Below are 54,129 nucleotides of genomic sequence, written 5' to 3' on the forward strand. Positions count from 1 at the left end.
TCGCCAAGGTGCGCGGGGGGCGGGCTGTGACCGGGGTCGAGGTCTGCGACTTCATCGGTCAGGGCGAGCTGCGCGAAACCATTCCCTGCGATTGCGTCGCCATGTCGGGCGGCTGGTCGCCTGTCGTGCATCTGTGGTCGCATTGCGGCGGCAAGCTGACGTGGGACGACCGGCGCGGCATGTTTCGCCCCGACCCGAACCGCCCGCCGCTGGGCGCGGACGGTCAGGGCAATGTCACCGTGGTCGGGGCGGCGAATGGTGATCTGACCTGCGCCGGTGAGCTGGAACAGCCCGAAGGCGCGATGCAGCCGGTCTGGATCATGCCATCGGCCGCGCCGCGCAAGGCGCGGTTCAAGATGTGGCTGGATTTCCAGAACGATGTAAAGGTCAGCGACGTGGAACTGGCCGCGCAGGAAGGGTATGAATCGGTCGAACATACCAAGCGTTACACCACGCTTGGCATGGCGACCGATCAGGGCAAGGTCAGCAATATCAATGGACTGGCGGTTCTGTCCAAGGCGCTGAATCAGCCGATTCCGGCGACCGGCACCACCACCTTTCGCCCGCCCTATACGCCGCTGACCCTGGCCACCATCGCCGCCGAGGCGCGCGGCGAGGCGTTCCAGCCGCTGCGCCGCACCGCGATGCACGACTGGCATCAGGCGCATGGGGTGCAATGGGAACCCGTCGGTCACTGGCGCCGCCCCTATTGCTATCCCCGCGCGGGCGAGGATGCCCATGCCGCCGTCGCGCGCGAGATTCTGGCGGTGCGGAACGGGGTCGGCACGCTGGATGCCTCGACGCTGGGCAAGATTTTGGTCAAGGGGCCGGATGCCGGGCGACTGCTGGACATGCTGTATACCAATTTGATGTCCAGTCTGCCGGTGGGCAAATGCCGCTATGGGCTGATGTGCAGCGAAAACGGCTTTTTGATGGATGACGGCGTGGTGGCGCGGCTGTCGGAGGACAGCTTTCTAGTGCATACCACTTCCGGCGGGGCCGACCGTATCCATGCGCATATGGAGGACTGGCTGCAATGCGAGTGGTGGGATTGGCAGGTTTACACCGCCAATCTGACCGAACAATTCGCACAGATCGCCGTTGCCGGTCCCAAGGCGCGTGTCTTGCTGGAACGGCTGGGCGGGATGGACCTGTCGGCGGAAACCCTGCCCTTCATGGGCTGGGCCGAGGGTGAACTGGCCGGTATCCCCGTGCGCATCTATCGCATCAGCTTTTCTGGCGAGTTGTCGTTTGAAATCGCCACCCCTGCGAACCGTGGGCTGGAGCTATGGCAGGCGCTGCATCAGGCGGGCGCTGATCTGGGCGTGGTTCCCTATGGCACCGAGGCAATGCACGTCATGCGGGCCGAAAAGGGCTTTATCATGATCGGGGATGAAACCGATGGCACCGTTATTCCGCAGGATCTGGGCCTGAATTGGGCGATCAGCAAGAAAAAGCCCGATTATATCGGCAAGCGCGCGCAGATGCGTAGCCACATGACCGACCCGGACCGCTGGCAGTTGGTCGGGCTGGAAAGCGTGGACGGGCGGATGATCCCCGATGGTGCCTATGCCGTGGCCGAGGGCGTGAACGGCAATGGCCAGCGTAATACGCAGGGGCGCGTCACCTCGACCTATCAATCGCCGACCTTGGGGCGGCCGATTGCGATGGGGCTGGTGCTGCGCGGGCCGCAGCGCATGGGCGAGGTGCTGGAATTCCCGGTGCCGGGCGGTCAGGCGATCAAGGCGCGGATCGTTGATCCGGTGTTCTATGACAAGGAAGGAACCAAGGCGAATGGCTGAGGCACTGGCACATATCGCCCGCGTGGACGGGCTGGGCATGGTGATGATCCGCGCCGATCTGGCCCGCGCCGGCAACGCCATCGCCGAGGCGGCGGGGCTGGCGATCCCGGCGCAGGCGCGCTTTACCACCGATGGCGACCGCTGGCTGGGCTGGATGTCGCCTGACGAATTGCTGCTGATCGTGCCGGGTGCGGACCGGGCCGAGGCGTTGGCGGCGCTGGAACAGGCGCTGATGGGCGAACATGGGCTGGTGGCCGATGTGTCGGATATGCGCGTGGTTTTTGACCTGACCGGGCGCAGGCCCGAACAGGTGCTGGCCAAGCTGGCTCCGGTCAATTTCGCCACGCTGCCCGCCGATGGTCTGCGCCGCACCCGTGCCGCGCAGGTCGCGGCGGCGATGTGGCGGCAGGGGGATGGCTGGCGGCTGATCGGGATGCGCTCGGTCGCGGGCTATCTGGCGGAAATCCTGACCAATGCCGCCACGCCGGGCAGCGATCTGGACCCGCGTTAAGGCAGCCCCAAGCGGTCGCCGATACAAAAAAACAAATTTTGTCGCACCGTTAAGCATAAAGTATCTGGAACTTATCTGCTGCGTCATACAAAAAGATGTGATGACGCAGCTTGCTTCACATACGCCTGCACATGCACTGACCGTTGATAACGGGCCTGATGGTCTGCGCCTGTCCGGTGAACTGACGGTGCGCGATCTGCCGCGCCTGCCGGACCCTGCGCCCGGCTCGCTGGATCTGTCAGCCCTGACCCGCATCGACAGCGCGGGTGCCTGGTATCTGGCGCAGGCGCGCAATGCTGGGGCGCGGCTTGATGGGCTAAACGGTCAGCCTGCGGCGTTTCTGGATGGAATCGCCGCCGCTGTTCCGACGCCCGACCCGCCGGTGCCCCAGCCCCCCAAGTGGAAGCGGCAGTTGGAACATCTGGGCCGGGCGGCAGTGGGGGCCGGGGCCTATCTGACCGAACTGGCCGAATATCTTGGCCGCTTTACCGCCGCTTTGCTGCGCGGGCTGCGCCATCCGTCGCAATTCCGGCTGACCTCGCTGGTCTATCACTGTCAGGAAACCGGGATGCGGGCGATTCCCATCGTCGCGCTGATGGCCTTTTTGATCGGCGTCGTGCTGGCATTTCAGGGTGCCAGCCAGTTGCGTCAGTTCGGGGCCGAAGTCTTTGTGGTCGATCTGATCGCCATTTCCATCCTGCGCGAGCTGGGCATCCTGCTGACAGCGATTATCGTGGCGGGGCGCACGGCATCGGCGCTGACGGCCTCGATCGGGTCGATGAAAATGCGCGAGGAAATCGACGCCATGCGCACCCTTGGCATGGACCCCGATCAGGTGCTGATCGTGCCGCGCGTGCTGGCGCTGATCCTGACGCTGCCGATTCTGGGGCTGATCGCCGATGTGGCGGGGCTTGCGGGTGGCATGATCATGTCCTGGATCGAGCTTGGCGTATCGCCGCCCATGTTCAAGGCGCGGCTGGTGGAAAACACCGATGTGCGCCATGTCATTGTCGGGCTGACCAAAGCCCCGGTCTTTGCGCTGATTATCGGCATTATCGGCTGTCATGCCGGGATGAAGGTCGGCAGCGATACCGAATCGCTGGGGCGGATGACCTCATCCTCGGTCGTTGCGGCGATCTTTGCGGTGATCGTGGCGGATGCGCTGTTTTCCATCTTTTTTTCGCAGGTGGGGATGTGACCGATAACGTCATCGAAGTCCGCGGCCTGCTGACCCAGTTCGGGCGCAACACGATTCATCAGGGGCTGGATCTGGACCTGCGCCGGGGCGAGATTTTGGGCGTGGTCGGCGGGTCCGGCACCGGCAAATCAGTGTTGCTGCGCACCATCGTCGGGCTAAAGCGGCCCGAGGGGGGGACCGTGCGCGTGCTGGGTGTCGATCCGCATCACGACACGGCGGCGCAGCGCCGGGCCTTGGGGCAGCGCATGGGCGTGATGTTTCAGGACGGCGCGCTGTTTTCCGCCCTGACCGTGCGCGAAAACGTCGAGGTGCCGCTGAACGCGATCCCCGGCCTGTCCGACACCGACAAGGCGGCGCTGGCCGAGCTGAAGGTCAGCATGGCGGGCCTGCCGTGGAACGCGAACGCCAAATACCCGTCTGACCTGTCGGGCGGGATGCGCAAGCGCGCCGGTCTGGCCCGCGCGCTGGCGCTGGACCCCGAGGTGGTGTTTCTGGACGAACCCACCGCCGGGCTGGACCCGATTGGCGCGGACGCCTTTGACCGGCTGATCGTGTCTTTGCGGGATTCGCTGAATTTGTCAGTGTTCATTGTCACCCATGATTTGGACACGCTGCACGTGTGTTGCGACCGCATCGCGGTTCTGGCGGAAAAGCATGTGCTTGTGACCGGCACGATGGCCGACATGTTGCAGGTCGATCACCCTTGGGTGAAAGAATATTTCCACGGTCCCCGCGCCCGCGCGGCCATGGTGCGGGAAGACGGGTAGGAGAGCAGGATGGAAACCAAGGCAAACTATGCGTTGATCGGAGCCTTTATCCTTGCGGGCTTTCTGGGGCTGCTGGGCTTTTTGATGTGGTTCGCCAAGTTCGAGGTGGATCGCCAGTTTGATTATTACGACGTCTATTTCCCCGAGGTGACGGGCCTTGGCGTTGCCTCGCAGGTGCGCTTTGCCGGTCTGCCGGTGGGGCAGGTCGTCGATATGGGGCTGACATCCGACGGCGATGGCCGTGTTCGTGTCCGGCTTGAGGTGCGGCAGGGCACCCCCGTGCGTCGTGATTCTGCCGCTTCGCTGGAAATGCAGGGCGTGACCGGCGTCGCCAACATCGGCATCAGCGCCGGCACCCCCAGTTCGCCCTTGCTGCGCGAGGTGTCCACAGATTCCGTTCCCGTCATTCCCGCCGCCCGGTCTGCCTTGCAGACACTGGGCGAGGAGGCCCCGGAAATGGTGTCCCGCCTGAACGAAGTGACACTGCATCTGACCGAACTTTTGTCTCAGGAAAACCGGAACAAGGTCGATACGATCCTGAGCAATATCGAACACGCCACCGGCAATCTGGATCAGGCGCTGTCCGACATCAGTTCTGCGACCAAGGTGGTGGCAGATGTCGCCGACAGCATGTCCACCTTGGCGCCGCGGCTGGATACATTGGGCGAAACGGCGAATGGTGCCTTGCAGCGTGCTGACGAAACGCTTGCCAAGATCACCGAAACGGCGGGCAATCTGGATCAGACGCTGGCATCGGGCACCCGTGCGCTGGATACGGTGCAGGCTTATGTCGCGGATGATCTGCCTGGGCTGACCGCGCGGCTGACGCAATCACTGGAAAACCTGGACCCTGTGCTGGTCAGTGCCGCCCCGGCGCTGGATGCGGCGCGCAGCGCCTTTGAAGGGGCCGATCAGATCGTCAACACCGATCTTGGCCCGGTCATCAGCGATCTGCGTGAAACGCTGACCAATCTGAATGCTGCCATCACGCAGGTGAATGCCGATTTGCCGGGTATTTCGCAGAATGTTTCATCCGCCGCCGCTTCGGCTGATGCCGCCTTTGCCAGCCTGCGCGGCACGCTTGAGGGGATTCGCGGCCCGGTGCAGAACTTTGCGCAGGAAGGTTTGCCACAGTTCAGCATGGCTGGCCGGGACATCCGTGCCGTCGCCCAAAGCATCGATCATCTTGTCCGTCAGCTTAGCCGTAATCCCGGTCAGCTGTTGTCCGGGCAGCGCCAACCTGAATTCCGTCGCTAGAGGTTCCACCATGAAGCCGCTTTTTGCTGCCCTGATCGCCCTTATGACCATTCCCGGTTGCGGTGCCCTGTCCGCTTTGCAAGGCGAACCGGCGCGGGATGTGTTCGACCTTCGCCCGCCCGTTGACGGGCCTCGGCAATGTTCGGCCCGTAATCGCGTCGAACTGGTGATCGAAGAGCCCAAATCCGGCGGGGATTTGAATACCGAACGCATCATGATCCGCCCCAATCCGTTGCAGGTGCAGTATCTGCCCGATGCCCGCTGGTCGGATACGGTGCCGACCATGGTCCAGACCTTGTTGGTGCGGACGCTGGGGGCGTATGATGTGTTCAGCCATGTGGGCCGCGCGCCTTTGGGCATGTCGGGCGATGTGGCGCTGCTGACCGAGATCAGCGATTTCAACGCCGTCACCGGCGACGGCGGCACCCGCATTCTGATGCGCATCGACGCCCAACTGGTCCAGGAAATGGGTGCGACCGTCATCGCCCGCCGTCAGTTCCGCGCGGATGTGCCTGTCACCAGCACCACGACGGCGCAACTGATCCCGGCCTTTGATGCGGCCAGCCAGCAGGTGCTGTCCGAGATCAGCGCATGGGCGGTTGGCGCGGTCGGTCGGGGGGCGACCTGTCGCTGAGATTGCGGCGCGGTGATGCCCCTGGCGGGGATATTCAAGGACCAAAGATGCCGCTTGCTGTTTGCCTGAATACGCATTCGACTGTGCCTGTCTGAATGCCAGGCCGCTGCTGTGGTGCACGTTGCCTTCTGGCGGGTGGCGGCCTAACCTGCGCGCGACCCAACACATGAGGAACGCCATGTCCATCACCGCCCGTCTGTCGGAACTGAACATCACCCTGCCGGCCGCGCCTGCGCCTGCGGCGAATTATGTGCCCTATGTGCAATCGGGCAACCTGCTGTTCGTGTCGGGCCAGATCAGCGCCGGGGCTGACGGTCTGATTTTGGGTCGTCTGGGCGATACGATGGACGTGGCCGCCGGGGCCCAGGCGGCGCGGGCCTGTGGGCTGGCGTTGATCGCGCAGGCGCAGGCTGCGCTGGGTGATCTGGATCGCATCGCGCGTGTGGTCAAGCTGACCGGCTTTGTGAACTCGACCCCGGATTTCACCGATCAGCCCGAGGTGGTGAACGGCTGTTCCGATCTGATGGTCGAGGTGTTCGGCGACAAGGGCCGCCATGCCCGTGCCGCTGTCAGCGCCCCCGCCCTGCCGCGCGGTGTGGCGGTCGAAATCGAAGCGATCTTTCAGGTCGCATGATGCCAGCCCCACTGCCCGCCGTCTTTCTGGATCGCCCTGTCGCGCATCGCGGCCTGCACGGGCCGGGCGTGCCGGAAAACAGCCTTGCCGCTGCCCGTGCCGCCATTGTGGCCGGCTATGGCATCGAGTTGGACATCCAGCCTTCGGCCAGCGGGCAGGCGCTGGTGTTTCATGACTATGATCTGGCGCGACTGACCGGACAGCGGGGGTTTATCCATGACCGTGACGGCGATGATCTGGCGGCGCTGCGGCTGATGGGCAGCGATCAGGCAGTGCCGACGCTGCGCGCTTTTCTGGATCTGGTGGCGGGGCAAGTGCCCCTGCTGATCGAGATCAAGGATCAGGACACCCGCCTTGGACCGAATATCGGGGCGCTGCATCAGGCGGTGGCCGATGATCTGGCGGGGTATGACGGCCCGGTGGCGGTGATGTCGTTCAACCCGCATGTGGTGGCGGGGTTTCATGCGCTTGCACCGCAGATCGCCTGCGGTCTGACCACCTGTGGCTATACTGCCGACGACTGGCCGATGATCGACGCGGCACGGCGCGCGCATCTGGCCGAGATTGCGGATTTCGATGCCTCGGGCAGCAGCTTTGTGTCGCACGATCACGCCGATCTGGACAATCCGGCGGTGGCGGCGCTGAAGACGCGTGGCGTGCCGGTGCTGTGCTGGACCATTCGCAGCAAGGCGCAGGAAGCCGCTGCCCGCCGCATTGCCGATAATATCACGTTTGAGGGTTACGCGGCCTGATCCAGCCGCCCGACGCTCATATGCCGCTTGCCCGCGAAACCGGGGCGGCGCTCTACCGTGAAACCACCCGCTGTCAGCGCGCGGCGGACATGACCTGCGGCAGTATAGGTGGCGAATGTGCCGCCCGGCGTGGTATGGCGGGCGACCTGAACCATCAGGGCCTCGCCCCACATCTCGGGGTTTTTGGCGGGGGAAAAGCCGTCCAGAAACCAGGCATCCGCCCGGCCATCCCATGCGGGCAGCGTGTGGCGGGCGTCGCCGATAATGATCTGCGCCTGAACACTGCCGACCTGAAACTGTCGCGCGGGCCAGCCTGCGCGCAGTTGCGCCGCCAGCGGGGCCAGTTCGGGGAATGCCGCATGGGCCGTTTCCAGTTGCGCGCCATCCATCGGAAAGCCCTCGAAGCTGGTAAACCGCAGCGGCTGATCGGTGGCTGCGGCCAAAGCCAGAAGGTTCAGCCCGGTGCCAAAGCCCAGTTCCGCCACATGAAAGCCGGGGCGCAGCCGAGCGGGCAGATCGTTGCCATCCAGAAAGACGTGGCGCGTTTCGGCCAGCCCCCCCGCTAGGCTGAAATACGGGTCGTCAAAGCGGCGCGACACCGGCACGCCGCCCTCGCGCCAGTCCAGCGCCGGGTGGTTTGTGCCCATCGGATCGGTTACATCAGCCATCGGCGCAGCTAGGCGAAAGGGGGGCGCGATGGCAAGTGTCACCGTTATGGGCGCAGGCATTTTCGGGCTGGCCTGCGCGTGGGAACTGGTCCGGCGCGGTGCGCGCGTGCGGGTGCTGGACGCGCGTGGCGTGGGTGCCGGTGCATCTGGCGGGCAGGTGGGGGCGCTGTCGCCACATGTGCCGGAAAACTGGAACGACAAAAAGCAGTTTCAACTGGACAGCCTGCTGGCCGCCGATGCGTTCTGGGCTGGCGCGGCCGATGCGGGGGGCGGCGATTCGGGCTTTGCGCGGATCGGGCGGGTGCAACCGCTGACCGGCGATCCGGCTGCGCTGGCCCCACGACTGGCGGCATCGGCAGATCGCTGGCCGCAGCCTATGACAGTGGTCGAGGCACCCCTCGGTGCCATTGCCCCGCGCAGTGACAGCGGGTTATGGCTGTGGGACGGTCTGTCGGGCCGCATTGCGCCGCGTGCAGCGGTGGCCTGTCTGGCGGCGGCGATTTGTGCGCGGGGCGGCTCGGTCGAGGTGGGCGATAGGCCCGGCGGCGGGCCGGTGATCTGGGCCACGGGCTGGGAATGGCTGCGTGATACCGGCACCGGCGTGGGGCAAAAGGGGCAGTCGGCCTTGCTGCGCTTTGCCGCCCCCGATGCGCCGCAAGTTTATGCCGAGGGGCTGCATATCGTGCCGCACGCCGATGGCACGGTGGCGGTTGGTTCCACCAGCGAGCGGGATTTTGCGGATGCCACCCCCGACGATCAGGCGCTGGATCTGGTGGCGCAGGCGCGGGTGATCTGCCCGGTGCTGGTCGATGCGCCGGTGATCGGCACTTGGGCGGGCATCCGGCCCCGCGCCGCCTCGCGCGCGCCATTGCTGGGGGCTTGGCCGGGGCGGGCGGGGCATTTTGTGGCAAACGGTGGCTTTAAGATCGGCTTTGGCATGGCTCCGGGCGTGGCGCGGGTGATGGCTGATCTGGTGCTGGACGGGCGTGATGCGATCCCGGATGCGTTCCGGTTTCAGGGCGCGGGCGACACGCCAATCACATAAGGGTGCAGCACAAACAGCCCGGCCCAGATCGCTGCTGCCGTGGCGGCACGTGCCGGGGTAAAGCGCCACTCGGGCTGTCCTTGCCGGGCCATTCCGGCCAGTGCATAGGCCAGCAGCAGGCCAAAGAACAGCACATGCGCCAGATCGCCATTCGCGATCAGATGCGCCCCGGCCCAGATGGCAAAGCCGCGCATCAGCCCTGACAGACCCGGTGCGCAGGCCGCCGCCAGCACCGCCAGTGGCATGGCCAGATTGACCAGCCAGCGTTGCCAGATCGCATGATCCCACAGGGGCACCACGGGCGCGCGCCCCGCCGCGACGATCAGCCAATACAGCAGCCCCAGCGACAGCAGGCTGTAGGCGATCACATAGCCGCGCCGCGACAGCGCCGCGATCAGCGCCCCGCGCAGGCCGGGCCGCGCCGGGATCACATGCGACCCCAGAAACGCTGCAAAGGCCAGAATGTATTCGCTCCATCCGCTCATCCGGGTTGAATACGGGTTGCGGGCGGCTTTGTCATTGCGGATCATTGCCGCAGCCAATGAGGATGCCATGAGCCGACTTGAAACTGCCTTTGCCGCCATCGACGCCGCCAATGCCGCCGATCCGAATATCGTGGACGGCCAGCCCGCCGAATTGCTGTATGGCCAACGGATGACCGAGCAGCAGCGCCACCTGTTCCCCGATGCGTCCGAGCCGTTGCAGATCGCCTGTCGGGGCCAGCATGTCGAACGCTGGCTGTTGCCGCGCAAGGATTACGCGATGGACCGGGCGGGCTATCTGCAATGGCGGCAGGAACAGGGGCGACGCCATGCCGCGCGTGTGGCGGGGATCATGACGGATGCGGGCTATGACGAGGCGGATTGCGCGGCGGTGGTGCGGATGCTGACCAAACAGGGGATCAAGCGCGATGCGGATGTGCAGGCGCTGGAGGATGTGGCCTGTTTCACCTTCATCCGCTGGTATCTGGGCGATTTCGCGGAAACGCAGCCCGATGACCGGATGCTGCGGATCGTGGAAAAGACCGCGCGCAAGATGTCGGCCGAGGCACGGGCGCGGGCCTTGGAAGAATTCCCCATGCCCGATGATTTCGCCGCTGCCTTTCGGGATGATTGATGCGTGCGGTGATTGTGGCCCATGGCCAGCCGGGTGCCCCCGGTCCGCAGCAGCAGGCGGTCGAGGAACTGGCCGCCGCCATTCAGACCCATGCGCCGGGGCTGACTGTTGTGGGCGCGACGCTGGCGATGCCCGGCGCGCTGGCCGCAGCCGTGCGGCCGGGCTGTGTGATCTATCCGATGTTCATGGCCGAGGGCTGGTTCACCACCCGCGAACTGCCGCGACGGCTGGCCGAGATTGGCGCGGATGCACGCGTCTTGCGGCCCTTTGGCGTGGAATCGGCCTTGCCCGCGCTGTGCATCGCCAAGGCGCGCGCGGCGGCTGAGGGCGAGGGCTGGGACGCGCGCGACACGACGGTGCTGCTGTCGGCGCATGGATCGCAGCGGGCGCGGGGATCGGCCAATGGCGCAAAGGCTCTGGCGGCCGTGATGGCGCCGCATTTCGCGCGTGTCGTCAATGGCTTCGTCGAGGAGGAACCGTTTCTGGCCGATGCCGCGCGGGGGCTGACCCGCGCTGTCAGCCTGCCGTTTTTCGCCACGCGGGCGGACCATGTGACCGACGATCTGCCTGTGGCGCTGGATCAGGCCGAATTCACCGGCCCGCGCCTTGACCCGATCGGCCTTGCGCCCGAGGTGCCTGCGCTGATCGCGGCCAGCCTGCGCGCCGGTCAGTCGGCCTGCCAATAGGCATAGCCGCCCGCCGCCTGAAACCCAAGACGTTCATACAGCGCCACCGCACCCGTATTGCCGCGCGAGACGGCCAGCGCGATGCGGTCGGCACCGTGATCTGCGCCCCAGATCGCCGCCTGCCGCATCATCCAGCCCGCAAGGCCCTTGCGGCGCAGGCCGGGGACGACTTCGACGGCATGGACCATGACCACGCCGCTGGCCACGGCGACAAAGGCAGCCCCGGCGGCGCGGTCATCCGTCCGGCCAAGGATCGAGGTTTTGGGCGTGGGGGCGCGGTCCATCACCGCCTGACGGGTCGGGCCGATGTTGCCCGCCGACCAGATTTCCCGCTGAATCGCCATCGGCGGCCAGACGGTGAAGGTGGTAACAGCAGGGATGCTGGCGGTGGTCAGGGCCGAAACCGGCGCGGCGAGGATCGCGGTGGGCGTGTGGCGGCGAAGGCCGCGTTCAGCCAGCGCCTCGGCCAGTAGGTCGCCCTCGGCCACGCGGAATTGCGGCGGCTGGTCCCAGTTGCGCTGGATGGCGATGGCTGCCGTGATATCATCGCCCGTCCACGCGCCGGTGACGCGGGCCGACCCGACGCGCCCGCCGCCGCCCCTGCCGCGACCCACGGTGAACCCGCCCGCAACCGCATATTCGGCGGCGGGCCATGTGGTTTCAAAGGCGTCGCGCAGCGCGGCGTCCATCACAGCGCCAGCCGCGCGCGCAGCGCCGCCATCGCCTCATCCACCCGCGCGGCATCCAAGCCCCGCACGACCAGATGCGTTCCCCAGCCACCTTCGGCGGTGTTGTAAGGATACGACCCTAGCGACAGATCGGGGAAAGCTGCCGCCACCTCTCGCAACCCCTCGGCCACGTCGGATTCTCCGCGCCGCACCTCGACCGAGGCGGATTGCACCGGGCGACCACCGGGCAGGCGCGGGATCAGCCAGTCAACCATGGCACGGAACACCTGCGGCACACCCGCCATCGAATGCGTGCCGCCGATGGAAAAGCCGGGTGCGGCGCTGACGGCATTGTCGATCAGCGTCGCGCCAACCGGGATGCGGGCCATGCGCAGGCGGTTTTCGGTCAGTTCCAGACCCATCCGCTCGCACCGGGCGGCCAGCAGGGCGCGCGCCTGCGCGTGGATTTCCAGCGTGGTGCCATGCGCATCGGCCACGGCATCGGCGGTGATGTCGTCATGCGTCGGGCCAATGCCGCCCGATGTGAACAGCAGGTCACAGGCCCCGCCAAGGCTGCGGTCCAGCGCGCGGATCGCGGCGACGATGGTGTCATGCACATCTGGCACCACGCGGATTTCGCGCAGATCGAACCCGGTCGCCGACAAAATCTGCGCCAGATGATGGGCGTTACCCTCGCGCGTGCGGCCCGACAGGATTTCGTCGCCGATGACCAGAATGGCGGCGGTGGGGTTATCGGATTGCATGGCGACCCTTTCTGCTGGATGCCTCATCTAGACCCGGCGGCGGGGCTGGAACAAGTGGCCTGTCATCGCTATCTAGGCGGAATGAAAAAAGGCAGCGACATGGACGAAACCCGCATCACCCGCGAGGGTATCCGCATCCACACCCCCGACGATTTCGCCGGAATGCGCCGTGCGGGCGCAGTTGCCGCGCAGATTCTGGACGAGGTTGGCCCGATGGTGCAGCCCGGCGTTACCACCGGCGCGTTGGACGATTTTATCCGGGGGCGGGTGACGGAATTGGGCGTGACCAGCGCCACCATCGGCTATCGCGGTTATCAGCACGCCAGTTGTATCAGCGTGAACCATGTCGTCTGCCATGGTATCCCCGGCGACAAGGTGCTGTCAGATGGTGATATTCTGAACATCGACGTGACGGTGATCGTCGATGGCTGGTTCGGCGATACCAGCCGGATGTATGTGGCGGGTAAGCCCTCGGTCAAGGCGATGCGGCTGATTCAGGTCACGTATGACTGCCTGATGAAAGGGATCGAGGCCGTGCGCCCCGGCGCCACCTTTGGCGACATTGGGGCCGCGATCCAGAAATATGCGGAAGGCCACCGCATGTCGGTGGTGCGCGATTTCTGCGGTCACGGGCTGGGCCGAGTGTTCCACGCCCCGCCGAACGTGTTGCACTTTGGCCGCGCGGGCAAAGGCCCGGTGCTGGAGGAAGGCATGTTCTTTACCATCGAGCCGATGATTAACCTGGGTCGCCCGGAAACCAAGATTCTGGCCGACGACTGGACGGCGGTGACGCGCGACAAATCGCTGTCGGCGCAGTTCGAACATTCTGTCGGCGTGACAGCGGACGGGGTGGAAATCTTTACGCCCTCGGACAAGTTTTTCGATTTCGGGTGATTTTCGGCGGTTTTCGGGAACTTTTGCCCGGCTGGCGGCATAGCATCGGAACCGGGTTCCGGCCTTGCGCGGGCACCCCGTAAAAGCCGTCTTATTTCCGCCAGCCGATTGCACCTGCCCCCGCAAAGGCGCACATCAGCGTTAACGATATACGGAGACACTCCCATGCGTAACCTGATTCTGTCCGCTGCCCTTGCGTTGATTGCTCTGCCTGCTGCTGCTGATACGATCCGCGTCGGCATGTCGGGCAATTACTTTCCCTTTACCTTTGTTCGCGCTGACCAGTTGCAAGGGTTCGAGGTCGATTTCCTGAACGCCATCGGGCGCGAAACCGGCCATGACATCGAATTTGTCACCATGGGCTTTTCCGGCCTGATCGGCGCGCTGGAATCGGGGCGGCTGGATACGGTCGCGAACCAGATCACCATGACCCCGGAACGGGCCGAGCGGTTCGATTTTTCGCAGCCCTATGTCTATGATGGTGCGCAGGTCGTGACCCGTGCAGGGAATGAAGGGAATATCACCGGCCCCGAATCGTTGTCGGGCAAGACGGTGGCGGTGAACCTTGGGTCAAACTATGAACAGCTGCTGCGCGAATTGCCGAATGCGACCGAAATCGACATCCGCACCTATGAAAGCAATCTTCAACAGGATACCGCGCTTGGCCGCGTCGATGCTTTTGTGATGGACCGCGTATCCTCTGCTCAGGTCATCGCCGAAAGCCCGCTGCCGTTGGCCCTTGCCGGAGAGCCTTTCTCGGAAATCCAGAACGCGCTGCCCTTTCGCAAGGATGCGGCGGGCGAGGCGCTGCGCACGCAGGTCGATGAGGCCATCACCCGCCTGAAGGAAAGCGGCGAATTGGCCGAGATTTCCGTAAAATGGCTGGGCGCGGATGTAACCAAGCCTGCCAACTGAAATGGCGCTGAACCTGCAATATATGGCTGACCTGATCCCGGTGATCGGCAGCTATGTCCCGAAAACGCTGGCCATGGCATCTGTTGCCATGGTCCTTGCGCTGATTTTGGCGGCGCTTTTGGCGATCATCCGCGTTTTGCGCGTGCCGGTCGCCAATCAGATCACCATCGTTTTCATCAGCTTTTTCCGCGGCACGCCCCTGCTGGTGCAGCTGTTCCTGTTCTATTACGGCTTGCCGCAGATGCTGGCCTTCATGCGCAATGTCGATGGGGTAACGGCGGCGGTCTTTGGCCTGACGCTGCATTTCGCCGCCTATATGGCCGAAAGCATCCGCGGCGCGATCATCGGCGTTGACCGTAGCCAGTGGGAGGCCGCCGAGGCGATCGGCATGACCCGCTGGCAGATGCTGGCGCGTATCATTCTGCCGCAGGCGGCGCGGGTGGCGGCGCCGACTTTGATGAATTATTTCATCGACATGATTAAATCGACCTCGCTGGCCTTTACCCTTGGCGTGACCGAAATGATGGGCGCGGCGCAGAAAGAGGCGTCGGGGTCTTTCCTGTATCTTGAGGCGTTTCTGGTCGTCGCCGGGCTTTACTGGGTCATCGTCGAGGCGCTGTCCTTTGCGCAGCGCCGTCTGGAAGTGCGTCTGAACAGGGCTTTGGCAAGATGAGCTGCACGATCGAGATCACCGGCCTGACCAAGCGCTTCGGCGATAACACGGTTCTGAACGGCATCGACCTGTGTATCCAGCCGGGCGAGCGGCTGGCGATCATCGGGCCTTCGGGGACGGGCAAATCAACGCTGCTGCGCTGTCTGAATTTCCTCGACCGGCCCGATGCGGGGGTGATCCGAATGGGCGATTTCACCGTGGACGCGGCCCGCGCGACCCGCGCCGATATTCTGGCGCTGCGGCGGCGCACGGCCTTTGTGTTTCAGAACTACGCGCTGTTCGCGAATAAAACCGCGCGCGAGAATATCACCGAAGGGCTGGTGGTGGTGAAGGGGCAGTCCCGCGCGGCGGCGAACGCCCGCGCCGATGCGATCCTGCGCCAGATCGGGCTGACCGAGAAAGCGAATTCCTATCCCGCCGCGCTGTCGGGCGGTCAGCAACAGCGCGTCGGCATTGGCCGGGCGATGGCGCTGGACGCCGATATGATGCTGTTTGACGAACCGACCAGCGCCCTTGACCCCGAATGGGTGGGCGAGGTGCTGGACCTGATCCGCAGCATCGCCGACGGTCGCCAGACCATGCTGATCGTGACGCATGAGATGCAATTCGCCCGCGAGATCGCCGACCGCGTGATCTTTATGGAAGGTGGTCGCATCGTCGAGGCAGGCCCCCCCTCGCAGATTTTCGACGCGCCGCAGGACGACCGGACGCGCGCGTTTTTGCGGCGCGTCACCCCCGGCGGAACGGGGTGAATTCGCCCATAAAGGCGATTTCATCGGCTGTGGCGCGGCGTTCGCGGGTCAGGTAATCGTCCAGCGCGCGGTAAAAGCCGGGGTCGGCGACCCAATGCAGGCTGTGCGTCTGCGTCGGCACATAGCCGCGCGCCAGCTTGTGTTCGCCCTGCGCCCCGGCCTCGACGCGGGCAAGGCCGTGTTCGATGGCCCAGTCGATTGCGCGGTGATAGCACAGCTCAAAGTGCAGGAACGGGTGATCCTCGATACAGCCCCAATAGCGGCCATAGATCGCATCCGAGCCAAGAAAGTTCAGCGCCCCGGCGATGGGGGTGCCGTCACGCTCGGCCAGCACCAGCACGATGTCACCCCGCATGGTGTCGTGGATCAGATCGAAGAACGCGCGGGTTAGATAGGGGCGGCCCCATTTGCGGCTGCCGGTGTCTTGGTAAAAGGCCCAGAAGGCGTCCCAATGCTGGGGCCGGATGTCGTCTCCGGTCAGGCTGCGAATGGTGCCGCCAAAACCCTGCGCGCGTTCGCGCTCCTTGCGGATCGCTTTGCGCTTGCGGCTGGACAGATCGGCAAGGAAATCGTCGAAGGTGGTATAGCCCCGGTTCAGCCAGTGGAACTGCTGCGTGGCGCGCGGCAGGAAGGGGCCGGGTTCGCCAGCCTCATCCTCGGTGCAGAAGGTGACATGCACGCCTGACGCGCCGACATGCCGCGCCACTTGGGTCATCCCTTGCAACAGCGCGGCGCGGATAGCCGGATCGGGTGACAGCAGACGTGGCCCGGTGACGGGGGTAAAGGGCACGGCGCATTGCAGCTTGGGGTAGTAGTCGCCGCCCGCGCGCGCGTAAGCCTCGGCCCAGCCATGGTCAAAGATATATTCGCCCTGACTGTGCGACTTGGCATAAAGCGGCGCGGCCCCGACAATCTGACCATCCTGTTCCAGCGTGATATGCAGCGGCTGCCACCCCGTGCTGGGACCGACCGATCCCGACTGTTCCAACGCCGCCAGAAAGCGATGGCTGGTGAACGGGTTATCGCCCGCCAGCCCGTCCCAGACCGGGGCGGGAATGGCGGTGATGTCGGGATGCGTGGTCAGGGAAAGCGTGGTCATGCCCGGCAAGATAGTGTGGCAGGCTGACGCCTGCCATGCCTCCGGCGGGGATATTTATCAAACGAAAGACAGAGGTTTGTCTTTCGTTTGCAAATATCCCGGGGGTCCGGGGGCTGGCCCCCGGCCTTTGGGCACAACCTTACGCCTTTTGCGCCGATTTCGGTGCGCGCGAGGGGCGGCGGGCCGGGCGTTTTTGACCGGCTGCGCCTGCGGGGCGTCCCTTGTGGCGTGATTTCGGCGCGGGGACGGCTTCGGGCGGGCGCTCGCCGCCGATGACGGGGATCTGCGCCTTCATCGCCTTTTCGATGTCGCGCAGCTCGCCCAGCTCGCCCGGAGCGCAGAAGGCGACGGCGCGACCGTCGCGGCCCGCGCGGGCGGTGCGGCCGATGCGGTGGACATAGTTGTCGGCCACATTCGGCAGGTCATAGTTATAGACATGCGCGATCTCGGGGATGTCGATCCCGCGCGCGGCCACATCGGTCGCCACCAGCACCTGTGATTTCCCGGCGCGGAAATCTGACAACGCCCGGTCGCGCTGACCCTGAGATTTGTTGCCGTGGATCGCGCCGACCCTGAAGCCCCATTTCTCCAGCAGTTTGGCCAGCTTTTCGCTGCCATGCTTGGTGCGGCCGAAGACGATGGCCAATTCGCCGGGATGTTTCGACAGGTATTCGGCCAGCAGCGCCGCCTTGTCGCCCTGCGTGACGAAATGCACGCCCTGGTCGATCTTGCCGGCCGCCTGACCGGGCGGGTTCACCGCGACGCGGACCGGATCGTTCAGATAGGTGTCGGCCAGTTCCTCCATCAGTTTCGGCATGGTGGCCGAAAACAGCAGGGTCTGGCGGGACGCGGGCAGCAGTTTCGCAATCCGGCGCAGCGCGTGGATAAAGCCGATGTCCAGCATCTGGTCGGCCTCGTCCAGCACCAGATATTCGGTGCGGCTGAAATCGACCGCGCCGCGTTCGATCAGGTCGATCAGGCGGCCCGGCGTTGCAATCAGCACATCAAGGCCGCGGCCAAGCCGGTCAATCTGCACGTTGATCGACGCCCCGCCGACCACGCGGAAACTGCGGATGGCGGTGCCTTTGGCATAGGCTTCGATGTTCTGGTAAATCTGCGTGGCCAATTCCCGCGTCGGCGCAAGGATCAGCGCACGGCAGGTTTTCGGCTCGGGCTTGCGGCCTTGCGCCAGAATGCGGGTCAGCATCGGCAGGCCAAAGGCCGCCGTTTTACCAGTGCCGGTCTGGGCAAGGCCCATCAGATCACGCCCCGCGACGATCTGCGGGATCGCGTCGCGCTGGATCGGCGAGGGGGTCTCGATCCCCAGTTCCGGCAGGTTGATCGCCACGCGCGCATCAATGCCCATCTGGGTAAACGGCGTGTCGATGTCGGGGATCGCCCGGCGGATGAATTTTTCTTCAAAAGCATCGGCGCGCGGTTTGCCGCGACGCGAGGTGCTGGGTTTGCCATTGTTACGGTTGAAACGCGGTTTGCCCGAACGCTGCGGGCGGGTATCAGTCGTCATCATATATCTTTCGGCCCCGCTCCCCCATCGGATGCGCGGGCATGGGCGCCTGAGGCGCGGTCATCGTAGGGGCGGGCCGGATAGGAACCCGCAAGAACCCCGCGTGACATGGGAACTTGAAAAATAAACGTCGGGCCGATGCGCAAATTTACGCGGCTGCTCACGCGGCAGCGGGCGGCGACTTGTGGCAGATGGGGGATAGCGGGCGCAAAGTCAAGCGCGGTCTGCGGTATCCAGCCAGATTGTCACCGGCCCGTCATTGATCAGTGCCACCTGCATATCCGCGCCAAAGCGACCGGTTTCCACCGGCAGGCCCAGATCGCTCAGCGCCTGCGCAAAGCGTTCATAGAGCCCTTGACCCAGGTCCGGCGGGGCGGCGGTGGAAAATCCGGGCCGGTTACCGCTGCGGGTATCGGCGGCCAGCGTGAACTGGCTGACCACCAGGCAGGCACCGCCGATGTCTTGCACGGACAGGTTCATCCGGTCCTGATCGTCGCGAAAGATGCGCAGTTTGGCGACGCGGGCGGCCAGCTTGTCCGCTGCCGTGGTGTCGTCGCCTTGCATGGCGCAGACCAGCACCATGAGACCCGGCCCGATCTGACCCGTGACATCGCTGCCGGACGTGACCGATGCCTGCCTGACGCGTTGGACCAAAGCTCTCATCTGTCCCTCATGACTTTGAACAAGGTCACACTGACGCACATGGCTGCGAAAAAGACCAGCACCCCGGCACCCGGCACAGGTGCAGAGGCGGCATCCAGCCCCGCCGCCAGCATCAGCGCCCGAACAGCGATCAGGGCCGTCAGAGACCTCAGCCGTTCTGCCGGATTGCCGCGCCCCGATCCGTCGATTATGCCGCCCAGCAGGCCGCTGCCCCCCGTGATCCGGGCGTTACCCAATAGATACAAAGCACCAACAAGACCGATCAGCAGCCCGCCACCGAAGCCCGCAATCCATTCCGGCTGTATGGCGATCTCTGCCTCGTTTCGCGCAGTTGCATTCACGACACGGAATGCAGATCAATCATCGCAACATGATCCCGGCCACGACCAGCATCAGCCCGATCGTGGATGCGGCCAGCGCCGCCATGTTCACCGCAACCACCCGCTGCATCCCGGCACGGATCTCGTCGTCGCTGGCCCCGCCCCGGCGCAGGCGCATGGCGGTCAGGATGCACCAGATCAGCCCGATCAACCCGATCACGGTCAGCAGCGTTCCGCCCCAGATCAGCCCGTCAAATATCGTCATTGCGGCCTCCTTGTCGCCTGTTTCCGCCTCACCGATTGCGCGGCGCAGCCAGAGCGCCTATGCCTGCGCCACAAAGCAGGCACAAGGGACAACCGATGCAGGACGAACGCAACTATGCCGTGGCCGCCGAAGAGCTGCGCCAGTTCATCGAACAATATGAACAGCTGGAAGCCGAGAAAAAGGACGTGACCGAACGGCAAAAGGAAATCATGGCCGAGGCCAAGGCGCGTGGCTATGACACCAAGGTGATGAAAAAGGTGATCGCCCTGCGCAAACGCGACCGCGACGACATCGCCGAAGAAGAAGCCATTCTTGAAATGTATAAACAGGCGCTTGGCATGGCGTGACGCCGGACTGGCGATCCGGGCAAACGGACCGTGGCTTGCCATTTGCCCGGATACGCAGCTTGGGACGCGGCGGATCAGCCGGCCCCGTGCCGCCGCGCTTGGGTCTTTGTCCCGATGAAGCCCTGATCGCAGCGGGATATTTCGGGCAGAGTGCCCGCAAGGCCGACCCTTTGGGGGCACCCGATTGGCCAAATGGGCCGCCACGGCCCCTTTGACCACTCAGCCCCGCTGCGACCGTGCAATGAATGGGGGCAAGCGGCTAGGCCAGAATGAACTCAACCCCCGGCAGGGCCGCGATTTGCGGAATATCCTGATAATAGCGCGCGGTGATCTGATCGACGGTTTCTTGTGTCCAGCCGGGCAGGGCGATGTCCTGTTCCACCATATGCGGCAGGGCATTGCGTTGCAAATGTTCGGCATACAGATCGCGCCGCTGGCTGACAGGCAATTCGCGCCCGGCCAATGCACCACGCAATTCACGCAGGCCCTGATCGCCCAGCATCTCGTGCATATATAACAGCCCGCCGGGCAGGGGTTCAGAAGGTGGCAGACCGCCGACCAGCCGCACCACGTCGGGCCAGATGATCGGGGCGTCTTCGTGGCACCAGACGACCAGGCGCCGCCCTTGCGCCCCGGCGGCCATCCGCTGCACGGCGGTCAGCCATGACAGTGACAGCGGATCGACCCCGCCCATCAGGCTGGCATAATCGCCGCCGTGAAGATCCAGCACATCCGCGATCAACGTGACGGGGTTCCTGATCGCGACAAAGAATTCCGCGCCCGCCGACGGAAACAGATTCGTCAGTGCGGCGATTCGTGCGCCCGCCTGCGGATACAGCCCCTCGGGGCCAATCGCGCGCGATGGCACGCCCAGAAAGCCGGGGCTGGTGCAGATGACGCGCAGCGGATCGTCGCTGTCCAGCACCGCGTCTTGCATGATCTGTTCCATCTCGGGTGTGGCCGGGCCGCCGTTCAGGGCCGCAAGCGCCTCTTCAAAGACGCCGCGATGGCGGTTGGGGGTGACAACCTCGGTCCGGTCTCGCAGCAAACGACCGCGATTGTTCAGCAGCGTTTTCAGCATCCTGTCGCCGTCCGTGCCATGCACGCCGATATGATAGACCATCTGCATGATGGCAGCCCCTTGTCTTGTCCGGCGTGCAACTTAGCCGTGCTTCGTGGACAGGGAAACCGCTTTGCGCTAGGCCATCGCACATGAGCAGCGTCAGCATCACACGCCCCGTCCCGTCCGAGGAACTGCGCCACCGTGCCGGGCCGCTGTGGTCGGTGGCGGCGGTGCTGATCGCGGCGCTGGTGCTGATGCCGGTTATCACCGTGGCGGTGATGGCGCTGAATCCGACCGAAAACATCTGGCCGCATCTGCTGGCGACGACGCTGCCGCGCTATGTCAGCAATACGCTGCTTCTGGCGGTGGGCACCGGCGTTCTGGCGGCGGCGATGGGGACTGGGGCGGCCTGGCTGGTTAGCATGTATCAGTTTCCGGGGCGGCGCGGGCTGGAATGGCTGTTGCTGCTGCCCTTGGCGGTGCCCGCCTATATCGGGGCCTATGCGCTGGCCGATTTTCTGGATTACAGCGGCCCGGTGCAGATTGCCCTGCGCGAAGCCTTTGGCTGGACCAGCAGCCGCGATTACTGGTTCCCCGCGATCCGGTCACGCTGGGCGGCGGTCCTGGTGCTGGCGGCCTCGCTGTATCCTTATGTCTATCTGTTCACCCGTGCCGCGCTGCATGAACAATCGGGCAGCGCGTATGAGGTCGCGCGCGCCCTTGGCACCGGCCCGTGGGGGCTGTTCTGGCGCGTCGGTCTGCCGCTGGCGCGCCCCGCCATTGCGGCGGGCGCAACCATCGCCATGATGGAAACGGTCGCGGATTATGGTGTCGTCAGCTATTTCGGGGTGCATACGCTGAACACCGGCATTTTTGCGACATGGCTTGAGGCGCGCAATCCCGGCGGTGCGGCGCAGATCGCTTGTGTGATGCTGATCGTGATCGCGTCGCTGGCCGTCTGGGAACGTATCGCCCGCCGCAAGGCCCGCTATCACCAAAGCGCCCGGCAATCGCGCCCGATCATCCGCCAAAGGCTGAGCGGCAGCGCCGCATGGGCGGCCACGGCGGCCTGCACCTTTCCCTTCGCGCTGGGGTTTGTGCTGCCGGTGGCGGTGATCCTGAACTATGCGCTGGCCTATCCGCAGGGTTGGCTGACGCCGGGGCTGGGGCGGGCGTTGTGGCATACGGTGACGGCTGGCGGCGTGGCCGCGATGCTGACGGTGCTGCTGGCGCTGATTATGGTTTACGGAGTCCGCCTGTCGGGGCGCAGCCTGCCGCGGCTGTTGTTGCCGGTCACCACCATCGGCTATGCCGCGCCGGGGGCCGTGTTGGCGGTGGGCATTCTGTTTCCGCTGGCGGCGCTGGATCACCGGGTGGCCGATGCGGTGCTGGCGGCGACCGGCACCGATCCGGGGCTGATTCTGACGGGTTCGGCCGCGGCCATCGTGCTGGCCTATCTGGTGCGCTTTTTCGCCATCGCGCAGGGGGCGGCGGACGGGGCCTTTACCCGCATTCCGCCTTCGCTGCCGATGGCGGCGCGATCGTTGGGGCAGAATTCGGCCGGGGTGCTGCGGCGGGTGTTTCTGCCGTTGATGAAAGGCTCGGTCGGGTCGGCGTTGCTGCTGGTGTTCGTCGATTGCGCCAAGGAACTGCCCGCCACCCTGCTGCTGCGCCCGTTCAACTATGAAACACTGGCGACCCGCGTCCACGAACGCGCCAGCCTTGAGGATCTGGGCAACGCCGCCCCCGCCGCGATTCTGGTGATGGGCGTGGGTATAATCGCCGTGGCGCTGCTGGCACGGGCCAACCTTGGCTTGCGCAAAGACTGAACTCGCGCTATCCGGCGCAGGACAGGCTGCCGGTTTAGCTCAGTGGTAGAGCGTCTGATTTGTAATCAGGGGGTCGGGGGTTCAAATCCCTCAACCGGCACCAGGTGCCCCTGACGTTACTTTATCAGTGCGGCGACCTGGCGGAATTGAGGATGGTGCGCGTTGCGCATCCATTCGAACAGCACCATTTCGATTGTCACGATCTCGGCGCCATGGCGCGCCATGCGTGTCAGGGCTGCGGCCTTGCTGTCGGGGCTGCGTGATCCGGTGGCATCGGCGACCACATAAACCGCCCGCCCGCTGTCCAGCAGCCCCAGAACCGTCTGAAGCACGCAGACATGCGCTTCGCATCCGGTGATGATGACCTGTGCATTCGCCGGGATCAGGTCGGCAAATCCAGCTTCGTCACAGGCACCAAAGCTGAACTTGGACAGCACCTGCGCCCCGGTCAGCGGAATATCAGGCACCGTCGCCCCCAGACCGGCGGGGTTCTGTTCCGTCACCACCCGTGGCACCTTCAGCATATCGGCGGCCTGCACCAGCCGCGCGGCATTGCGCAGCACCTGCGGCGCGTCGTGGATGGCGGGCATCAGCCGCGCCTGAAAATCGACCATCAGCAGCAGGGATGTTTCAACGTCGATCATCGGCATGAAGGCTCCGGTCAGGCAGGCGGCATGTCACATGCTTAGCACGATGCCCCTGGGGTGCCGCAATCGTTTCCCGCCATCGGGCGATGTTGCGCCCATGTGCGCTGTGCCTTACCACATATCCCAACAGTCAGAGGTGCTGCATGAAGATCATCATCTGCGGGGCAGGGCAGGTCGGCTGGCAGATCGCACGGCATCTGGCCGGCGAGCGTAATGATGTCACTGTCATCGACACCAGCGCCGAACTGATCCGGCGTGCCACCGATGCGCTGGACGTGCAGGGCGTCACCGGCTTTGCCAGTCATCCCGATGTGCTGGACCGGGCGGGGGCGCGCGACGCCGATCTGATTATCGCCGCCACCCATTCCGACGAAGTGAACATGGTCACATGTCAGGTGGCGCATTCCGTGTTCCGCATCCCGCGCAAGATCGCCCGGCTGCGGTCGTCGGCCTATCTGGATGCGATCTATTCCGACCTGTATCGCATCGACCATCTGCCCATCGATGTCATCATCAGCCCGGAACGAGAGGTCGCCGCCGCCGCCATGCAGCGGCTGTCCGCCCCATCCACCTTTGACGCCGAGAATTTTCTGGACGGCAAGGTGCATCTGCTGGGCGTCGCTCTGGACGACGCTTGCCCGGCACTGAACACCCCCCTGCGGCAGCTGAGCGAGTTGTTTTCCAGCCTCAGCGCCGTGGTGGCCGGTGTCCGGCGCGAGGGGCGGCTGTTCGCGCCCGAACCCGGGGACCAGTTGTTCGCGGACGACCAGATTTATGTCTTTACCCAAGCTGCCGATATTCAGCGCACGCTGGAGGTGTTTGGCAAACACACCGCCCGGCAGGAACGCATCGTCATCATCGGTGCGGGCAATGTCGGCCTGTCCGTCGCGCGCAAAATCGAAGCGCTGCCCGAACGCATCCGCGCCAAGATGATCGAGCGCGACCGTGCCCGCGCCGAATATGCCGCCGATACGCTGGAACGCACCATCGTGCTGCACGGTGACGGGTTGTCCGCCGAACTGCTGGACGAAGCCGCCGTGCCGCGCGCCGATGCCGTGCTGGCGCTTACCGATGATGACAAGACCAACATCCTTGCCTCGGTCCGGGCCAAACAGGCCGGGGCGGGGATGGCGATTGCGCTGATTAACGATCCGACACTGGTGCCACTGATGGCGGCGCTGGACATTGACGCCTATATCAACCCGCGCGCCACCACCGTTTCCAGTATCCTGCGCCACATCCGCCATGGCCGCGTCCGCGACATCTATTCCATCGGCGATGCCGAAGCCGAGGTGATCGAGGCGCAGGTGCTGTCCACCTCGTCCATCGCGGGGCGGGCGATCCGCGACATCGACTTTCCCGAAGGTGCCCTGCTGGGCGCGGTGCAAAAGGGCGGGCGGGTGATGAAGCCGACCCCCGATCTGCGCGTCGAGGAAGGCGACATCGTGCTGATCTTTGTTCTGACCAAGGATGTTCCGCAGGTCGAGGGGCTGCTGCAAGTCTCGATCGACTTTTTCTGAGGGGCGGGGATGGCTGCGCTGATCCGGTTGCCGCTGATCTTGCCGATTGCCTTTATCGGTGCGCTGGCGATGCTGGTGCCGGCCGCCTATGCGCTGACGCAGGATCAACACGCCATCGCGCGGAGTTTTTTCTATGCGGCATTGCTGTTCATGACGCTGACGGGGATGGTCGGGCTGGCGATGCAGGGCAATCCGCGCGGGTCGGTGGCGCGGAACAATCTGCTGACCATGCTGGCGGTGATGGCGCTGCTGCCGCTGATGCTGGCGGTGCCCTTTGCCGCCAGCCAACCGGATACCGGCCTATTCAATGCCTGGTGGGAAATGGTGTCCAGCCTGACCACCACCGGGGCGACGCTGTATTCCGCCGATCTGCTGCCTGCGCCCTTGCATCTGTGGCGGGCGGTGGTTGGCTGGATGGGGGGGCTGTTCATCCTGATCGCCGCCATTGCCATTATGGCCCCGCTGCGGTTGGGCGGGTTCGAACTGATGACATCGCCGCAGGATCAGGGCCTTGATGCCGATCACCGCACCCGGCTGTCCAGCGCCGCCTTGCAGGCCCCGCGGATCGACCCGGCGCTGCGGGTCTGGCGTGCGGCGGAAACGGTAGCGCCGGTCTATGCCGCGCTGACGCTGGTGCTGTGGGTGCTGTTGCTGATGGCGGGGGACGATGCGCTGGTGGCGTTGTGCCGGGCCATGGGGACGCTGGCCACATCGGGCATCACGCCGGTCAGCGGGCCTGTGGGGCAGACCTCGGGGATTGCCGGGGAAATGGCGGTGTTCCTGTTGCTGATCCCGGCGCTGTCGCGGCGGTTCTGGCCCGGCGGCGGCGAGTTGCGCGCCAGCGACCGACTGCGTGATGATCCTGAACTGCGGATTGCCGCCGGGGTGGTGACTGCGGTTGCCCTGGTGCTTTTGGCCCGGCACTTTATTGCGGTGATCGAAACCGGCGCGACGGACGAACGGTCGCTGCTGGCCGATCTGGCCCGTGCGGCGGGGGCGGCATGGGGGGCGCTGTTCAACGCCCTGTCATTTCTGACCACCACCGGCTGGAACAGTGTCCAGTGGGAAGGCGCGCGGACATGGTCGGGCCTGACCGCGCCGGGGCTGATGCTGGCCGGGCTGGCGATGTTCGGCGGCGGCGTGGCCACCACCGCAGGCGGGGTCAAGCTGCTGCGCGTCTATGCGCTGGCCCGCCATGGCGAACGGGAAATGCAGCGGATCATCCATCCCCGATCTATTGCCGGGGGCGGGCGCATGGCGCGGCAATTGCGTGGCGAGGGTGCCTATCTGGCGTTTCTGTTCTTTATGCTGTTCGCGACCAGCATCGCAGTGGTTGTGGCGCTGGTGTCGATGCAGCGGATCGAATTTGACACCGCTACCATCCTGTCTATCGCCGCGCTGACCAACACCGGCCCGCTGGCCGGGGCGATTCCGCTGACACCGGCGTTCGAGGGGACCGCAGGCATCGCCTCGGCCCCGTGGAGCGGCTGGTCCGGGCTGAGCCCGGCGGCAAAGATCGTGCTGGCCGGGGCGATGATCGTGGGGCGGTTGGAAACGCTGGCGGTTCTGGCGCTGCTGACGCCGGATTTCTGGCGCCGATGATATGAAAAGGGGTGCCCGTGGCGGACACCCTCTGTGATGTAGGGCTGTGCCTGTCTGTCGTGGCTCAGACCTTTTTCTGGCGGCGGCGCAGCGCGCCCATACCGGCCAGCGCACCACCCAGCAGCAGGACGCTGGCGGGCAGGGGCACCGGGGCGACCGCGACCAGATCCTGACCGATATTGCCCGGCCCCGTGGTCAGGCTGTCCAGAAAGCTCAGCCTGTATTGCTGCGTGGCCGGGCCGGTCAGGCCAGCCAGATAGCTGTCAGCATAGGCGTTGGCCTCGACGGTGCCGCGCACCCTGAAGCTGCCCGAGGTGCGGCTCAGCGGATTGCCTTCTCTCTCGGTCACGATTTCCCACAGGGCCATCTGGAACCCGGCGGCGCTGGCGGCATTGTCCACCGCAGCATAGGCGGTGTTGAACAGCGCCTGAATGTTCGCGGTCACAGTGGGGGCGAACCAGCTTTCCCTGATTTCATATTGGCCCGGCGGGTTGGTGATCCAACGGGTCACATCCACGCAAAAGGCGGTAATTGCCGACCCGCTGACAGTATCCATCAGGCGCATGACGCCGGCACCCAGACCCCAGCGAACACCGCCGTAAGTGACAAAGACGTCCTGATGCAGCGCAGGTTCACCCCACAGATCGTCCCCTTGGTGAACAAGATCCATGGTGGCGGCTTGTGCCGAAACGGCCATAACCGATGCGGTGGTGGCAATTGTCAGATATTTCACGATTCGTGACATCGTAACTACTCCTGAAACACAAACTGAATCGACTGTCGAATGCCCTGTGCCGGTGAGCCGGGCATCATGGCCTTATGATGACCGAGAATCGCCTTAAGCGCCTTTTGCCTAAAAGTATAGAAAAATTTCGAGCTAATAGATCATAACGCTACGGCATTAATCTTTAACGGAAAAAAATGCCGACGATGCAAAGTGTGATTTGCGGGACATGCAATCCGTGCCGCTTGCATGGGTCGTTCGCTTGCCCTAGATGTTAAGGAAACAGGCCAACAACACGAATGGAAAAACCAATGGCTGGCGACAAGCAAAACCTTCAGGACGCGTTCCTCAACCACGTCCGCAAGGCAAAAGTGCCGGTCACGATCTTTCTTATCAACGGCGTAAAGTTGCAGGGGGTCATAACCTGGTTTGACAACTTTTGCGTGTTGTTGCGCCGCGACGGCCAGTCGCAGCTTGTCTATAAACATGCGATCAGCACCATCATGCCCGGTCAGCCAATCAGCCTGTATGAAGGCGAGGACTGATTGGCGCAGCCCACCTCGACCGAGGCTTTGCCGACCCGTGCCTATGTGATTCACCCTGATCTGGGTCACGGGCGCAATCAGCGCCGCACCCCCGAACATGCGCTGGCCGAGGCGGCGGCGCTGGCCCATGCCCTGCCCGGAACCGAGATCGTCGGGGCCGAGGTGGCGCGGCTGCGTGCTGTCACCCCGGCAACCCTGTTCGGCAGCGGCAAGGTCGATGAACTGGGCGCGGCCCTGCGCGATGCCGAGGCGGAACTGGTGCTGATCGATGGTCCGGTCAGCCCGGTGCAACAGCGCAATCTGGAAAAGGCGTGGGACGTCAAGCTGCTGGACCGCACCGGGTTGATTCTGGAAATCTTTGCCGACCGTGCCCGCACGCGTGAAGGCGTGTTGCAGGTTGAACTGGCCGCGCTGGCCTATCAGCGCACCCGGCTGGTGCGGGCGTGGACCCACCTTGAGCGGCAGCGGGGCGGTTTGGGCTTTGTCGGTGGCCCCGGCGAAACTCAGATCGAGGCTGACCGCCGCGCCATCGACGAACAGATGGTCCGGCTGCGCCGTCAGTTGGAACGGGTGGTGAAAACCCGCAGCCTGCACCGCGCCGCGCGGGCCAAGGTGCCCTATCCCATCGTCGCGCTGGTCGGTTACACCAACGCCGGGAAATCGACGCTGTTCAACCGCCTGACCGGGGCCGATGTCATGGCCAAGGACATGCTGTTCGCCACGCTGGATCCGACGATGCGCGGCATCCGTCTGAACGGTGGGCGGCAAGTAATTTTGTCCGACACCGTGGGCTTTATCAGCGATTTGCCGCATGAACTGGTCGCTGCCTTTCGCGCCACGCTGGAAGAAGTGCTTGAGGCCGATCTGATTCTGCATGTGCGCGACATCAGCCATCCGGAAACCGCCGAACAGGCTGCAGATGTGGCCGATATTCTGGGCAAACTGGGCGTGGATGAGACCTTTCCGCAGATCGAGGTCTGGAACAAGATCGACGCTCTGCCGCCCGACTCGCGTGAGGCGCTGCGCCGCACCGACGCCCGGACCGCAGGCGTGCAGGCCGTCAGTGCCCTGACGGGCGAGGGACTGGATGATCTGATCGCCGCCATCGAAGCCCGTCTGGCCGAGGCACTGGACGAACCGCTGTTCGATGAAACGCTGGTTCTGCCCTTTGACGATGGCCGCCGCCGCGCGTGGCTGCATCAGGCCGGTGTCGTCCAGTCAGAACTGGCCACCGAAGATGGTCAGCGCCTGCACCTGCGCTGGTCTGACCGGCAAAAGCGGGCATTCGGGGCGCTGTAGCGCCCTTACAGATCCAGTTCACGCGCCCATGGTGGGTTGGCCCCCGCCCGCGACACGGTAACAGCCGCCGCACGGGCACCAAGGCTTAGCGCGGTCAACAACTGATCCGGCGTCAGCGCGGCTAGCCCCTGTTTTGACAATACGCCCTGCTGCGACAGGCTGGCCAGCACCCCGGCGTTAAAGGTGTCGCCCGCGCCGATGGTGTCGGCCACCTGCACCTGCACCGCCGGGGCGGCGACCGGCGTGCCCTGCCAATGCGCATGGGCACCCGCTTCGCCGCCGGTTTGCAGAACGATCCGCGGCCCCATCTTCAGCACCTGCCGTGCGGCATCGGCGGCGGGCAAATCGGGAAACAGCCAGTCCAGATCATCGGCGGACAGTTTGACAATATCCGCCATCGGCAGCAGCCGGTTCAGCCGCGCACGATATGCGGCGGGATCGGTGATGAAAAACGGGCGGATGTTCGGGTCCAGCATCACCGGCAGGCGGTGGTGTTCGCGCTCGATCAGCGCCTCGACCGCCGCGCCGCAGGGATCGGGCACAAGGCTGATGCCGCCCGCGAACAGCGCCGTCACATCGCCGGGCAGGGGCGGCAGGTCGGTCGCGCTCAGCATCCGGCCGGCCGAGCCTTCGTCATAAAAGGAATAGCGTGCCTCGCCCCCGATCAGGGTGACAAAGGCCAGCGTGGTCAGCCGGTCGGTGCGGGGGCACAGGTCGGTGTTGATCCCCGCTTCGGCCAGCGGGCGCAGCAGTTGTTCGCCGAACGGATCGCGGCTGATCGGCCACAGATAAGCGGTCGGGCAGCCCAGCCGGCCCAAGGCGACCGTGGTATTATACACCGCCCCACCCGGCAGCGGCAAAAATGCCCCCACCCCGTCCGGCACCATGTCGATTAGCGATTCGCCTGCGCAAAGGATCATACTCACCCCCCAAATTTGCCGGATGTTAGCGGTTAACAGGTGCGAGCGGTAGGGGGCCTTGCGCTGCGGCGGGTATGATTGCGTCGAGGGATTGCAGCGGACTACAAAATGTGATTGATATGATATATCATAACATAAAAAAGGATATCGCAATGCCTGGCCTTATACCCGCTCTTTCGACCTGCACGGTCATTGCCACAATGATGCTGGCCACGCCCGCCGCCGCCCATGGCAGCCACGATCACGACAGGGATGCGGAACAGATCCATAAGGGTTATTTCGACGACGGGCAGGTGCAGGCCCGGCCGCTGTCAGATTGGGCGGGTGAATGGCAGTCGGTCTATCCCTACCTGACCAGCGGCGCGCTGGACCCGGTGATGACGGAGAAAGCCGCCCATGGTGACAAGACGGCGGCGGAATACCGCGCCTATTACGAAACCGGCTATCGCACCGATGTGGATCGCATCACGATCCAGGGTGACAGCGTGACGTTTTATCGCGCCGATGTCGTGACCGGGCAATATGCCGATGATGGCTATGTTATTCTGGCCTATGAAAAGGGCAATCGTGGCGTGCGCTATGTCTTTGAAAAGGTTGGCGGGGATGAGGCCGCACCGCAATTCATCCAGTTCAGCGATCACCGCATCGCGCCCGAGGCGTCGGATCATTTTCACCTGTATTGGGGCGACGACCGTGATCGGTTGCTGGGCGAACTGACCAACTGGCCGACTTATTACCCCGCCGGTCTGAGCGCCGCTCAGATCGTGGGCGAGATGCTGACACATTAACCCGCGCAGGGTGGCGGCGGATGGTGCGATCCGCCGCTAATACCCCCGGATCACATAGCCGCCCGGCGCGTCGATCGACAGGCCGCCTCCGCTGCTGAACTGAACATAGCCGCCCTCTTGCGCGGCGAACAGCACAGCGGCCATCACCAGCAGGGCCAGAATGACGGCCAGCGCGATTTTCCACACTGAATAGGGCCGTTCACCCTGCACCCGCCCCGACTGGCCATTCACCACAAAACGATAGCTGTTGCCGTTGTATTTATAGGCCGCCGTCCAGATCGGCAGCAGAATGTGTTTGAAGGTTTCGTCGCGAAAATTGGTGGCGATCCGTTCAACGCGCTGTTCATCGCCGCCAATGGCACGGCGCACATCCATGGCGATGACCCCGGCCATTTCCTGGCGGGCGATGCCATGCCCCTCGGCCAGCGGCACGGTGTAGCCCTCGGCGGTCAGCCCGGCCAGATAATCAGGGCGGTATTCGACCAGATGCGATAGATCCCACGGCGTCAGCCCATCGGTGAACCGGCGCGGCAGCGAGGTCGAGGCCAGCACCAGCACATCGTTGAAATCCCGCGCGACCTGACCCGAGGCGCGCGACCAGCGCACCCGTCGCACCTGCCGCGGCACCTGCTGACGGCGACCGTTGATTTCCTGCGTGACGTAAACGGTTTCGTAATAGGCATCGCCGCGCTGGCCACTGTATTGGCTGCGGGTGGCGGCGTCGAAGGTCCAGAACGGGGAATAGACCCCGGTCATCCGCCGCCCGCGCCGCGCATAGGCGGTCAGCCCCGAGGGCGCGAACCACAGGCTGCCCAGCCAGTCGTCCAGCGCGGCCTTGGCCTGTTCCTCGGTCACGATAAAGGGCAGCACGCCTTGCGGTTTGATCTGCCGTGTCGCGCCAGTGTCGGTGACGACAGGCGTGGCGCAGAACGGGCAGGCGGTGGCGTGGCGATCCGGGTCGGCCTCGATCTTGGCGCCGCAATTGGGGCAGGACAGGGTGCGCACCTGCTCCACGATGTCGGCCCCCGCAGCGTCCAGCCGCAGCCCCTTGTCCAGCGGAATTTCTCGCAGATCTGGGACTTTGTGCTGTGCATCCCATTGCAGAGCGCGGCCTGTGGACGGGTCCAGCAGGATCGCCTGTTCGCCCTCGGCCCCGCCAGCGGACTGGCGCGCGGGGGCGCGGGCCGGACCATCGCCGATGCTTTGACGATGGCCGCAATGGTCGCAAATCAGTTCCCGCTGACCCGGCTGAAAGCGCAGGCTGGCGCCGCAGCTTTCACAGGGCCAGCGGTATTCGCTGCGTGGGGTGGGCACGACTTAGTCAGCCTTGGGGGCCGAAGGCACGGGCGGCGGCAGCATGGTGAACAATTGCGCCAGTTCCGGCACGTCATCGGCGGGTTGCCAACCATCCTGACCGGGCGTCCAGACCAAGGTATCGCGCCCGAACTGCCCTTCGGCGGCCATGCGGCCCAGATGGCCGCGGCCATACGGCCCCTCGGCCTTGCCGTCGATGGCGACGTGCCAGACGGTTTCCACTGATTTGCCCGGCAGCGGCGGCGGCGCAGCGGCAGCGCCACCGGCCTGCGGCGCGGACTGTTGCTGTGGCACCGCGCCCCACGGACCGCGTGCCCCCATCCCCAGCGCAGCCCCCATCGCGGCGCCGAATCCGGCCCCCGCCCCGCCCGCGTTCTGCGAGGCGTTCAGCATGGATTCCGAGGCCGCATATTGCCCAAAACGGTCCAGATCGCCGACAATTCCCATGCTGGTGCGTTTATCCAGCATCTTTTCCACCTGATCCGGCAGGCTGATGTTTTCGATATAAAATTCGGGGATGGTCAGGCCATAGGCGGCAACGGTGGGTGCAATGGCCTTGGCGACCATCTTGCCCAACTGGTCGGTGTTCGCTGCCATATCCAGCACCGGAATTCCGGCCCCGGCGATCATGCGCGAAAATTCCTGCACAATGATGTTGCGCAACTGGAATGCGATCTCGTCGCGGGTAAAGTCACCGTCGGTGCCGACGATTTCGCGCATGAACAGGCCGGGGTCGGTCACACGCATCGAATAGGTGCCGAACGCCCGCAGCCGGACCGGGCCGAATTCAGGATCGCGGGCGATGATCGGGTTGCGCGTGCCCCATTTCAGATCGTTGAACCGGGTAGTGTTGACGAAATAGATTTCCGATTTGAACGGGCTGCGGAAGCCGTGATCCCAGTGCTGCAACCGCGTCAGCACCGGCATGTTGTTGGTTTCCAGCATATACAGGCCTGGGCCGAATACATCGGCCAACTGGCCTTCGTGGATAAACACGGCGGCCTGCCCTTCGCGCACGGTCAGTTTCGCGCCGTATTTGATTGCCCGCCCGCGTGTTTCATAACGCCAGACCATCGTGTCGCGGGTGTTATCCACCCATTCGATCACGTCGATGAATTCGCCAGAGATAAAGTCAAAGATGGACATGGCCGGGTTCCTTGGCAGGGTTTACGATCCGCCGGTCAGTTCGGCGGCGATGCGGTGGACGATGGGTTCGGCCTGGGCCTGGGTCATGCCGGGGCGCAGGCGCGGGTCGTAAAGGATGCGCAGCAGCAATTCATCGTGCCGGGTCAGGCGGGCGAATTCCTCGTCATCGTTAAAGATCGAGGGGCGGGCGCGCAGGCTGTCGGCGGCAAGGCCCATGCCCTGCGCCAGTTCCTCGTGAATGCACGAGGTGCGCAGGCGGGCAGGCAGTTCGGCGCGCAGAATGGCAACGGCGTTCACATATTCCGGCCCGCCGCCGCGCGAATAGGCAAAGGCGGCGCAGTAATTCTGCGGTGACAAGTTGCGGATCGCGGCGACATCCTCGGCCGGGATGCCGGGGATCAGGCGTTCCAGCCGTGGGCCTATGGCGCGGCGTTCGTCCTCGGACAGAATGAGGACGATAAAATTCCCGCCATCGCTGGCCAGACTGACCGGATGGCCCGATGCCCGCGCCAGCCGTGCAGCATAGCCGCCGATCTCGGCCCGGTCACGGCGCTGCGCGGCCATATCGGACGAGGCGCCGAATTCCAGTTGCAGCCGGATTGGCTGCGTCCAGCGGCGCAATGGCGCAGGCGTTTCCTGCCCGTCCGGGTGGCGGCGACCGTCGGGGGCGTATTCGTTGCGCAGCGCGATGCGAAAGAAATTCTGCGCCAACGTTGCCGCGTCAAAGCGAATATCGCGGGGATTGGTGTCCATCCGCAGCTTGCCGCGCGATAACAGCCCGGCTTCGGCGGTGGCCAGATACAGCCGCATGTTGCGGCTGGCTGCGGTCGGTCCGCTGGTTGCGGCCCGGTTGGTCTGGCGCGCAGCCTCGGCCCGCGCCTGCATCAATTCGGCCTGCGTGGGTCGTGCAGGCCGATCCGGTTTGGGGGCGGGGGGCGTGGGCGCGGCAACCGGGGCAGGGGCGGTTGCTTCGCTGCCCGGATCGGGCGCGCGCGCGGCGCAACCGGCCAGCAGAACCGCCAGCGCCAATCCTCCAAGCAGGCCGCCGCGCCGCATCCGCGATCAGGTCCGCGCGGGCGAGGTCTGGCGCGCGCGCGCGCTGGCCAAGGTATCGCGCAGCTCGCCTTCCATCTTTTGCAATTCGGCCTCGGCGGCGACGCGGCGGGCCTTGCCTTCGTCGGCAATACGCAGGCTGTCTTCGATGGTGGCGATCAGTTCGGCATTGGCGGTGCGCACCGATTCAATGTCGAACACGCCGCGTTCCATTTCGGTGCGGATCGCAGTGTTGGCCTGGCGCAGGTTTTCGGCATTGCGGGTCAGCAGCTCGTTGGTCAGATCGGTGGCCCCTTTGACGGCCCGCGCTGCCTCGGCACTGCGCTGGATGGTGACGGCCTGCGCAAGCTGGGTTTCCCACAGCGGCACGGTGTTCACCAGCGTGCTGTTGATCTTTGTCACCAGCGATTTGTCGTTTTCCTGCACCAGCCGGATCGAGGGCAGCGACTGCATCGTGACCTGACGGGTCAGTTTCAGGTCGTGGACACGGCGTTCCAGATCGTCGCGCACGCTGCGCAGATCGCGCAGTTCCTGCGCCTCCATCACCTGCTGATCCTCGCCTGCGGCCTTCAGTTCGGCCTCTTTCGCGGGGATGATGGTGCTGTCCATCTCACGCAGCTTTTCCTCGCCTGCGGCAATATACAGCGCCAGTTCGTCATAGAAGGCCAGCGTGCGGTCATACAGGACATCCAATGATTTGATGTCCACCAGCAGCCGCTGTTCGTGGTTTTCCAGATCGGCGGTGATGCGGTCGATCTGGCCCTGCACCTGTTCGTAATTCGCCACGAATTTGGCAAAGGGCGCCGCGCGGCCCAGCAGGCGTTCCCACCACGACCGTTCGCGCCGCACATCCAGTTCGCTGACGGAAAAGCCGCGGATCGTCGTCACAATATTACGCAGCGATTCGCCGGCAGGGCCAACATCCTTGTTCTTTACATCGGCCAGCATCTTTTGGCTGATTTCCTGCAAGCCCGACTGCGCGCGGCTGCCGAAATGCACGACCGATCCGGTATCATGGATGTTGATTTCATCCATCCGCTTGCGGATTTCGTCGGCCACCGGCGGCGGAGCCTGAGTCAGCGGCACGACCTCGGCTGCGGGTTCGGGCAAGACAACGGCTGTGACTTGTTCGATTTCGTCCAGCGTGGCCTGCGCGCGAAGGCGGGTTTCCTCGGTCATCCTGTCATCCTTGTTACGGGCCGGTGCTGCGGCCATGGAAGATCGTCCGCAGCATAGGCGGATTTTGCGGCGGATCAACGGGATGGCGGGATGAAAGTTCCAAAGCAAAGGGCGCGAACCATGTCCGCGCCCATATTTTTCAACAACCGGGGGCCATGTTACGCGGCTTTGCCCTGCTGACCAAAGCGGCCATAGAAGCTGTCGCTTTTTTCGGCCATCTCGCGCAGCAGCGCAGGGGTTTCGAACCGCGCGCCGTGACGGGCGGTCAGGCCATCGGCAATGTCAGCCGCCTTTGCCGCGCCCAGCATGTCCAGCCAGCTGAACGGCCCGCCAGACCAAGGCGCAAAGCCCCAGCCCAGGATCGCGCCGACATCACCTTCGCGGATGTCCTCAAGCACGTCTTCTTGCAGCGCGCGCACGGCCTCCAGCGATTGCGCGAACATCAGCCGGTGCTGCACTTCGATCAGGTCGGGCTGGTCGTCAGCCTGCGGCCATGCGGTATCAAGGCCGGACCAGAGGCCCTGCCGCTTGCCCGCATCATCGTAATCATAGAATCCGGCCTTGGCCTTGCGGCCCATGCGGCCCTGATCGGCCAGCTTGAAGATCACCTCATCCACCGCGCCGTCGGGATAGGCATCGCCCATGGCCGCACGGGTGGCCTTGGCGATCTTGACGCCCAGATCAATCGAGGTTTCATCCACCAGTTGCAGCGGACCCAGCGGCATCCCCATCATCTTGGCCGCATTTTCGATCAGCGTCGGGTTCACACCCTCGCCCACCATGCGGATACCTTCGTTGATATAGGGGATGATGCAGCGGTTGGCGTAAAAGAACCGCGCGTCATTGACCACGATGGGTGTCTTGCGGATCTGACGCACGAAATCCAGCGCCTTGGCGACGGCGCGGGGGCCGGTCTGTTTGCCCTTGATGATCTCGACCAGCAACATCTTGTCCACCGGGGAAAAGAAGTGGATGCCGATGAACTGTTCGGGCCGGGCGCTGGCGCGGGCCAGATCGCTGATCGGCAGGGTCGAGGTGTTGGTGGCAAAGATCGCGTCCTGCGGGATCACGGCTTCGGCTTTTTGCGTCACCTCGGCCTTGATGGCGGGGTCTTCAAACACGGCCTCGACGATCAGATCGCAGCCGCTGAGCGCGGCGTAATCGGTGGTCGGGGTGATGCGGGCCAGAACCTCGGCCTTTTTCTCCTCGGTCGATTTCTTGCGGCTGATCGCTTTGTCCAGAAGGTCGGCGGAATAGGATTTACCCTTTTCGGCCGCCTCTTGCTTGGCGTCGATCAGCACGACCTCGATCCCCGCCATTGCGCTGACATAGGCGATGCCCGCGCCCATCATCCCTGCGCCGAGGATGCCGACCTTTTTCACCTTTTGATCAGGCGCGTCGGGGCGGTTCGCGCCTTTTTCCAGCGCCTCTTTGTTGATGAACAGGCTGCGGATCATCGCGCTGGACGAGGGGTTCATCAGCACCTTGGTGAACCAGCGCGCTTCGATTTTCAGGGCGGTGTCGAACGGCACCATCGCGCCCTCATAAACCGCCGACAGCAGTGCCTTGGCGGCCGGATAGACGCCATTGGTTTTGCCATGCACCATGGCCGAGGCGCCGACGAAGGTCATGAAACCGGCGGGGTGATAGGGTTCGCCGCCGGGCATCTTATAGCCCTTGGCGTCCCACGGCTTGACCAGATCAGCGTCTTTCGCAGTCAGCACCCATTCACGGGCGGCAGCCAGCGGATCGTCCACAACCTCGTCAATGATCCCGGCTGCTTTGGCCTTTTTCGGGTCGGACAGCTTGCCTTCCAGCAGGAAGGGCGCGGCACCCATCGCGCCCAGCTTGCGCACCAGCCGCGTCGTGCCGCCTGCACCGGGAAAGATGCCGACCATGATTTCCGGCAGGCCGATCTTGGCCTTGGGATTGTCGGCGGCAAAGATGCGATGCGTGGACAGCGGCAGTTCCAGCCCGATGCCAAGCGCGGTGCCGGGCAGGGCCGCCGCAATCGGCTTGCCCCCCTTCAGCGTTTTCGGGTCCATCCCCGCACGCTCGATTTTGCGCAGCACGCCATGCAGCGTCATGATGCCGTCGAACACCGCCTGCGCCCCGCCCTCTTTCATCTGGGCGACCACGTTCAGGTCCATGCCTGCGGCGAAATCGGGCTTGCCGCTGGTGATGACGATCCCCTTGACAGCATCATCGGCCAAGGCGGCGTCGATCAGGCTGTTCAGCGTTGATGCGCCGTCCATCGACAGCACGTTCATGGATTTGCCCTGAACGTCCCAAGTGATGATGGCAACACCGTCGTCGCCGGTTTTCATAGTAAAATCGGTCATATCCGTTGCCCCTTATACACGTTCAATAATCGTCGCCGCGCCCATGCCGGACGCGATGCACAGCGTGGCCAGCCCGGTGGTCAGGTCGCGACGTTCCAATTCGTCCAGCAGGGTGCCGATGATGATGGCCCCGGTCGCACCCAGCGGGTGGCCCATCGCCATTGCGCCGCCGTTGACGTTGACCAGCGCCGGGTCCACCTCGAACGCCTGCATAAAGCGCAGCACGACGCTGGCAAAAGCCTCGTTTACCTCGAACAGGTCGATGTCGCTGATCGACATGCTGGAATCGCGCAGGATTTTCTCGGTCACGGGGACGGGGCCGGTCAGCATGATCGTCGGATCGGTGCCGATCTTGGCGGTGGCGCGGATGCGCGCGCGGGGGCGTAGACCGTGGGCCTTGCCGAAGGCCTCGTTCCCGATCAGCACGGCGGCGGCGCCATCCACGATGCCCGAGGAATTGCCTGCGTGGTGGATGTGATTAATCGCGGCCAGATGCGGATATTTCAGCATCGCCACCTTGTCGAAACCGGGCATGACCTCGCCCATTTCCTTGAAGCTGGGCTTGAGCTTCGCCAGATCCTCGACCGTGGTGCCGGGGCGCATATATTCGTCGCGCTCAAGGATGGTCAGGCCGTTTTGATCGATGACCGGCACGATGGATTTGGCGAAACGGTTGTCCGCCCAGGCCTCTGCCGCGCGGCGCTGGCTTTCGACGGCCAAAGCGTCGGCCTGTTCGCGGGTGAACCCGTATTCGGTGGCGATGATGTCGGCGCTGATCCCTTGCGGGACGAAATAGGTTGGGAAGGTCAGCGCGGGGTCAACCGCAATCGCCGCGCCGTCGCTGCCCATGGCGACGCGGCTCATCATCTCGACGCCGCCGGCGATATAGGCATCGCCCGCACCGCCCTTGATCTGGTTGGCGGCGATGTTCACCGCCTCCATCCCCGATGCGCAGAAACGGTTGATCGACAGGCCGGGGATGCTTTCGTCAAGATCGGACGCCAGCACGGCAGAGCGCGCCAGACAGCCGCCCTGTTCCTTGACCTGCGTGACATTGCCCCAGATCACATCCTCGACCGCGTGGCCTGTCAGCCCGCTGCGTTCGGCCATCGCGTTCAGCAGCCGCGCCGACAGCGCGACCGAGGTGACTTCGTGCAGGCTGCCATCGGGGCGGCCCTTGCCGCGCGGGGTGCGGGCGGCGTCGTAGATATAGGCTTCGGTCATTTTTCCTCCGGGGTGTCGCAGGTTATTGCGTGGTCAAGCGGCGGCAGATCCGCAAATTCGGGATAAGCGGCCAGCATAAGGGCGCGGTTTTCGGGGTCGCCGATGTCATAGATGCGCCAGCGGCCCTGTTCGGTAAAAGCGACGGCGGTGGTCTGCGTGGCGCAGATGCCGCGCGCGCTGGTCATGGTCGTCTGCATCGGCAACAGCGCGTAATCAACGCCATCGGTCGTTTGGTGCCAGTCAGCCAAGCCGGGGTCCATCGGGGCGATTTCAATGGTCACACGCAGCGGCTTGGGGGTGTTGTCGGGATGCTGTGCCGCCATGGCCAGCAACAGGTCCGGCACGGTTTGGCCCAACTCGTCCGCCGCCTGTTGCAACAGCCGTTCAGGCAGGAATGGCATCAACGGGGCAACGCCATCGGCAGATTTGATGCGGGCATAATCGGCCAGCACCCGTGCCAGACCGCCCTGATCCTGGGCGGCAGCAGGCGCGACGAGTGCCAGAGCTAAAAGCGTTGCCTTTATCCCCATCAGCCCGCCCCCTCTGGCAGCGGAATGCCCCGGAACTGCGGATAGGCGCGGCGCAAGGCCGTGACGGATCGCGCGTCGGTCAGGCGCAGGAAATACCATTGCCCGGCCTCGGGAAAGGCCAGCGTGACGCCCTGCACGACGGTCGCGGCCCCTGTGCCGCCGGTGCGGCCAAAGGCGATCAGGGTCCGGGTGGGGATCAGCGCAAAGGGGCGGCCGTCGTCCGTCGTGCCGATGCCCGCCCGGTCCACCAACATCCGTCCGACCACCAGAACGCCCGGCGCCGTATCGCCAAAGGCTTCGTCGCTGACGCGGATCATCTGCGCAATGGTGCGGTCATTGTCCGCGGCCAGCGCATCCGCCATCCGCGGCGGGTGGAAGTCCCGCAGGGCGGGCAGATTACCTTGCATCAGCAACTGGTCATAAGCAAAAGCACGGCGGGTCAGTGCCTGCCGTTCATCCTGTGACAGCGACGACGCCGCAACAGGATAGAGCGTTGTGCTGCGCACTGTCGGGCCGGGGACGCAGGCCCCCAGCAGCGCAGTTGCCGCAAGCACCAGCGCCATGCGTCCAAAGCGGCGCGGCATGCGCGCGGCCAAGGGGGCGAGGGCTGGTGCAAGGCTCATCCGGCGGGTCTCAGAACTGGTCGGCGCTCAGCGCCATGACCGGATCAGCACCGCTTTCGATCCGCGCCAGCAGGGTGCGGGTCATCGGCAATTGCCGCGCCATATAGTAACGCCCGGTCGCCAGCTTGGTGTTCATGAAATCGGCGTCCCCGGTGCCCGCGTCCAGTGCCGCCTGCGCCGCCACCGCCATGCGCGCCCACATCAGGCCAAGCGCCGTGTGGCCGAACAAGTGCATGAAGTCATACGACCCGGACAGTGCCGCGTTCGGGTTCTTCATCCCGTTCTGCATAAAGAACATCGTGGCGGCTTGCAGGTCCTTGGATGCGGCCTTCAGCGGTTCGATGAAATCGGCCGCCAGCGGCCCATCGCCGTTTTCCTTGCAGAAGGCTTTGACCATTTCAAAGAACGCCAAGACATGTTTGCCGCCATCAGTGGCCAGCTTGCGCCCCACCAGATCCAGCGCCTGCACGCCATTCGCACCTTCGTAAATCATCGTAATACGGGCGTCGCGGACGAACTGGCTCATCCCGTGTTCTTCGATATAACCGTGGCCGCCGTAAACCTGCTGCGCCAGAACGGCGGTATCAAAGCCCTTGTCGGTCAGGAAACCCTTGATGACCGGGGTCAGCAGGCCAACCAGACCATCGGCATCCGCATCGCCACTATGCGCCTTGTCAATCAGATGCGCCGCCCAGAAGGCCAACATCCGTGCGCCTTCAAGGAAGGATTTCTGATCCATCAGGCTGCGGCGGATGTCGGGGTGCACGATCAGCGGATCAGCCGGACCGGACGGGTTTTCAGCCCCCGTCACCGCGCGCCCTTGCAGGCGATCTTTGGCGTATTCAACGGCGTTCTGATAGGCGGCCACGGCGACGGCATAGCCTTGCAGGCCGACACCCAGACGCGCTTCGTTCATCATGGTGAACATGGCGCGCATCCCCTTGTGCAGATCGCCCAGCAGCCAGCCGCGCGCCGCGTCATAGTTCATCACGCAGGTCGAATTGCCGTGGATGCCCATCTTGTGTTCGATATTGCCGACACTGACGCCGTTGCGGTCGCCAAGGCTGCCGTCTTCGTTCACCAGAAACTTGGGCACGATGAACAGGCTGATACCCTTGGTGCCTTCGCCACCGCCGGGTGCCTTGGCCAGAACCAGATGGATGACGTTTTCCGCCAGATCGTGATCGCCGGCAGAAATAAAGATCTTCTGCCCGGTAATCAGATAGCTGCCGTCGTCTTGCGGCTCTGCCTTGGTGCGCAGCAGACCCAGATCGGTGCCGCAATGCGGCTCGGTCAGGTTCATGGTGCCGGTCCAGTCGCAGGACACCATTTTCGGCAGATACATCGCCTTTTGTTCGGGCGTGCCGTGGGTGTGGATGGCGGAATAGGCGCCGTGGGTCAGGCCCTGATACATGTTAAAGGCCATATTGGCCGATACGAAGATCTCGCCCGTGGCCAGCCCCATGATATAGGGCATCCCCTGGCCACCATATTCGGGGTCGCAATCCAGCGCCGTCCAGCCGCCATCCTTCATCGCCTGAAACGCGGCGTCAAAGCCATCAGGCGTGCGCACCACACCGTTTTCCAGAACGCAGCCCTGACTGTCGCCAACCACGTTCAGCGGCGTCAGCACCTCTTGCGCCAGCTTGCCGGCGGCATCCAGAACGGCTTCGGTAAAATCGGGGGCAAGATCGTCATAGCCGGGCAGGGCGGCCTGCGACACGTTCAGCACATCGTGCAGGATGAATTGCATGTCGCGGGTGGGGGCGTGATAGATCGGCATGGGTTATCCTGTTGTCTTGGGCATGACTGCCAATTGTGATTCGGCTTCGGCGATCTGCGCCTTCAGATCTGCGATGGCGCTTTCCAGTTCGATATATTGCTGCTGCATGTCGTCCAGCCGCTGGCGGGCGACCGGGATCGTTGCCGCGATCTGGGCCTGGTTGGCGCCGGGTTCATACAGCGCCAGCAGTTGCGCGATCTGTTCCAGCGAAAAGCCGAACCGTTTGCCGCGCAGGATCAGGGTCAGCCGCGCGCGATCGCGGCGGTCATACAGGCGATGCTGTCCCCGGCGTTCCGGGAAAATCAGTTCGCGCGATTCGTAAAAACGCAACGTGCGCGGCGTCACGTTGAACACATCGCACATCTGACGGATCGTCATCAGTTCCTCTGTCATGACGGCGGTCTCCCCTTCCCGATCTGTGTCGGGTCTTTGCAGTCAGATTGCGGCAAGTTGACGTTCACGTAAAGAAAAACGCAACGTCACGCCCGGCCTTGATCCGCCTCAGGCCCCCGCTGTCGCCTGTGCCAGCAATTCGCGGGTTTCTTCGCGCAGCGCAACCAGATCGGCGCGGGCGGATTGCAGATCGGCGATCTGCTGGTCGATCACCCCAAGCTGGTTGTCGGCCAGCGTCAGAAAATGCGCGAACTGCTGTTTCGATCCTTTGGCCTGATAGATGTCCAGCCACTGGCGGATGTCTTCCAGCGAAAAGCCGAATTTGCGGCCGCGCAGGATCAAGGTCATGCGCGCCACCTCTCGCGGGCCGTAAAACCGCGACCGGCCGACCTTTTTCGGGTTCAGCAGTTCAATATATTCGTAATAGCGCAGTGTTCGCGGAGTCACGTCGAACCGTGCGCACATATCCTTGAACGTGATGAGGTCGCTGTCCGGCATTTGTGCATTCCGTGCATATGTCCGCGCCAATTCTAGCGCGACACCGGATCAACCTCAACCAATCCCGTCGGGAAACGGGGTTGAGATTGTCGGGCGGGCAGAGATAATTCATCAAAGTAATGATGAGGTGGCAATGACGACCCCAGCAGGACCGGACCAAAACGCACGGGCGCGCCTTGCCCGAGAGTTTTTCGAATCTATTCCCCATGCACGGGCGCTGGACATCCGCATCGATGATCTGGGGCAGGGGCGCGCCGTCATTTCGATGCCCTGGGCCGAACATCTGGTGGGCGATCCGCGCACGGGGGTGATTCATGGTGGCGTCGTTTCGACGCTGATGGATACCTGTTGCGGGGCGGCGGTGATGACCCATCCCAGCCATCCTGCGTCAACCGCGACCATCGACCTGCGCATCGACTATATGCGCCCGGCGGTGCCGGGGCAGCGGATTGTGGCGCGGGCCGAATGTTACCACATGACCCGCAGCGTCGCCTTTGTCCGCGCCTTTGCGATGGATGACGATACCGAAAACCCCGTCGCCTCGGCCTCGGGGGCCTTTACCGTGGGGCAGTAAGATGACGACAGATCGTAACGAGCCTTTGGCGCAGATTAAATCCCGCCGGGATGCCGCGCTGGCCGGGCTGGTTGGCGGGGTGCCCTATGCGAACTGGCTGGGCATCCGTTTCGACCGCCGCGGGGATGAACTGACCGCCGTGTTGCCCTTTGACGAAAAGCTGATCGGAAATCCGCTGCTGCCCGCCATCCACGGCGGCGTGACTGCGGCCTTTCTTGAGGTGACGGCGATCATCGAACTGGCGTGGACGGCGATGTGGGAAGACATGGAATCGGGCCGGATCGCCCCTGATGCTACCGTGCCCGACAGCCTGCCGCGCCTACCCAAGACCATTGATTTTACCGTGGACTACCTGCGATCGGGCCTGCCGCGCGATGCCTTTGCACGGGCGCGGGTGGTGCGCTCGGGGCGGCGCTATGCCAGCGTTCACGTCGAGGCGTGGCAGGACAACCGCTCGCGCCTGTTTGCACAGGCGACGGGGCACTTCCTGATGCGGCAGAGTGGCTGAAATCGCGGGGCCACCGCTGACCCATCGGCGGGTGCTGGCCATCGCGCTGCCCATCGTTGTGTCCAACGCCACCGTGCCGCTGCTGGGGCTGGTCGATACCGGCGTGATCGGCCAGTTGGGGCAGGCGGCCCCTATCGGAGCGGTGGGGCTGGGCGCGGTCATCCTGACGACGTTTTACTGGGTCTTCGGCTTTCTGCGGATGGGCACCACCGGCCTGATCGCACAAAGCCATGGTGCGGGCGCGGCTGCGGAAACCGGCGCGCATCTGGCCCGCGCGCTGGCCATCGGGCTGGGCGCGGGGCTGGCCTTTATCCTGTTGCAGATGCCTCTGTTCTGGGCCGTCTTCCGTATCGCCCCGGCCTCGCCCGAAGTCGAGGTGCTGGCGCGCGACTATCTGGCAATCCGCATCTGGGGCGCCCCCGCGACCATTGCACTGTATGCGATCACCGGCTGGCTGATCGCGGTAGAGCGCACCCGTGCCGTTCTGGGGCTGCAACTGCTGCAAAACGGGCTGAACGTCGTGCTGGACCTGTGGTTCGTGTTGGGGCTGGGCTATGGCGTTGGCGGGGTGGCGGCGGCGACGCTGATCGCCGAATGGTCGGGGCTGCTGTTGGGGCTGTGGCTGGCGCGCCCGATGCTGCGCGGGGTCGTGTCGCGCGGGCTGTTCGCGGCCAGCCACATGGCGCGGCTGATGCAGGTGAACGGCAATATCATGATTCGGTCGGTTCTGTTGCAGATCAGCTTTACCAGCTTCATGTTTCTGTCCGCCGGGCAGGGCGAGCTTGCGCTGGCCACCAATCAGGTTCTGTTGCAATTCCTGGCCATCACCGCCTATGCGCTGGACGGCTTTGCCTTTGCTGCGGAAAGTCTTGTCGGGCAGGCGGTCGGGGCGCGGCAGCCGGGGCGGGTGCGCCGCGCATCGGTGATAACGGCGCAATGGGGCGCGGGCGGCGCGCTGATGCTGAGCGGGGTGTTTCTGCTGGCCGGGCCGTGGACCATCGACCTGCTGACCACTGCGCCCGATGTGCGCCAGTCGGCGCGGGCTTTTCTGCCATGGCTGGCGATTGCACCGCTGATCGGTGTGGGCAGTTGGATGCTGGACGGCATCTTTATCGGCGCTACCCTGACGCGTGAGATGCGGGCAGCGATGGTGCAATCGGTGGCGGTCTATGCGCTGGCGCTGATCCTGCTGCCCGCCGTCTTTGGTCATCACGGATTGTGGGCGGCGCTGATGGTGCTGAACCTGACGCGGGCGCTGACCATGGCACGATACTATCCCCGCGCCGAGGCAGCGGCATCCGGTATGCGGGTCAACCTGTAAACATCAGCCCTGGCCTGCCTGACCGGGGTCGCGCCCAAGGGTGCGTATTGGGGCAAAAAACACGCTTCTTGTTTACCCCAATACCCCCCAAAACCAGAGCGCTACGGGATGGTCCGATGGGCCTTTGCCCAAGGGTTGTGCGGTCCTGTCGGCCGGGTCGGGTGGTTGGTCAGTCCACGTCCTGCCCCACCTGCTGGCGGGCGGTTTGCATGAAATCCTGCATTTGGGTGCGGATCGTGCGCTCATCCGCCTTGCCTTCCAGATCGGCGGCAAGCTTGCGATACACGTCTTCGTCGCCCGCTTCCTCGATGTCGGAACTGACGATGGTCATGGCATAAGTTTGCACCTCGTCGCCGGTTTTGCCCAACAATTCTGCGGCCCATTCCCCCAGCAGGCGGTTGCGGCGTGCCTCTGCCTTAAAACGCAGATTGGCGTCATGGGCGAATTTGGCCTCATAGGCGCGTTCGCGGTCGTCGAAAGTGGTCATGTGCCTCCCCTCCGGCAAAATTGCACTCGGTCGAGGCAGATATGCCCGCGCGTGGACGGTGCCGCAACCCCGTATTGCCCCCTTTCGCCGCATCTGCGATAAGCCGCAGGAACAGCACGGTCGAAAGGACGGGCGGCCAATGGCACCTCGGCGCAAGAAAATCTACGAAGGCAAGGCGAAAATTCTGTATGAAGGCCCGGAACCCGGCACCCTTGTGCAGTATTTCAAAGATGATGCCACCGCCTTCAATGCCCAGAAAAAGGCCGTGATCGAGGGCAAGGGAGTGCTGAACAACCGCTTGTCGGAATATTTCATGCAGGGGTTGACCAATATCGGCATCCCTAACCACTTTATCCGCCGCATCAATATGCGCGAACAACTGATCCGTCAGGTCGAGATCGTTCCGCTTGAGGTGATCGTGCGCAATTTCGCCGCCGGGTCGATTGCGAAACGGCTGGGGATCGAGGAAGGCACGCCGCTGCCCCGGCCCATCGTCGAATACAGCTTCAAGAACGACGAGCTGGGCGATCCCTTCGTGTCGGAAGAATATATCATCGCCTTTGGCTGGGCGGGGCAACAGGATCTGGATGACATCGTGTCGCTGGCGCTGCGGGTCAACGATTTCCTGTCGGGCGTGTTCTATGGCGTCGGCATCAAGCTGATCGACTTCAAGATCGAGGTCGGGCGCATCTGGGACGGTGATTTCATGCGCCTGATCGTCGCCGACGAGATCAGCCCCGATTCCTGCCGCCTTTGGGACGTCAAGACCAACGAAAAGCTGGACAAGGACGTGTTCCGGCGTGACTTGGGCAATCTGACCGACGCCTATACCGAGGTCGCGCGCCGTCTGGGCCTGATGCCGGCGAATGGCGCGGGTCTGACCAAACCGACGCTGATTAACTGAAAGGACGCCCCGCGATGAAAGCCCGCGTGACCATCATGCTGAAAGACGGCGTTCTTGACCCGCAGGGCGAGGCGATCCGCCACGCTCTGGCCGGTCTGGGCCATCAGGGTGTCGCCAGCGTGCGGCAGGGCAAGGTCATTGAACTGGATCTGACTGGCACTGATCCGGCAGCCGCCGAAACCGAAGTGGCCCGCATGTGCGAAAGCTTGCTGGCGAACACGGTGATCGAGCGTTACCGGGTCGAGATTCTCTGACTGCCTGTTCTGTCATTCGGGGCGGCAGCCATGCCCGAGCTGGCGGCAATTGCTGAAAATGTCGCCAAGGCACCGTCAGGAAACCGTTGCAATCAAAATCCAAATGCCGCCACATGGCGACACGATGGATATGAATACTGACGCCCTTTCCGATTCTCCGGTCATTGAAATCCGGGAGCTGCATAAATCCTATGGTCCGCTTGAGGTTATCAAGGGGGTTTCCCTGATTGCCCGGCGTGGGCAGGTTATCAGCCTGATCGGGTCGTCCGGTTCGGGCAAATCGACCCTGCTGCGGTGCTGCAATCTGCTGGAAAACAGCCAGCAGGGCGAGATTCTGTTCAAGGGCGAGGCGGTGCGCTGGCGTGGTCATGGCATGGATCGTCTGCCCGCCGATCGCGCGCAGGTCACGCGGCTGCGCACCAATCTGTCGATGGTGTTTCAGCAGTTCAACCTGTGGTCACATATGACCATCCTGCAAAATGTGATGGAGGCGCCCTGCACCGTGCTTGGCCAGTCCAGGGCCGAGGTCGAACCCCGCGCCCGCGCCTTGCTGGCCAAGGTCGGCATCGGCGATAAATGTGACGCCTGGCCCGCGCAGCTTTCGGGCGGTCAGCAACAGCGTGCCGCCATCGCCCGCGCGCTGTGTATGCAGCCCGACGCGCTGCTGCTGGATGAACCGACCTCTGCGCTGGACCCCGAGTTGCAGCAAGAGGTGGTCAAGGTCATCAAGGATCTGGCCGCCGAACACCGCACCATGATCCTTGTCACCCATGACATGCGGCTGGCCGCCGATGTGTCCGATCACGTCGTGTTTCTGCATCAGGGGCTGATCGAGGAACAAGGCCCGCCCGGCCAGCTTTTCGGCGCACCGCAATCAGAACGGCTGCGCCAGTTTCTCAGCGCCACCATGGTGGCCTGATCCCAACAGGAGAGTGAAAAATGAAAAAACTGATGTTTGCAGCCGCCGCACTGGCGCTGACCGCCGGGGGGGCGATGGCGCAGGATGTGGTTCGTATGGGCACCGAGGGCGCCTATCCCCCCTATAACTTCGTCAATGATGCCGGGCAGGTGGACGGGTTCGAGGTCGAACTGGGCAACGAGCTGTGCAAGCGCGCCGAACTGAACTGCACCTGGGTGCGTAATGACTGGGATTCGATCATTCCGAATCTGGTGTCGGGCAATTACGATACGATCATGGCCGGCATGAACATTTCGGACGAACGCGAACAGGTTATCGCCTTTTCCGAACCCTATACTCCGCCGCCCCCGTCCGCCTATGCCGCGCTGAGTGCGGATGCGGATATGGGCGGGATCGTTGCGGCGCAGACCAACACCATTCAGGCGGGCTATGTCGCCGAAAGCGGTGCGACGCTGCTGGAATATGCCACGGGTGATGAAACCATCGCCGCCGTCCGCAATGGCGAAGCGGATGCCGTGTTCGCCGACAAGGACTTTCTGGCACCCTTCGTGAACGAATCCGGCGGGCAACTGGTCTGGATCGAAGAAGGCGAAACCGTCGTCGTGGGCAAAGGCATCGCCATCGGGATGCGCAAAACCGACACGGAGCTGAAGGCGAAGTTCGACGCCGCCATCGAAACGATGAAGGCCGATGGCACGCTGAACACGATGATTACCAAATGGTTCGGCGAGGAAGCCGAAACCTTTGAATAACCCCTTGCGGGACTGATGGCGCCCGCCCGGCATGATCCGGGCGGGCCTCGTGGGGACAGATGTTTCAATATTGCGCCGATCCCAAATCGCTGGAAGGTCTGGTCTGGCTGTCGTGCTATCTGACATCCGGCAAGCATATGCTGTTCTATGCCAGCTTTGGCACGGTGCTGTTGCTGCTGGCGGTGACAGCGCCGGTGGCCCTGCTGTTCGGGTTTGGCGGCGCGATGGCCAGCCGGTCCGGCTTTGCGCCGCTGCGCTGGCTCGGGCGGATCTATACCTCGATGGTGCGGGGTGTTCCTGACATCGTGTTCTTTCTGTTCGTGCCGATCGCGCTGGATCAGGGCATCGAATATGTGAAAAGCCGGTTTTACTGTGATCCGTCGATCCCGGTGCGGCAGGGCAATGAATTTCTGGTCTGCGCCGCCGCCAAGGTGCCGCTGTCCACCGCGCCCGATTGGGTGCACCAGGCGTATGGTCTGCTGCTGGCGGTGATCGCCTTTTCGGTCGTGTTCGGCGCGTTTGCGGCGAATGTGCTGTATGGTGCGATGCAGGCGGTGCCGCGCGCGCAACTGGAAACCGCCGAAGCTTATGGCATGAGCCAGCGGCAGGTCACGCGCCGCATTCTGGTGCCGCAGATGTGGACCTATGCCATCCCCGGCCTGTCGAACCTGTGGATGATTCTCATCAAGGCCACGCCCTTGCTGTTCCTGCTGGGGGTCGAGGACATTGTATATTGGGCGCGTGATCTGGGCGGGGTGAAAACCAGCGCCTTTGCCTATCCGCACCCCGACTGGCGGCTGTATTATTTTCTGGCGATTCTGGTGTTCTATCTGCTGATGACCTGGGTGTCAGAGCGGGTCATCACCAGCCTGAACCGCCGCCTGTCCACCGGGCAGGCCACGATGGCGGGCGAAGCGATGCGCAAGGGGGCCGCGGCATGAGCAGTTGCACCCAGACCATCACCGATTATGCCCTGCGGTCCATCGGTATGGGCGAACGGTTGTTGCCCCGCGCTGACATTGATCTGTGTCAGCAGGTCGTGCTGATCGGGTCGGGGCTGATCTGGAACGTCTATTTCGCCTTTTTCGCGCTGCTGACCGGCTTTTTTCTGGCCAATGTCATCGCCTTGGCCAAGGCCAGCACCAGCCCGTGGCTGCGTGCCCCGGCCGAGGGCTTTATCTTTCTGTTCCGTGGCAGCCCGCTATTCATCCAGTTCTTTCTGGCCTATGAGGCGCTGGTTCTGTTGCCTCGCGCCGGAATTGATCTGTTCGGGATCACCGTTCAGACCAGTTGGATGACCAAGGCATGGGCCGGGGCGCTGATCGTGCTGATCCTGAACACCACCGCCTATTCCGCGCAGATTTTCCACGGCGCGCTGATGTCGGTGCCCAAAGGCGACATCGAGGCGGCGGATGCCTACGGCATGTCCGGCTGGACGAAATTCCGCCGCGTGCTGTGGCCCACGATGATGCGGCTGGCATGGCCGTCTTATACGAACGAGGCGATCTTTCTGTTCCATGCCACCACGCTGGTGTTCTTTTCCGGCTTTCCGGCGTTTCAGCAGCAGGGCGATGCGCTGTATTACGCCCGCTATTTCGCGGAGCGAACGTTTAACCCCTTTGTCGCCTATCCGATTGTGGCGGCATATTTTATTTTGCTGACACTGGTGCTGATCGGGCTGTTTGGTATGATGAACCGGCGCCTGAACCGGCATCTGCCGGGGGCAGCACGGCGGATCAGATACCGCCCGCAACTGATAAGGTAAGATCATGGACTGGCTGAGGGATCACCCCGAGGTGCGCACCATCCGCATCGCCGCCGCCGACCTGAACGGCGTGGCGCGTGGCAAACGGGTTCCGGCACGCTTTGCCGGCAAGGTGCAGGACGAGGGAACGAAATTTCCCTATTCGGTCCTGAACCTCGACATCTGGGGCGAGGACATCGAGGACAGCCCGCTGGTGTTCCAGTCGGGCGACCCCGATGGCGTGCTGTTGCCGACGGAACGCGGCTTTCTGCCGATGCCGTGGCTGGATGCGCCGACCGCGTTGTTGCCCTTGTGGATGTTCCACCCCGATGGCCGTCCGTATGAAGGCGATCCGCGTCAGGCGCTGGCCCGCGTGGTGGAACGCTATGACGCCGCTGGTTTGGTGCCGGTGGTGGCGACGGAACTGGAGTTTTATCTGATCGACGATTCCGGTCGTCAGCTGCGCGTGCCCCCCAGCCCGCGTTCCGGCAAGCGGCGCACCGGGGGTGAAGTGCTGTCGCTCAAGGCGCTGGATGCCTTTGATCAGTTCTTCACCACGCTCTATGACGCCTGCGAATCGATGGATATTCCCGCCGATACCGCCATTTCCGAGGCCGGGCCGGGGCAGTTCGAAATCAACCTGATGCATCAGGCCGACGCGCTGAAGGCCGCCGATGATGCCTGGCTGTTCAAGATGCTGGTCAAGGGCATCGCACGGCAATACGGCTTTGCCGGCAGTTTCATGGCTAAACCATACGAAATGTGGTCCGGCAACGGGATGCATATGCATTTTTCGATTCTGACCAAGGACGGGCGCAATATCTTTGACAACGGCGGTGACGAGGGCACGGTCGAGTTGCGCCATGCCGTTGCCGGTTGTCTGCGCGCCATGCCCGGATCGACGCTGCTGTTTGCGCCGCATGAAAACAGCTATGACCGGCTGGTGCCGAACGCCCATGCGCCTACCGGCATCGGCTGGGCCTATGAAAACCGCACCGGCGCGATCCGCATTCCGTCGTCTGGTCCCAAGGCGCGGCGGATCGAACATCGCGTGGCGGGCGGTGACGTGAATCCCTATCTGACCATCGCCGCGGTTCTGGGCGCCGCCCTGAACGGGCTTGAGGACAAGACCGAGCCGCCCCCCGCCTTTCGCGGCAACGCCTATGACAAGCAGATGGACCAATTGCCGGAAACATGGGGTGCCGCGATTGATGCCTTTGCCGATTGCCCCGAGATACGCCGCATCTTTTCGGCGCATCTGATCGACAACTTTGTCATGACCAAGCGTCAGGAACTGCACTATATGGCCGAACTGTCAGACGAAGAAACGGTGGAACTGTATCTGGATACGGTGTGATCCCGGCCTCTGGCTTGGCAGATAAGTTTGAAGGGGAAACGGCGTGTAACATTGTCGCTGGCAGGTGGTGCTGGCAAGGGCGCATCGGCGATCTGATCGGGCCTTGATACGGCCCGGCTTTGTGTGGTGATGCAAGCTCTGCTGCTGGCTGCCCCCAGCTTTCGCGCCGGTCTTTGACCGAAACTTTGGTCGCATTTGCGCGATGGCTGGCCCGTTCCTGTGCAAACTGTGTGGGGGCGGGGATGCCCTGACGGGGCGCACCTACCGTTATATCCGGCCACCTGTAAGCTGTCATTTGGCGTGAGAGTGTCGTAGTGATGGCAAAACGATTCAGGACAGATGATGCGACCTCATTTTGCTGCTTTTTTCGCCCTCATGATCGCCACCGGATGTGCGGTCGGCTCTGGTGCGGTGGTCCAGGGGGCCGGGCCAGACGATTTGTTGAAGCTACGCGAAGGGCCTGGTCTTGACTACAAGATCATCGTTGGCCTGCCTGACGGAACACGTCTTGTTCGGCAGAACTGTGTGACGAATGATGGCAAGGTCTGGTGTCGGGTCGTGCTTGCCGACAGGCCCACTGTCTCGGGCTTTGTTTCGGCGGACTATCTGGCGCATCGCTGACGGAATCCTTTCTTCGGCGTATTACTGACCCCGCAGGGCCGGGCCCTTGTCGCGTGGCCTTTCGCGATATGTTGGTCAAATACGCCGGAACATCGCCACGCCAAGGCTGACGATGCCAGTCATCGTGCAGCTTGCCGGGCACGGCGCAAAGGCCGCGGCCTGCACGGGCAATGGGTTGCAGGTGATGGCCATGCCGCCCCCGCAAAGCGCCGCTTTCATATGCGCGACGGAAATTGCCGCCGCACCCACAGTTCAGGACTGGCTCAGAGTTAAGCAAGCCGACAAGCTCATCCTGCGTAGCGGCGCCCTGTCCACGGCGGAGGCGGATCATAACGGGCACGGTGAATGTAGTGACGAAGCCAAAGTTCTGGTGGTCTCTGCGCGGGGTGATCCAATGATTATCTTTGCCAGCGCCCGGTTCAGGGCAGGTTCTGGCCAATGCGCTGACCCGTTGTGGCGTCGAACAGATGCAGGGCCTTGGGCGGTGTCGTCAGGCGCAGCGTTTCGGGCAGCGGCGCGCCGGGGGGCAGGGTGACGGTCAGCAATTCGCCGTTCACCCGGCCATGGACCAGACGCTGCGCGCCCAGTTCCTCGATGGCGCTGATGGTCATTTCGATCTGGCCATCAGTGGCGGGGGTCAGATCTTCGGGGCGGATGCCGATCAGACCCGCATGAGCGCTGCCCGGCAGATGCGGCACGGCGCGGGCGGGGATCAGGTTCATCGCCGGACTGCCGATGAAACCGGCGACAAAGGCGGACGCGGGGCGGCGATACACCTCGATCGGCGTGCCGATCTGCTCCACGCGTCCGCCGTTCAGCACCACCAGACGGTCGGCCAGCGTCATTGCCTCTAGCTGGTCGTGGGTGACGTAAAGGCTGGTCGTGCGCAAGCGGCGTTGCAATTCGCGGATTTCCAGCCGCATCTGCACCCGCAGCTTGGCGTCAAGGTTCGACAGCGGCTCATCAAACAGAAAGGCCGCTGGTTCGCGCACGATGGCGCGGCCCATGGCGACGCGCTGACGCTGGCCGCCGGACAGGGCACGGGGCTTGCGGTCAAGGAAGGGGCCGATTTGCAGGATGGCGGCGGCCTCATCGACGCGGCGGTCGATTTCCGCGCGGGGGGTGCGGCGGTTTTTCAGCCCATAGGCGAGGTTCTGGCGCACCGTCATATGCGGATAAAGCGCGTAGTTCTGAAACACCATGGCAATGTCGCGGTCGGCAGGTTCGACGTTGTTCACCACCCGGTCGCCGATTTTCACCGTGCCTTCACTGATCGTTTCCAACCCCGCGACCATGCGCAGAAGGGTGGATTTGCCGCAGCCGGACGGGCCGACCAGCACGATCATTTCGCCATCGGCGATGTCGATATTCACGCCGCCCACAGCACGGGTGCCGCCGGTGTAAACCTTGCCAAGATCGGTGAGGGTAATGGATGCCATGTTATTTCTCCGTCTCGACCAGACCTTTGACGAACAGCTTTTGCATGGCGATCACCACGATCACCGGCGGCAGCATCGCCAGCATCGCTGTCGCCATCACCAGATGCCATTGCGGCATCCCGTCCACCACATCCGCCATGCGGCGGATACCGGCGACGATGGTGTAATATTTCGCATCCGTCGTAATCAGCAGCGGCCACAGATACTGGTTCCAACCATAGATGAACAGGATCACGAACAGCGCCGCCATATTGGTGCGCGACAGCGGAATC

General features: G+C 63.9%; 60 protein-coding genes and 1 tRNA gene (2 of these 61 running past the window's edge). 34 read left to right on the top strand and 27 right to left on the bottom strand.

The annotated features are described in order from the left end of the window. The 8 genes from Q4G22_RS02580 to Q4G22_RS02615 form a co-directional block, all read left to right on the top strand. Positions 1 to 1,802, top strand: the 3' portion of a protein-coding gene (locus Q4G22_RS02580; protein ID WP_303384330.1) for a sarcosine oxidase subunit alpha family protein. The gene continues 1,138 nt to the left of window position 1, outside the view; the window shows 1,802 of its 2,940 coding nt (coding positions 1,139–2,940); the start codon falls outside the window, past its left edge; its stop codon occupies positions 1,800 to 1,802. Continuing rightward, positions 1,795 to 2,313 carry a sarcosine oxidase subunit gamma gene (locus tag Q4G22_RS02585; protein WP_303384331.1) on the top strand — a complete coding sequence of 173 codons (519 nt, stop codon included), beginning with the start codon at positions 1,795 to 1,797 and terminating at the stop codon, positions 2,311 to 2,313. The genes Q4G22_RS02580 and Q4G22_RS02585 overlap by 8 nt, the downstream gene beginning before the upstream one ends. A gap of 100 nt (positions 2,314 to 2,413) precedes the next feature. Next, the gene (locus Q4G22_RS02590) at positions 2,414 to 3,511 is read left to right on the top strand and encodes an ABC transporter permease (protein WP_303384332.1); all 1,098 of its coding nucleotides are present in this window, start codon (positions 2,414 to 2,416) and stop codon (positions 3,509 to 3,511) included. Beyond that, positions 3,508 to 4,278, top strand: coding sequence for an ABC transporter ATP-binding protein (locus Q4G22_RS02595; protein ID WP_303384333.1), 771 nt, complete (start codon positions 3,508 to 3,510; stop codon positions 4,276 to 4,278). Before Q4G22_RS02590 ends, Q4G22_RS02595 begins: the two co-directional genes overlap by 4 nt. Before the next feature lie 9 nt (positions 4,279 to 4,287). Continuing rightward, a complete protein-coding gene (locus Q4G22_RS02600) occupies positions 4,288 to 5,535 on the top strand; it encodes an MlaD family protein (protein WP_303384334.1) in 1,248 nt (415 codons plus the stop codon). 10 nt (positions 5,536 to 5,545) lie between these two features. Beyond that, a complete protein-coding gene (locus tag Q4G22_RS02605; protein WP_303384335.1) occupies positions 5,546 to 6,169 on the top strand; it encodes an ABC-type transport auxiliary lipoprotein family protein in 624 nt (207 codons plus the stop codon). Between the two features lie 178 nt (positions 6,170 to 6,347). After that, complete coding sequence (locus Q4G22_RS02610) at positions 6,348 to 6,803, top strand: RidA family protein (protein WP_303384336.1); 456 nt, start codon at positions 6,348 to 6,350, stop codon at positions 6,801 to 6,803. Then, positions 6,803 to 7,555, top strand: a complete 753-nt coding sequence (locus tag Q4G22_RS02615; RefSeq protein ID WP_303384337.1) for a glycerophosphodiester phosphodiesterase family protein — start codon at positions 6,803 to 6,805, stop codon at positions 7,553 to 7,555. Before Q4G22_RS02610 ends, Q4G22_RS02615 begins: the two co-directional genes overlap by 1 nt. Here the strand turns inward: Q4G22_RS02615 and mnmD are convergent. Continuing rightward, complete coding sequence (gene mnmD, locus Q4G22_RS02620) at positions 7,543 to 8,223, bottom strand: tRNA (5-methylaminomethyl-2-thiouridine)(34)-methyltransferase MnmD (RefSeq protein ID WP_303384338.1); 681 nt, start codon at positions 8,221 to 8,223, stop codon at positions 7,543 to 7,545. The genes Q4G22_RS02615 and mnmD overlap by 13 nt on opposite strands. 28 nt (positions 8,224 to 8,251) lie before the next feature. Here mnmD and Q4G22_RS02625 point away from each other — a divergent pair, with 28 nt between their 5' ends. Then, positions 8,252 to 9,268 (top strand): FAD-binding oxidoreductase, encoded by a 1,017-nt coding sequence (locus Q4G22_RS02625; RefSeq protein WP_303384339.1) that lies wholly within the window; start codon positions 8,252 to 8,254, stop codon positions 9,266 to 9,268. Here the strand turns inward: Q4G22_RS02625 and Q4G22_RS02630 are convergent. Beyond that, positions 9,238 to 9,798, bottom strand: coding sequence for an NnrU family protein (locus Q4G22_RS02630; protein WP_303384340.1), 561 nt, complete (start codon positions 9,796 to 9,798; stop codon positions 9,238 to 9,240). The genes Q4G22_RS02625 and Q4G22_RS02630 overlap by 31 nt on opposite strands. Before the next feature lie 22 nt (positions 9,799 to 9,820). Between Q4G22_RS02630 and Q4G22_RS02635 the strand changes: the two genes are divergently transcribed. Both Q4G22_RS02635 and Q4G22_RS02640 read left to right on the top strand, forming a co-directional pair. Continuing rightward, on the top strand, positions 9,821 to 10,384 hold the full coding sequence (locus tag Q4G22_RS02635) for a DUF4202 domain-containing protein (protein WP_303384341.1): 564 nt from the start codon (positions 9,821 to 9,823) through the stop codon (positions 10,382 to 10,384). After that, entirely contained in the window at positions 10,384 to 11,070 is a 687-nt protein-coding gene (locus tag Q4G22_RS02640) for a sirohydrochlorin chelatase (protein ID WP_303384342.1), read from the top strand. The genes Q4G22_RS02635 and Q4G22_RS02640 overlap by 1 nt, the downstream gene beginning before the upstream one ends. Here the strand turns inward: Q4G22_RS02640 and Q4G22_RS02645 are convergent. Both Q4G22_RS02645 and Q4G22_RS02650 read right to left on the bottom strand, forming a co-directional pair. Next, positions 11,052 to 11,759: an N-acetyltransferase gene (locus tag Q4G22_RS02645; RefSeq protein ID WP_303384343.1), complete on the bottom strand. Its 708-nt coding sequence runs from the start codon at positions 11,757 to 11,759 to the stop codon at positions 11,052 to 11,054. The genes Q4G22_RS02640 and Q4G22_RS02645 overlap by 19 nt on opposite strands. Further along, a complete protein-coding gene (locus tag Q4G22_RS02650; protein WP_303384344.1) occupies positions 11,759 to 12,502 on the bottom strand; it encodes a molybdopterin-binding protein in 744 nt (247 codons plus the stop codon). The genes Q4G22_RS02645 and Q4G22_RS02650 overlap by 1 nt, the downstream gene beginning before the upstream one ends. 99 nt (positions 12,503 to 12,601) lie before the next feature. On the opposite strand from Q4G22_RS02650, the gene map reads away from it, so the two are divergent. From map to Q4G22_RS02670, 4 genes are all read left to right on the top strand, one after another. Beyond that, positions 12,602 to 13,396, top strand: coding sequence for a type I methionyl aminopeptidase (map, locus tag Q4G22_RS02655; protein ID WP_303384396.1), 795 nt, complete (start codon positions 12,602 to 12,604; stop codon positions 13,394 to 13,396). Positions 13,397 to 13,561: 165 nt separating this feature from the next. Next, the gene (locus tag Q4G22_RS02660; RefSeq protein ID WP_303384345.1) at positions 13,562 to 14,311 is read left to right on the top strand and encodes an amino acid ABC transporter substrate-binding protein; all 750 of its coding nucleotides are present in this window, start codon (positions 13,562 to 13,564) and stop codon (positions 14,309 to 14,311) included. Between the two features lies 1 nt (position 14,312). Next, positions 14,313 to 14,984 (top strand): amino acid ABC transporter permease, encoded by a 672-nt coding sequence (locus Q4G22_RS02665; protein ID WP_303384346.1) that lies wholly within the window; start codon positions 14,313 to 14,315, stop codon positions 14,982 to 14,984. Then, the gene (locus tag Q4G22_RS02670) at positions 14,981 to 15,736 is read left to right on the top strand and encodes an amino acid ABC transporter ATP-binding protein (protein ID WP_303384347.1); all 756 of its coding nucleotides are present in this window, start codon (positions 14,981 to 14,983) and stop codon (positions 15,734 to 15,736) included. The genes Q4G22_RS02665 and Q4G22_RS02670 overlap by 4 nt, the downstream gene beginning before the upstream one ends. On the opposite strand, the gene Q4G22_RS02675 is transcribed toward Q4G22_RS02670, so the two are convergent. From Q4G22_RS02675 to Q4G22_RS02695, 5 genes are all read right to left on the bottom strand, one after another. Then, positions 15,714 to 16,835 (bottom strand): GNAT family N-acetyltransferase, encoded by a 1,122-nt coding sequence (locus tag Q4G22_RS02675; RefSeq protein ID WP_303384348.1) that lies wholly within the window; start codon positions 16,833 to 16,835, stop codon positions 15,714 to 15,716. The two genes, Q4G22_RS02670 and Q4G22_RS02675, sit on opposite strands and share 23 nt — an antisense overlap. Positions 16,836 to 16,974: 139 nt before the next feature. Continuing rightward, positions 16,975 to 18,201: a DEAD/DEAH box helicase gene (locus Q4G22_RS02680; RefSeq protein WP_303384397.1), complete on the bottom strand. Its 1,227-nt coding sequence runs from the start codon at positions 18,199 to 18,201 to the stop codon at positions 16,975 to 16,977. 372 nt (positions 18,202 to 18,573) lie between these two features. Next, positions 18,574 to 19,023, bottom strand: a complete 450-nt coding sequence (dtd, locus tag Q4G22_RS02685) for a D-aminoacyl-tRNA deacylase (protein ID WP_303384349.1) — start codon at positions 19,021 to 19,023, stop codon at positions 18,574 to 18,576. Continuing rightward, the gene (locus Q4G22_RS15680; protein WP_368661453.1) at positions 19,020 to 19,364 is read right to left on the bottom strand and encodes a hypothetical protein; all 345 of its coding nucleotides are present in this window, start codon (positions 19,362 to 19,364) and stop codon (positions 19,020 to 19,022) included. Before Q4G22_RS15680 ends, dtd begins: the two co-directional genes overlap by 4 nt. Before the next feature lie 19 nt (positions 19,365 to 19,383). Further along, positions 19,384 to 19,608 (bottom strand): hypothetical protein, encoded by a 225-nt coding sequence (locus tag Q4G22_RS02695; RefSeq protein WP_303384350.1) that lies wholly within the window; start codon positions 19,606 to 19,608, stop codon positions 19,384 to 19,386. A 95-nt stretch (positions 19,609 to 19,703) separates the two neighbouring features. Between Q4G22_RS02695 and Q4G22_RS02700 the strand changes: the two genes are divergently transcribed. Then, a complete protein-coding gene (locus Q4G22_RS02700) occupies positions 19,704 to 19,955 on the top strand; it encodes a DUF2312 domain-containing protein (protein ID WP_303360345.1) in 252 nt (83 codons plus the stop codon). Between the two features lie 259 nt (positions 19,956 to 20,214). Here Q4G22_RS02700 and Q4G22_RS02705 read toward each other — a convergent pair whose 3' ends face one another. Further along, positions 20,215 to 21,084 carry a hypothetical protein gene (locus tag Q4G22_RS02705; protein WP_303384351.1) on the bottom strand — a complete coding sequence of 290 codons (870 nt, stop codon included), beginning with the start codon at positions 21,082 to 21,084 and terminating at the stop codon, positions 20,215 to 20,217. A gap of 83 nt (positions 21,085 to 21,167) precedes the next feature. Between Q4G22_RS02705 and Q4G22_RS02710 the strand changes: the two genes are divergently transcribed. Continuing rightward, positions 21,168 to 22,847 carry an iron ABC transporter permease gene (locus tag Q4G22_RS02710; RefSeq protein ID WP_303384352.1) on the top strand — a complete coding sequence of 560 codons (1,680 nt, stop codon included), beginning with the start codon at positions 21,168 to 21,170 and terminating at the stop codon, positions 22,845 to 22,847. Positions 22,848 to 22,875: 28 nt separating this feature from the next. Then, positions 22,876 to 22,950 (top strand) — tRNA-Thr (locus Q4G22_RS02715). A 13-nt stretch (positions 22,951 to 22,963) separates the two neighbouring features. On the opposite strand, the gene Q4G22_RS02720 is transcribed toward Q4G22_RS02715, so the two are convergent. Continuing rightward, a complete protein-coding gene (locus Q4G22_RS02720) occupies positions 22,964 to 23,497 on the bottom strand; it encodes an isochorismatase family protein (protein ID WP_303384353.1) in 534 nt (177 codons plus the stop codon). Between the two features lie 140 nt (positions 23,498 to 23,637). Between Q4G22_RS02720 and trkA the strand changes: the two genes are divergently transcribed. Both trkA and Q4G22_RS02730 read left to right on the top strand, forming a co-directional pair. Further along, on the top strand, positions 23,638 to 25,014 hold the full coding sequence (gene trkA, locus Q4G22_RS02725) for a Trk system potassium transporter TrkA (RefSeq protein ID WP_303384354.1): 1,377 nt from the start codon (positions 23,638 to 23,640) through the stop codon (positions 25,012 to 25,014). Between the two features lie 9 nt (positions 25,015 to 25,023). Next, a complete protein-coding gene (locus Q4G22_RS02730; protein WP_303384355.1) occupies positions 25,024 to 26,616 on the top strand; it encodes a potassium transporter TrkG in 1,593 nt (530 codons plus the stop codon). Positions 26,617 to 26,680: 64 nt separating this feature from the next. Here Q4G22_RS02730 and Q4G22_RS02735 read toward each other — a convergent pair whose 3' ends face one another. After that, a complete protein-coding gene (locus Q4G22_RS02735) occupies positions 26,681 to 27,349 on the bottom strand; it encodes a VPLPA-CTERM sorting domain-containing protein (RefSeq protein ID WP_303384356.1) in 669 nt (222 codons plus the stop codon). 302 nt (positions 27,350 to 27,651) lie between these two features. On the opposite strand from Q4G22_RS02735, the gene hfq reads away from it, so the two are divergent. Together hfq and hflX are read left to right on the top strand one after the other, a co-directional pair. Beyond that, positions 27,652 to 27,885 carry an RNA chaperone Hfq gene (gene hfq, locus Q4G22_RS02740; RefSeq protein WP_020949330.1) on the top strand — a complete coding sequence of 78 codons (234 nt, stop codon included), beginning with the start codon at positions 27,652 to 27,654 and terminating at the stop codon, positions 27,883 to 27,885. Continuing rightward, entirely contained in the window at positions 27,886 to 29,184 is a 1,299-nt protein-coding gene (gene hflX / locus Q4G22_RS02745; RefSeq protein WP_303384357.1) for a GTPase HflX, read from the top strand. Between the two features lie 5 nt (positions 29,185 to 29,189). Here the strand turns inward: hflX and Q4G22_RS02750 are convergent, their stop codons facing one another. Further along, entirely contained in the window at positions 29,190 to 30,104 is a 915-nt protein-coding gene (locus Q4G22_RS02750) for a carbohydrate kinase (RefSeq protein WP_303384358.1), read from the bottom strand. Between the two features lie 200 nt (positions 30,105 to 30,304). Here Q4G22_RS02750 and Q4G22_RS02755 point away from each other — a divergent pair, with 200 nt between their 5' ends. After that, a complete protein-coding gene (locus Q4G22_RS02755) occupies positions 30,305 to 30,892 on the top strand; it encodes a metal-binding protein ZinT (RefSeq protein ID WP_303384398.1) in 588 nt (195 codons plus the stop codon). A 36-nt stretch (positions 30,893 to 30,928) separates the two neighbouring features. On the opposite strand, the gene Q4G22_RS02760 is transcribed toward Q4G22_RS02755, so the two are convergent. The 11 genes from Q4G22_RS02760 to Q4G22_RS02810 form a co-directional block, all read right to left on the bottom strand. Further along, a complete protein-coding gene (locus Q4G22_RS02760) occupies positions 30,929 to 32,206 on the bottom strand; it encodes a zinc ribbon domain-containing protein (RefSeq protein ID WP_303384359.1) in 1,278 nt (425 codons plus the stop codon). Between the two features lie 3 nt (positions 32,207 to 32,209). Beyond that, positions 32,210 to 33,352, bottom strand: coding sequence for an SPFH domain-containing protein (locus Q4G22_RS02765; RefSeq protein WP_303384360.1), 1,143 nt, complete (start codon positions 33,350 to 33,352; stop codon positions 32,210 to 32,212). A 21-nt stretch (positions 33,353 to 33,373) separates the two neighbouring features. Beyond that, positions 33,374 to 34,408 carry a DUF2927 domain-containing protein gene (locus Q4G22_RS02770; RefSeq protein ID WP_303384361.1) on the bottom strand — a complete coding sequence of 345 codons (1,035 nt, stop codon included), beginning with the start codon at positions 34,406 to 34,408 and terminating at the stop codon, positions 33,374 to 33,376. Positions 34,409 to 34,414: 6 nt separating this feature from the next. Next, the gene (locus Q4G22_RS02775) at positions 34,415 to 35,584 is read right to left on the bottom strand and encodes a toxic anion resistance protein (RefSeq protein WP_303384362.1); all 1,170 of its coding nucleotides are present in this window, start codon (positions 35,582 to 35,584) and stop codon (positions 34,415 to 34,417) included. A 158-nt stretch (positions 35,585 to 35,742) separates the two neighbouring features. Continuing rightward, positions 35,743 to 37,926, bottom strand: a complete 2,184-nt coding sequence (locus Q4G22_RS02780) for a 3-hydroxyacyl-CoA dehydrogenase NAD-binding domain-containing protein (protein WP_303384363.1) — start codon at positions 37,924 to 37,926, stop codon at positions 35,743 to 35,745. 12 nt (positions 37,927 to 37,938) lie between these two features. Further along, on the bottom strand, positions 37,939 to 39,150 hold the full coding sequence (locus Q4G22_RS02785) for an acetyl-CoA C-acetyltransferase (RefSeq protein ID WP_303384364.1): 1,212 nt from the start codon (positions 39,148 to 39,150) through the stop codon (positions 37,939 to 37,941). Continuing rightward, complete coding sequence (locus Q4G22_RS02790; RefSeq protein ID WP_303384365.1) at positions 39,147 to 39,680, bottom strand: hypothetical protein; 534 nt, start codon at positions 39,678 to 39,680, stop codon at positions 39,147 to 39,149. Before Q4G22_RS02790 ends, Q4G22_RS02785 begins: the two co-directional genes overlap by 4 nt. Beyond that, entirely contained in the window at positions 39,680 to 40,303 is a 624-nt protein-coding gene (locus Q4G22_RS02795) for a hypothetical protein (protein ID WP_303384366.1), read from the bottom strand. Before Q4G22_RS02795 ends, Q4G22_RS02790 begins: the two co-directional genes overlap by 1 nt. 10 nt (positions 40,304 to 40,313) lie before the next feature. Continuing rightward, positions 40,314 to 42,086 (bottom strand): acyl-CoA dehydrogenase C-terminal domain-containing protein, encoded by a 1,773-nt coding sequence (locus tag Q4G22_RS02800; RefSeq protein ID WP_303384367.1) that lies wholly within the window; start codon positions 42,084 to 42,086, stop codon positions 40,314 to 40,316. Between the two features lie 3 nt (positions 42,087 to 42,089). After that, the gene (locus Q4G22_RS02805; protein WP_303384368.1) at positions 42,090 to 42,479 is read right to left on the bottom strand and encodes a MerR family DNA-binding transcriptional regulator; all 390 of its coding nucleotides are present in this window, start codon (positions 42,477 to 42,479) and stop codon (positions 42,090 to 42,092) included. 108 nt (positions 42,480 to 42,587) lie between these two features. After that, positions 42,588 to 42,977, bottom strand: a complete 390-nt coding sequence (locus Q4G22_RS02810; protein ID WP_303384369.1) for a MerR family DNA-binding transcriptional regulator — start codon at positions 42,975 to 42,977, stop codon at positions 42,588 to 42,590. Between the two features lie 133 nt (positions 42,978 to 43,110). Here Q4G22_RS02810 and Q4G22_RS02815 point away from each other — a divergent pair, with 133 nt between their 5' ends. Genes Q4G22_RS02815 through Q4G22_RS02825 form a run of 3 tightly spaced genes read left to right on the top strand, consistent with a single transcriptional unit; the run spans position 43,111 to position 45,380 of the window. After that, complete coding sequence (locus Q4G22_RS02815; RefSeq protein ID WP_303384370.1) at positions 43,111 to 43,551, top strand: PaaI family thioesterase; 441 nt, start codon at positions 43,111 to 43,113, stop codon at positions 43,549 to 43,551. Between the two features lies 1 nt (position 43,552). After that, positions 43,553 to 44,059, top strand: a complete 507-nt coding sequence (locus Q4G22_RS02820) for a PaaI family thioesterase (protein ID WP_303384371.1) — start codon at positions 43,553 to 43,555, stop codon at positions 44,057 to 44,059. After that, on the top strand, positions 44,052 to 45,380 hold the full coding sequence (locus Q4G22_RS02825) for an MATE family efflux transporter (RefSeq protein ID WP_303384372.1): 1,329 nt from the start codon (positions 44,052 to 44,054) through the stop codon (positions 45,378 to 45,380). The genes Q4G22_RS02820 and Q4G22_RS02825 overlap by 8 nt, the downstream gene beginning before the upstream one ends. 169 nt (positions 45,381 to 45,549) lie before the next feature. On the opposite strand, the gene Q4G22_RS02830 is transcribed toward Q4G22_RS02825, so the two are convergent. Then, on the bottom strand, positions 45,550 to 45,867 hold the full coding sequence (locus tag Q4G22_RS02830) for a DUF1476 domain-containing protein (RefSeq protein ID WP_303384373.1): 318 nt from the start codon (positions 45,865 to 45,867) through the stop codon (positions 45,550 to 45,552). 139 nt (positions 45,868 to 46,006) lie between these two features. On the opposite strand from Q4G22_RS02830, the gene purC reads away from it, so the two are divergent. The 8 genes from purC to Q4G22_RS02870 all read left to right on the top strand — a co-directional run bounded on the left by purC (position 46,007) and on the right by Q4G22_RS02870 (position 52,418). Further along, a complete protein-coding gene (purC, locus tag Q4G22_RS02835; RefSeq protein ID WP_303384374.1) occupies positions 46,007 to 46,771 on the top strand; it encodes a phosphoribosylaminoimidazolesuccinocarboxamide synthase in 765 nt (254 codons plus the stop codon). 14 nt (positions 46,772 to 46,785) lie between these two features. Continuing rightward, on the top strand, positions 46,786 to 47,025 hold the full coding sequence (purS, locus tag Q4G22_RS02840; protein ID WP_303384375.1) for a phosphoribosylformylglycinamidine synthase subunit PurS: 240 nt from the start codon (positions 46,786 to 46,788) through the stop codon (positions 47,023 to 47,025). 130 nt (positions 47,026 to 47,155) lie between these two features. Next, positions 47,156 to 47,944, top strand: coding sequence for an ABC transporter ATP-binding protein (locus Q4G22_RS02845; RefSeq protein WP_303384399.1), 789 nt, complete (start codon positions 47,156 to 47,158; stop codon positions 47,942 to 47,944). A gap of 20 nt (positions 47,945 to 47,964) precedes the next feature. After that, positions 47,965 to 48,696, top strand: coding sequence for a transporter substrate-binding domain-containing protein (locus Q4G22_RS02850; RefSeq protein WP_303384376.1), 732 nt, complete (start codon positions 47,965 to 47,967; stop codon positions 48,694 to 48,696). Between the two features lie 59 nt (positions 48,697 to 48,755). Continuing rightward, on the top strand, positions 48,756 to 49,637 hold the full coding sequence (locus Q4G22_RS02855) for an ABC transporter permease (RefSeq protein WP_303384377.1): 882 nt from the start codon (positions 48,756 to 48,758) through the stop codon (positions 49,635 to 49,637). After that, complete coding sequence (locus Q4G22_RS02860; RefSeq protein WP_303384378.1) at positions 49,634 to 50,461, top strand: ABC transporter permease; 828 nt, start codon at positions 49,634 to 49,636, stop codon at positions 50,459 to 50,461. Before Q4G22_RS02855 ends, Q4G22_RS02860 begins: the two co-directional genes overlap by 4 nt. 1 nt (position 50,462) lies before the next feature. After that, positions 50,463 to 51,797 (top strand): glutamine synthetase family protein, encoded by a 1,335-nt coding sequence (locus Q4G22_RS02865; RefSeq protein ID WP_303384400.1) that lies wholly within the window; start codon positions 50,463 to 50,465, stop codon positions 51,795 to 51,797. Between the two features lie 342 nt (positions 51,798 to 52,139). Then, positions 52,140 to 52,418: an SH3 domain-containing protein gene (locus Q4G22_RS02870; RefSeq protein ID WP_303384401.1), complete on the top strand. Its 279-nt coding sequence runs from the start codon at positions 52,140 to 52,142 to the stop codon at positions 52,416 to 52,418. 419 nt (positions 52,419 to 52,837) lie between these two features. Here Q4G22_RS02870 and Q4G22_RS02875 read toward each other — a convergent pair whose 3' ends face one another. Beyond that, a complete protein-coding gene (locus Q4G22_RS02875) occupies positions 52,838 to 53,857 on the bottom strand; it encodes a sn-glycerol-3-phosphate import ATP-binding protein UgpC (protein WP_303384379.1) in 1,020 nt (339 codons plus the stop codon). Position 53,858: 1 nt separating this feature from the next. Further along, positions 53,859 to 54,129, bottom strand: the 3' end of a protein-coding gene (ugpE, locus tag Q4G22_RS02880; RefSeq protein WP_303384380.1) for a sn-glycerol-3-phosphate ABC transporter permease UgpE. 578 nt of this gene lie beyond the right edge of the window; 271 of the gene's 849 nt are visible here — the last part of the coding sequence; its start codon lies off the right edge, out of view — the gene reads right to left on this strand; it ends in the stop codon at positions 53,859 to 53,861.

The sequence above is a fragment of the Paracoccus sp. (in: a-proteobacteria) genome (assembly GCF_030538655.1).
Lineage (GTDB): Bacteria > Pseudomonadota > Alphaproteobacteria > Rhodobacterales > Rhodobacteraceae > Paracoccus.

What these genes read in the sequence shown, in the direction of transcription:
- Q4G22_RS02845 (WP_303384399.1), top strand. Translation starts at nt 47,156, where the DNA reads ATGAATACTGACGCCCTTTCCGATTCTCCGGTCATTGAAATCCGGGAG.
- Q4G22_RS02605 (WP_303384335.1), top strand. Translation starts at nt 5,546, where the DNA reads ATGAAGCCGCTTTTTGCTGCCCTGATCGCCCTTATGACCATTCCCGGT.
- purS (WP_303384375.1), top strand. Translation starts at nt 46,786, where the DNA reads ATGAAAGCCCGCGTGACCATCATGCTGAAAGACGGCGTTCTTGACCCG.
- Q4G22_RS02650 (WP_303384344.1), bottom strand. Translation starts at nt 12,502, where the DNA reads ATGCAATCCGATAACCCCACCGCCGCCATTCTGGTCATCGGCGACGAA.
- Q4G22_RS02660 (WP_303384345.1), top strand. Translation starts at nt 13,562, where the DNA reads ATGCGTAACCTGATTCTGTCCGCTGCCCTTGCGTTGATTGCTCTGCCT.
- Q4G22_RS02640 (WP_303384342.1), top strand. Translation starts at nt 10,384, where the DNA reads ATGCGTGCGGTGATTGTGGCCCATGGCCAGCCGGGTGCCCCCGGTCCG.
- Q4G22_RS02615 (WP_303384337.1), top strand. Translation starts at nt 6,803, where the DNA reads ATGCCAGCCCCACTGCCCGCCGTCTTTCTGGATCGCCCTGTCGCGCAT.
- Q4G22_RS02705 (WP_303384351.1), bottom strand. Translation starts at nt 21,084, where the DNA reads ATGCAGATGGTCTATCATATCGGCGTGCATGGCACGGACGGCGACAGG.
- hfq (WP_020949330.1), top strand. Translation starts at nt 27,652, where the DNA reads ATGGCTGGCGACAAGCAAAACCTTCAGGACGCGTTCCTCAACCACGTC.
- Q4G22_RS02820 (WP_303384371.1), top strand. Translation starts at nt 43,553, where the DNA reads ATGACGACAGATCGTAACGAGCCTTTGGCGCAGATTAAATCCCGCCGG.
- Q4G22_RS02695 (WP_303384350.1), bottom strand. Translation starts at nt 19,608, where the DNA reads ATGACGATATTTGACGGGCTGATCTGGGGCGGAACGCTGCTGACCGTG.
- Q4G22_RS02875 (WP_303384379.1), bottom strand. Translation starts at nt 53,857, where the DNA reads ATGGCATCCATTACCCTCACCGATCTTGGCAAGGTTTACACCGGCGGC.
- dtd (WP_303384349.1), bottom strand. Translation starts at nt 19,023, where the DNA reads ATGAGAGCTTTGGTCCAACGCGTCAGGCAGGCATCGGTCACGTCCGGC.
- Q4G22_RS02815 (WP_303384370.1), top strand. Translation starts at nt 43,111, where the DNA reads ATGACGACCCCAGCAGGACCGGACCAAAACGCACGGGCGCGCCTTGCC.
- Q4G22_RS02755 (WP_303384398.1), top strand. Translation starts at nt 30,305, where the DNA reads ATGATGCTGGCCACGCCCGCCGCCGCCCATGGCAGCCACGATCACGAC.
- Q4G22_RS02675 (WP_303384348.1), bottom strand. Translation starts at nt 16,835, where the DNA reads ATGACCACGCTTTCCCTGACCACGCATCCCGACATCACCGCCATTCCC.
- purC (WP_303384374.1), top strand. Translation starts at nt 46,007, where the DNA reads ATGGCACCTCGGCGCAAGAAAATCTACGAAGGCAAGGCGAAAATTCTG.
- Q4G22_RS02635 (WP_303384341.1), top strand. Translation starts at nt 9,821, where the DNA reads ATGAGCCGACTTGAAACTGCCTTTGCCGCCATCGACGCCGCCAATGCC.
- Q4G22_RS02665 (WP_303384346.1), top strand. Translation starts at nt 14,313, where the DNA reads ATGGCGCTGAACCTGCAATATATGGCTGACCTGATCCCGGTGATCGGC.
- Q4G22_RS02645 (WP_303384343.1), bottom strand. Translation starts at nt 11,759, where the DNA reads ATGGACGCCGCGCTGCGCGACGCCTTTGAAACCACATGGCCCGCCGCC.
- Q4G22_RS02850 (WP_303384376.1), top strand. Translation starts at nt 47,965, where the DNA reads ATGAAAAAACTGATGTTTGCAGCCGCCGCACTGGCGCTGACCGCCGGG.
- Q4G22_RS02710 (WP_303384352.1), top strand. Translation starts at nt 21,168, where the DNA reads ATGAGCAGCGTCAGCATCACACGCCCCGTCCCGTCCGAGGAACTGCGC.
- Q4G22_RS02785 (WP_303384364.1), bottom strand. Translation starts at nt 39,150, where the DNA reads ATGACCGAAGCCTATATCTACGACGCCGCCCGCACCCCGCGCGGCAAG.
- Q4G22_RS02600 (WP_303384334.1), top strand. Translation starts at nt 4,288, where the DNA reads ATGGAAACCAAGGCAAACTATGCGTTGATCGGAGCCTTTATCCTTGCG.
- Q4G22_RS02585 (WP_303384331.1), top strand. Translation starts at nt 1,795, where the DNA reads ATGGCTGAGGCACTGGCACATATCGCCCGCGTGGACGGGCTGGGCATG.
- Q4G22_RS02790 (WP_303384365.1), bottom strand. Translation starts at nt 39,680, where the DNA reads ATGGGGATAAAGGCAACGCTTTTAGCTCTGGCACTCGTCGCGCCTGCT.
- Q4G22_RS02855 (WP_303384377.1), top strand. Translation starts at nt 48,756, where the DNA reads ATGTTTCAATATTGCGCCGATCCCAAATCGCTGGAAGGTCTGGTCTGG.
- Q4G22_RS02860 (WP_303384378.1), top strand. Translation starts at nt 49,634, where the DNA reads ATGAGCAGTTGCACCCAGACCATCACCGATTATGCCCTGCGGTCCATC.
- Q4G22_RS02775 (WP_303384362.1), bottom strand. Translation starts at nt 35,584, where the DNA reads ATGACCGAGGAAACCCGCCTTCGCGCGCAGGCCACGCTGGACGAAATC.
- Q4G22_RS02680 (WP_303384397.1), bottom strand. Translation starts at nt 18,201, where the DNA reads ATGGGCATTGATGCGCGCGTGGCGATCAACCTGCCGGAACTGGGGATC.
- Q4G22_RS02630 (WP_303384340.1), bottom strand. Translation starts at nt 9,798, where the DNA reads ATGATCCGCAATGACAAAGCCGCCCGCAACCCGTATTCAACCCGGATG.
- Q4G22_RS02625 (WP_303384339.1), top strand. Translation starts at nt 8,252, where the DNA reads ATGGCAAGTGTCACCGTTATGGGCGCAGGCATTTTCGGGCTGGCCTGC.
- mnmD (WP_303384338.1), bottom strand. Translation starts at nt 8,223, where the DNA reads ATGGCTGATGTAACCGATCCGATGGGCACAAACCACCCGGCGCTGGAC.
- Q4G22_RS02800 (WP_303384367.1), bottom strand. Translation starts at nt 42,086, where the DNA reads ATGCCGATCTATCACGCCCCCACCCGCGACATGCAATTCATCCTGCAC.
- Q4G22_RS02870 (WP_303384401.1), top strand. Translation starts at nt 52,140, where the DNA reads ATGCGACCTCATTTTGCTGCTTTTTTCGCCCTCATGATCGCCACCGGA.
- Q4G22_RS02805 (WP_303384368.1), bottom strand. Translation starts at nt 42,479, where the DNA reads ATGACAGAGGAACTGATGACGATCCGTCAGATGTGCGATGTGTTCAAC.
- Q4G22_RS02765 (WP_303384360.1), bottom strand. Translation starts at nt 33,352, where the DNA reads ATGTCCATCTTTGACTTTATCTCTGGCGAATTCATCGACGTGATCGAA.
- Q4G22_RS02670 (WP_303384347.1), top strand. Translation starts at nt 14,981, where the DNA reads ATGAGCTGCACGATCGAGATCACCGGCCTGACCAAGCGCTTCGGCGAT.
- Q4G22_RS02780 (WP_303384363.1), bottom strand. Translation starts at nt 37,926, where the DNA reads ATGACCGATTTTACTATGAAAACCGGCGACGACGGTGTTGCCATCATC.
- Q4G22_RS02590 (WP_303384332.1), top strand. Translation starts at nt 2,414, where the DNA reads ATGACGCAGCTTGCTTCACATACGCCTGCACATGCACTGACCGTTGAT.
- Q4G22_RS02730 (WP_303384355.1), top strand. Translation starts at nt 25,024, where the DNA reads ATGGCTGCGCTGATCCGGTTGCCGCTGATCTTGCCGATTGCCTTTATC.
- trkA (WP_303384354.1), top strand. Translation starts at nt 23,638, where the DNA reads ATGAAGATCATCATCTGCGGGGCAGGGCAGGTCGGCTGGCAGATCGCA.
- Q4G22_RS02700 (WP_303360345.1), top strand. Translation starts at nt 19,704, where the DNA reads ATGCAGGACGAACGCAACTATGCCGTGGCCGCCGAAGAGCTGCGCCAG.
- Q4G22_RS02750 (WP_303384358.1), bottom strand. Translation starts at nt 30,104, where the DNA reads ATGATCCTTTGCGCAGGCGAATCGCTAATCGACATGGTGCCGGACGGG.
- Q4G22_RS02830 (WP_303384373.1), bottom strand. Translation starts at nt 45,867, where the DNA reads ATGACCACTTTCGACGACCGCGAACGCGCCTATGAGGCCAAATTCGCC.
- Q4G22_RS02795 (WP_303384366.1), bottom strand. Translation starts at nt 40,303, where the DNA reads ATGAGCCTTGCACCAGCCCTCGCCCCCTTGGCCGCGCGCATGCCGCGC.
- map (WP_303384396.1), top strand. Translation starts at nt 12,602, where the DNA reads ATGGACGAAACCCGCATCACCCGCGAGGGTATCCGCATCCACACCCCC.
- Q4G22_RS02810 (WP_303384369.1), bottom strand. Translation starts at nt 42,977, where the DNA reads ATGCCGGACAGCGACCTCATCACGTTCAAGGATATGTGCGCACGGTTC.
- Q4G22_RS02720 (WP_303384353.1), bottom strand. Translation starts at nt 23,497, where the DNA reads ATGCCGATGATCGACGTTGAAACATCCCTGCTGCTGATGGTCGATTTT.
- Q4G22_RS02770 (WP_303384361.1), bottom strand. Translation starts at nt 34,408, where the DNA reads ATGCGGCGCGGCGGCCTGCTTGGAGGATTGGCGCTGGCGGTTCTGCTG.
- Q4G22_RS02610 (WP_303384336.1), top strand. Translation starts at nt 6,348, where the DNA reads ATGTCCATCACCGCCCGTCTGTCGGAACTGAACATCACCCTGCCGGCC.